We start from the raw sequence: 55,274 nt of genomic DNA, 5'->3' as shown, positions 1-55,274 counted from the left end.
CGTCGAGGTGGCCACAGCGTTTCGGGTTCACCTGGTCCTCGATGTGGAGCCCGGCGACGCCGGCGTCCTCGAGGGTCTGCACCGTGCGTGCCACGTTCATCGGCTCGCCGAAGCCGGTGTCGGCGTCGACGAGCACGGGGAGCTCGGTCATCCGAGCGATCTGCGCGGAGCGACCAGCCACCTCGGAGAGGGTCGTGAGGCCGATGTCCGGCAGCCCGAGCTCGGCCGAGAGGACGGCTCCCGACACGTAGACGCCGTCGAAGCCCTTCTTCTCGATCAGCTTCGCCGACAGCGGGGTGAAGGCCCCGGGGAGCTGCAGGAGGTCCCCGCTCGCGAGTCGCTCGCGGAACAGTCGGCGCTTGTCCGCCGGGGTCGATGTGGCGTACAGCATCGAGCGCCCCTTTCATCCGTGAACCGGCCGGTTCCCACCCAGCCTACGGAACGTATGGTCCCGATGGGGCGCTCGGAGCCCGACGGTCCCGTGTCCGGGAATCGACCATCTCGGTTCCGGAGAGGACGCCGGACAGCCCTCGTCGTCCGCGCGTGAGGGGCACGGACAGGACCGCGGCGATCACGAGGAGCCACGAGACGAGCGCTCCCGCTCCGACGACGAGGGCCGGGAAGGGGTCGTCGACGACGACGGCGCCGAGCGCGACCGATGCCGTGTACGCGCCACCCGTCGTGGCTGCGCGAGAGAGACGACGGGGGAGGGCCGGACGGGCGCCCGACGGGGTCGCCGGTTCGAGCCACACGAGCCGCTGACCGATCGACCCTCCGGACCCGACGAGAGCGGGGACGAGGACCACGACGATGCCGGCGACGCACGCGACGACGAGGTTCTCGAGTGGAGTGGGGGCGGCGATGCCGCCCAGAAGGACACGAACCCCGATGATCGCGCCGGATACGAGCGTCGATACCGTGGCGAAGGCCGTCAGGTCGAGGAGCATCCCGAGCCACCTCCGCCACACCGTGACGGGACGCGCCTCGAGCCGGCGGGACCGGAGGTCGTGGGTCCGCGGCATCCACCAGAGCACGACGGGCGCGACGAGCGCACCGAGCAGGGCGCCTGCCGTGTTGGCGAGGAGGTCGTCGACGTCCGCGACACGGTAGGCGCACGCATAGAGGCCCCAGATACCGGTGAGCTGCGTCGCCTCGATGACGAGAGAGGCGAGAAGACCGAGAGCCGTCGACGTCAGGATCCCGAACGACCAGTAGCGACGAGCGATGACCCCGAGAGGCACGAAGAGCAGCACGTTGAGGACGACCTGCAGGGTGGCGCGTCCCGTGAGCAGTGCCCCCGTCCCGTGGTCCCGGACGTCCGTCGCGACGTCGCCGACGAACGCGAACGGCGTCAGCTGCGGGGGGATTCCGCCGGAGAGGCACGCCGTGCGGCTGTCCGGTAGGGGGATGAAGGTGTACGCGAGCAGTGCAACGGCATAGACGCTGATCGCGGCGGCGCCGACGAGTCTGGCGAGGCTCACTCGACCGTAGCGCCGCGACTGGACGACGACGATCGGGAAGAACACGGCGGCGAACGCACCGCCTCCTCCGAGCACGCCGATGATCGCCTGTCGTTCCCACTCACCCATTCGTCCAGCCTGTCAGACGGCCCGTCGCCGGTCGTCGGCCGGGCGGACGACCGTCGACGGGTGGGCCTCCGCCGTTCGGCCGAGGCGGGTCGCCTCAGAGGATGAGGCCTCGCCTGCGTGCCTCGGACACCGCGCGGAGACGCGTAGGCGCGTCGAGTTTCGTCATCGCGGACGCGAGGTAGCTCTTCACCGTGGACTCCTTGAGCCCGAGGCGTGCGGCGACATCCGAGTTGGTCAGTCCGACGGACGTCTGGACGAGGACGTCCCTCTCGCGAGGCGAGAGGCTGACATCGCTCGGAGACGGGCTGTCGACCGACGCCGTCGGAATGCCGCCGAGGTCGGCGAGGCGACGTTCCACCGATGCGAGGCGTTCCCGCAGGTCCGGATCGCCGATCGTTCCCGTGATGCTGCGGAGTTCCGCATAGGCGACGCGTGCGCTCTCGAGGGACGAGGACCACGATGCGGGGGGCGCTTGCTCGGCCGACGCGGCGTCGAGCGCACGCGCCGCGGTGTCACGGGCCTCGGCGGCCGCGAGGTCGCGCGAGATCCGCGAGGCGACGGCGAGGGCGGAGGCCGAGAAGCGGTCACCGACCGTTCCCGGGAATCGGGACCCGCCGTAGATCATGCCGAGAGTGCGGCCGGCGACCACGACGGGGACGGCGAGTAAAGCGGCGATGCCCTCGCCGAGGATGTGCCGATCGTAGTCGTGGGTGATGCGGCGGGAGGCGCCGTAGTCGCTCGTCGCATGCGGGCGGGCGTCCACGAGGGACTGCCCGCCGAGGCCGAGGCGCGGCGACACGGTGAGCCCGTCGAGGGAGTTCGTCCTCGCGCCCACGACGCTCGTGACGGCGACGATCCCGTCGACGGTCGCGCCGCCGAATGCGACGGGGATGCCGCTCGTGCGGGCCAGGTCCGCGACGGCGACCTCGATGACGGTCGAAGCGTCCGGCTCCAGTGCCGACGTTCTCATGCTGTTCGTTACCGCCTTTCGGGGGTAGTCGGTGCGCCCGTCGGGTTCGTAGCGTGAACGATACCACCGGCCAGACGTCAACGGACGGCCGGGCAAGTCGTTTCAAAGGAGAGATGATGACCCCGAACAGCCCAGGACGAGGGAGCGACGGCCACGACCCCGTCGACTACCTCGCCGTCGAGGACTCGCCCGATTTCCGGGAGTTGAAGTCGCGTCACCGCCGCTTCGTACTCCCCGTCGCGGGACTCGCGTTCCTCTGGTTCCTCGCCTACGTCCTGCTCGCGACCTACGCGTCGGACTTCATGGCGACGCCCGTCTTCGGTCGGGTGAACATCGGCCTGATCCTCGGGCTCGCCCAGTTCGTCACGACGTTCGCCATCACGATGACGTACGTGTCGTATGCGAACCGTCGTCTCGACCCTCTCGCGGAGAAGCTCCGCGTCGAGCTCGCGGAGACGGAGGCGTCACGATGAACGTGCAGGAGCTCAACAACCCCGTCCTCAACATCTCGATCTTCGTCCTCTTCGTCGGTGTGACGCTCTTCGTCGTCATCCGCGCCAGCCGCAACAACAAGACGGCCTCCGACTACTACGCGGCCGGCCGATCCTTCACCGGGCCGCAGAACGGTGCCGCCATCGCGGGGGACTACCTCTCCGCCGCCTCCTTCCTCGGAATCGTCGGCGCGATCGCGGTCAACGGTTATGACGGCTTCCTCTACTCGATCGGCTTCCTCGTCGCGTGGATCATCGCGCTCCTCCTCGTGGCCGAGCTCATGCGCAACACGGGCAAGTTCACGATGGCCGACGTGCTGTCGTTCCGGCTCAGCCAGCGTCCCGTGCGGCTCGCGGCGGCGATCACGACCCTCGCCGTCACGTTCTTCTACCTGCTGGCGCAGATGGCGGGGGCCGGCGGACTCGTCGCGCTCCTGCTCGGTATCAACGACTCGATCGGCACCTCGATCGTCGTGACCGTGGTGGGAGCGCTCATGATCGTCTACGTTCTCGTCGGCGGCATGAAGGGCACCACCTGGGTGCAGATCATCAAGGCCGTGCTGCTCATCGCCGGCGCCGGGGTCATGACGGTGTGGGTTCTCGTCCTCAACGGCTTCGACCTGTCGGCGCTGCTCGACAAGGCCGTCGAAGCCGCCGGAACGGAGGAGATCCTCGCCCCGGGCAAGCAGTACGGTGCGAACCCCCTCAACTTCGTGTCGTTGGGCCTCGCCCTCATCCTCGGAACCGCGGGGCTGCCTCACGTGCTCATGCGGTTCTACACCGTGCCGACGGCGAAGGAGGCTCGTCGTTCGGTGGTCTGGGCGATCTGGCTCATCGGTGTCTTCTACCTCTTCACGCTCGTCCTCGGCTACGGCGCCGTCGCGCTCGTGGGCAGCGAGACGATCCTCGCCTCGGCCGGTGGTGTGAACTCGGCGGCTCCGCTCCTCGCACTCCAGCTCGGCGGTCCCATCCTGCTCGGCATCATCTCGGCCGTCGCGTTCGCGACGATCCTCGCTGTGGTGGCCGGTCTCACGATCACCGCGGCCGCGTCGTTCGCCCACGACATTTACGCGAACATCGTCAAGCGCGGCCACGCGGACCCGGCGATGGAGGTGAAGGTCGGTCGACGCACGGTCATCGTGATCGGCGCCGTCGCCATCGTCGGAGGCATCGGCGTGCAGGGGCAGAATGTCGCGTTCCTCGTGGCCCTCGCCTTCGCCGTCGCGGCGAGCGCGAACCTGCCGACGATCGTGTACTCGTTGTTCTGGCGCCGCTTCACGACGCGCGGAGCCGTGTTCAGCATGTACGGAGGTCTCGGCAGCGCCCTCGTCCTCATCGTGTTCTCGCCCGTCTTCTCCGGCGCGGAGACGAGCGTGTTCAAGGGCGTCGACTTCTCGTGGTTCCCGCTCGACAACCCGGGCATCGTGTCGATCCCGCTCGGATTCCTGCTGGGCTTCGTGGGTTCGCTCATCCCGCAGAAGAAGGCGGAGGACCCGCGTCTCGCCGCCGAGATGGACGTGCGATCGCTCACGGGTCACGGAGCGGAGAAGGCCACGGAGCACTGATGTGATGCCGTGATCTCGAAACGACGGGGACCCGGCGCCGATCGCGCCGGGTCCCCGTCGTTTCATGAGGAGCGCTACGGGATGGCCGTCGCAGCATCAGAAGGCACGACGACTCGTTGCCGCACGTGGCTCGCACCCGTCTCGTCGACCTCCACGGTGAGGCGGGCGGCGATCCGCTCCTTCATCGCGTCGACGTGACTGATGAGGCCGACGGTGCGTCCGCCGGCGCGGAGCTCGTCGAGCGTCGACATCGCGATCTCGAGCGTCTCGCCGTCGAGCGAGCCGAAGCCTTCATCGATGAACAGCGTCTCCAGGGTGATCCCGCCCGCTCGCTCCGTGACGACCTCTGCGAGGCCGAGCGCGAGGGCGAGTGCCGCGAGGAACGTCTCTCCGCCGGAGAGGGATGCCGTGGGTCGTGACCGCCCCGTGTACTCGTCTCGGATGGACAGCCCGAGCCCAGAGGCCGTGTTCCGGTAGGCGATGGCGTCGTCGTGCTCCAGGGCGAAGCGGCCGCTCGTCATGACCGCGAAACGGCGGTTCGCCGCGGCGATGATCTGCTCGAGCTGGGCCGCGAGGACGAAGGTCTCGAGGTCCATCCGGCGCGTGTTGGGGGCCTTGCCTTCGACCGTGTCGGCGAGCCCGCGGATGGCCTCGACCTCGTCGCGCCGTGCGCGCACCGCGGAGAGCGCGGACAGTGCGTCGATGCGGATCTGCTCGAGCTCGCGTTCGATCCCTGCGATGACGGTGGCCCGTGCGATGGCGGCGTCGCGCGCCGCTCGCGCTGTGCGGAGGGCGTCTGCGGTCGCCGCCGTGTCGGGCACGGCCGCACCGAGCTCGGCGATGTCGGGGTCGGAGAGCGCCGCGACGTTGGCTGCGCGCTCCTCGGCCGCTGTCTGGACGCGTACCTCGAGGGAACGGATCGCGCTGTCGCTCCGACGGGCGTCCCTCACAGCGTCGGCGTCGGGGAACGGCGGGGAGGACCCGTCGCCGCCTGAGTGTTCGGCGAGCGCAGCCGCGACAGCCGCCCTGGCCGCCTCGAGCTCTCGCGTCCGCTCCTCGAGGGCGGCTCGCGCATCGACAAGGGCGGCGGCCGCGTCGCGGACACCGGTGACGCGCGCGACACGATCGGCGACGGAGGAGTGGTCGCCCCGTGCCGTGGACACTCGGGACCGCGCGGCGTCGAGGCGGATGGTCGCGGCGGTCGCGGCCTCCGCGGCGGCGTCGCGATCCGCGATCCGATCGGCCAGAGCCGTATCGGCGTTCGCCGTCTGATCGATCAGACCGGCCACGGCGGCGTCGAGAGCGGGCAGGCGCGCACTCGCGCTCGCGCACTCGTCCCGATGCGTCTCGGCCGCGGCCAGTCGCGCGTCGAGTTCCTCGACGGGGACGCCTCCGGATGCGACGAGCGCTTGCGTGTGTGCGGCGTCAGCCTCTCGCACGGCACGCGTGGCGCGGGACACCGCGGTGTTCGCGTCCTCGAGGGCTGAACGCGCGGTGTCGAGATCCTCGTCGCGTACGGCGTCCGCGCTTGCGGGAGCGGGCGCGGGGTGGGAGGTCGACCCGCACACCGCGCACGGCTCCCCGTCCGTGAGATCCTCAGCGAGTTCACCGGCGAATCCTGCGAGACGTCGCGTGAGGAGATGCTGGAGACGGGCGGTGGCGTCGGCGGCCGTGGCGAGCGTCGCGATCTCCCTCTCTCGAGCGGACCGGAGCTCCTTCTCTCTCGACAGCACGTCGTGAGCCGCCGTCACCTGCAGCTTCAGACCCTCGACGGCCGCCGTGGCGGCGTCGAGACCGTGGGCGATCGCCCGTGCGGCGGCTACGGCCGAGCGGGCGCTCTCGAGCTCCGCGGGAAGAGCGTCGCGCCGTTCGGCCGCCTCGTCCGCCGCCCGTCGGGCAGACGCCAAGCGGTCGCGAGCCCGATCCGCCTCCGCGTCGAGCCCGGGGATGGACCGCTCCTCGACGAGGGCGTCCGCGAGACTCCCGAGTTCCCGGGTGAGTGCATCCACCGTCCCGGCGGGATCGGGGTCCGCACCGATCGACACCTCGGAGAACACGGTGCGGGCGCGCTCGAACGCGGTCCGCGCGCGTGCCTCCCGGGAGCCGGCTGCGTCCATCGTCTCGACGAGGGGCCACAGGGGCGCAGCCGCCCGCGCGGCGGCCAGCTCGAGGCGATCCTCCGCGTCCGCCTCCGCACGCTCCGCGAGCCGGTCGCGTTCAGCGATCGCCGCGTCGCGACGGCGGACGCGAGCCGCGAGCTCCTGGGCCCGCCGGTCGGCGGCGTCAGCCTCTGCGAGGGCATCGTCGGCCTCGGCGGCACGACGGTCCGCCTCGCGTCGGGCGGGACCCGCCGCGTGTGCGACGGCCGAGAACCACACGTCGTCGGTGTCGGCGTCAGCCGTCGTATCCGCGTCCGGGACGGCGTCCGAGTCCGCGTCGCCGGGCGTGACGGCGGCGGGGATTCCGTCATCCGACCTCGACTCGGACCCGGACGTCGACTCGGACTCCGCATACGACTCGGATCCCGCGTCGTGCGTCAGGCCGGACTCGGCGAGGGTCGACACGAGCGCGCGCGCCCTGTCTGCAAGACGCTCCACGGCGGCGAGCTCCGAGCCGAGCTCGCCCTCCACAGCCTTCCGACGCTCGACGAGATAGCCCTCGAACGACGAGAAGCGCTCTGTGGCGAAGAGGGAGCGCAAGAGGTCCTGCCGCTCGTCGTGCCCGGCAGCGAGGAAACGCTGGAACCGGTTCTGCGCGAGCAGGATCACCTGGAGGAACTGATCCCTCGTGAGCTGCACGATGCCCTCGAGCTCGATCCCCACGTCCTTGGGGCGAGCGGCCAGACCCAGCCACTGCCCGTCCTCGAAGACCGCCAGCTCGGCCGTCGGCGCGGCGGTCGTCGTGCCCTCTCCTCGGGCCTTCGCCCGCTCGAAGGTGGGGGAGCGGCGCACACGATACTCGCGGCCGCCCGCCGAGAACTCGAGCTCGACCCATGTGGGATCCGACGGTGCGCTGTGATCGCTGCGCAGTCGAGCCTCGCCCTTCTCGAAGCGAGGCACCGAGGCGTAGAGCGCGAAGCAGATGGCGTCGAGGATCGTCGATTTACCGGCGCCGGTCCGACCGCCGATGAGATAGATGCCGTCGTCCTCGAAGGCCCGGAAGTCGATGCTCTGCTCATCGCGATACGGACCGAAGCCCGCGAAGCTCAGGCGCGTGATCCTCATCGGGTCGCCTCGGCGGCGCGCAGCGCCGAGAACGCGTCGTCGACGAGACCGGCCTCAGCCTCGCTCGGCCCGCGTCCGTTGCGCACGTGCTCGAGGAACCCTGCCACGATCTCGACGTCGCTCTTCTCCTCGATGCGCGACGCGTAACTCGCGTGTCCGTCGTCGTGCACCGTATGCGGTCGATGCTCGAGCTGAGCGCACCAGGGGAAGCGGCGCTGCAGTTTCGGCATGGCGTCGAGCGGACGCGTGTCGTCCGTGATCGTCGCGGCGATCCAGTGGTCGGCGTACTCGGCGTATTCGGGCGAGGTGATGAGCTCGTCGAGTGTGCCTGTGAGCCGTGCGAGCGGACGGGGGACGGGGAGTGCGACCCACTCGACGGTCTCGAGGCCCTCGGCCCCGAGGTCGACGAGCCATGCGCCTCGCGGCTTGTCGGCCTCGCTGAACGAGTAGTGAAGAGGCGCGCCGGAGTAGCGCACCCGCTCGGACAGCGTGGCGCGACCGTGGATGTGTCCGAGGGCGACGTAATCCGGCCCGTCGAACGTGGCGAGCGGCACGTAGTCGAGGCCGCCGGCCGTGATGTCGCGTTCCACGTCGCTCCCGGCCGCGCCGGTGGCGAAGCAGTGCGAGACGACGACGGACCGTCCGCCTCGTTCGGCGGCGTCGGCCCGGATCCGATCCATCGCGAACGCGAGCACGTCGGAATGTCGTCGAAGAGTGGCCTCAGGGTACAGATGGCGGACGAGGGACGGCTCGAGGTACGGGATGCCGTAGAGGTTGACGGGCCCGTGCTCGTCCTGGAGCTCGACCGGCACATCATGCCGCTCCGGACGAGTGAGGACGTGGATGCCGGCGAGTTGCGCGAATTCGGCCTGATAGCCGAGGCGTGCGGCCGAGTCGTGGTTGCCGCTCGTGACGACGACGGCCGCTCCCGCATCGCGCAGCGACGAGAGCGTGCGCCCCAGGACGCCGTAGTGCTCGGCAGCGGGCATCGTGGAGTCGAAGACGTCTCCTGCGACGATCACGAGGTCGATGGACCTCTCCCTCACGAGCCCGACGACAGCGGACAGGACGGTCTCCAGCGCGCCCACGGTGCTGTGCCCGTGGAAGGTGCGTCCGATGTGCCAATCGGAGGTGTGGAGGATCCTCATGCGACAACGATAACGAGCGCCACCGACACTCTCGCCGCTGGCGGGCAGGCCGCGCCGGGATCGACTCGATCGGCGGTGATACGGGACCTCAGGCGGGTCGCGGAGACGTCGCGGACGCGCGCCTCCGTCGCCGCACGAACACGATCGCGAGCACGATGAGGCCGGCGAGTGCGAGCACGACGAGCACGGGCACGACGATGGCGAGGACCACGAGCACGATGCTCGCGCCGTCTTCGACGGTGCTGAGCACCGGCGCCGCGAGCCCGAAGGTCGCGGCGTTGGCGATCGGGCGGATGGCCGCCTTCGCCAGGTGGACGAGCAGGGCGATGACGATTCCTGTGACGATCGGCACCCATTGCCCGCTCGACACGAACGACTCGGGATCCGTCACGGCGACCGTCTCCGACGCGGAGCCCGACCCGAAGACGATGCCGCCGGATGCGGGTCGCACGACCGTCTGGATGATGTCGTTCACACTGTCGACGGCCGGGATCTTGTCCGCCACCATGTCGATGACGAGCAGGACGCCGAGGATCACCATGACCCATTCGTTCTCGAGCCAGGCCCAGCCGGGCGGCACCGAAAGGAGGTCCGTGAACCGCGAGAGCAGCCCCATCGCGAGCATCGGGATGTAGGCGTTCAGACCGGCGGCCGACGCGAGGCCGAGCCCCGTGAGCGCTTCGAGCATCGGTGCTCCCTCCGGTCGTCCGTTCGCGCCGTCGCGGCGCCGATTCCGTCCTCGAAGTCTACGTCCGGCTGCTCAGGCGGGTCAGGGGGTGGAAAAGAAGAACGCCGGGCCGGCGAGTCGCATGAGCGACTCGACCGACCCGGCGTTCCCGGGAAAACAGACTCAGATCGCGTGGATCTTCTCGGCCTGCAGGCCCTTGGGGCCGCGGGCGGTCTCGAACTCGACGCGCTGGTTCTCCTCGAGCGAACGGTAGCCCGTCGACTCGATGGCGGAGAAGTGAGCGAAGACGTCAGCAGAGCCGTCGTCGGGGGAGATGAAGCCGAAGCCCTTTTCCGCGTTGAACCACTTAACAGTTCCAGTAGCCATGATCATTCCTTACTTTGTGGTGTTGCCGACCCGGCTTGCGGGACGAAAGGGCGAGGCGGTTTCACCAAGCCCGCTCCGACGGAGATCGGCTCCGGGGAGAGATAGAGGTGCTGTCACCCGGCGGCGCCCGCGCAGACCAGAGATGGTCGCGACCGGATACGCCGCTTCAACGGGGTGAAGCGGGACAGAGGTAATTCGGGAGGGTGCTGCAGTTTTGATGTGTCGCGAACTCTCCTGGGATTCCCTCTTGTGCAGACGAGGGTCCCGTACAAACGGGCCTGCTAGTGGGTTTGATCCGGAATGATGCACGAAAACACGGACCCACGAGGCAAACGATAACGGGGCAAGTCTAGCGCACCCTGGCCCACAACGGAACCGCCCCGTGCAAACCTCGGGGAGAGGCGTGCACGGGGCGGAGGAGATCGGCGTGGATCTCGGTTGCGTGATCGGTCGTCAGGCGCGCCGGAACTTGTTCACCATCGGGCAATCGAACGGGTCGCGTGCGGACAGGCCCACGCGGTTCAGGTAGGCGATCACGATTCCGTACGACTGGATGAGCGTCGTCTCCGTATATGGGACTCCGAGGGTCGCGCAGTGTTCGCGGACGATCTCACGGGCCTTCGCGAGGTGCGGTCGAGGCATGTTCGGGAACAGGTGGTGCTCGATCTGGTAGTTGAGCCCACCCATGAAGGCGCTCGCCCAGACGCCGCCGCTGATGTTGCGTGAGGTGCGGACCTGCTTGGCGAAGAAGTCGAGCTTCTCCTCCGGGCCGACGAGCGGCATTCCCTTGTGGTTCGGGGCGAAGGACGCTCCCATGTAGACGCCGAACACGGCGAGCTGCACGCCGATGAAGGCGAAAGCCATACCGAGGGGCAGGAACCAGAAGATCGCACCGACGTAGACGGCGAAGCGTACGGCGATCGCGGAGAGCTCGATCCAGCGACCCTTGACGGGCTCGCGGGTGATGAGCGCCCGGAGACCGAGGATGTGGAGGTTGATGCCCTCGAGGGTCAGGAGCGGGAAGAAGAGGTAGCCCTGCTTGCGCGTGATGAGCGCCAGCACGCCCTTCGCCTTTGCCGCGTCCGCCTCCTGGAACGAGATCGTGTCGACGTCGATGTCCGGGTCCTTGCCCACCTTGTTGGGGTTGGCGTGGTGGCGGGAGTGCTTGTTCATCCACCAGGCGTAGCTGATGCCGACGATGGCCGTGGCGATGAAGCGTCCGGCACGGTCGTTGGCGCGCCCTGAGACGAACACCTGACGGTGCGAGGCCTCGTGGGCGAGGAAGGCGAACTGCGTGAAGATCAGGCCGAGAGCCGCTGCGATGAGCAGCTGGAACCACGAGTCCCCGAGCAGGAAGAAGCCGGCGATCGCTCCACCGAGGGCGACCATGAGGACGGAGAAGAGAAGGATGTAGAAGAGGCGAGTGCGCTCGAGGAGGTTCGTCTCCTTGACCACTCGCGACACGGCTGCGAAGCTGCGGGTCGTGTCGCCGGGGGCGCTCGTACGGGGCTTGGTGCGCCGAATCGCGCCGGCGGTGGTGATCGCATTATCCATAAAGGGGAAAGGTTCTCCTGCTGGTCGGTCGACTTCCCAGCCGCGGAGTGAGCCCTGATGCTCCAGATGTTTTCAGGCTACGGGGATGCGTTCACCGATGGGGGTATATACGGCAAAGACGGAGGGACGGCCGCCGAGCGGCCATCCCTCCGTCTCCTGTTCTTCGCCTATTGGGGGCTTCCCGTCTCCTCCGGCTGCTCGGGCTCGCCACCCGAGACGGTGTCCTCGTCCGTGCCCGAACCGGCCTTGACGTTGTCGTCGCTGCCGTTGTCTTCCGTGCCCTGTACCTCGTCCTCGGGGGACGGGCTGCTGTAATCGCTCATTCCTCGACGGTATGCCTGTCCCGTCGAGGCGTCGACGTGGTTGACAGGGCCTGGCTCGAGTGGGAGCCTCCGCGGTGCTATGTCCGGCCGGGCAGGTCGTCAAGGCCGCGTCGACCGCCACCGTTCGCGCCTATCGTCGGGAATCCCCGAGAGAAAGGACGTGCGCGATGAGCGACACATTCGGAACCACGAGCGACACCCCGGCCGAGTCTGAGGGGACGGCGGACGAAGAGGCCGAGTACCTGCGCGAGAACGACGAGCCCGTGCAGGAGTCGACGGTGATCGATCCGGCCGATGTCCTCCAGGAGTACGGAGAAGACGTCTCGTCCTCGCCGGCGAGCCGGGCCCGCGAAGACGGGGCCTGAACGCCCGTGCAATACGACGACGCCGCCCGGGAGACCGGGCGGCGTCGTGCTATCCGGAGAGGGTCCGTCCTCAGTTCTTCCGGGCAGCCGCCTTCGCGGCGCGCTTCGTCTCTCGCACGCGTGTGAGGGAATCGGCGTCGACGATGTCGGCGACCGAGCGGTAGGAGCCGTCCTCGCCGTACGCTCCGGCCGCCTCGCGCCATCCCGTCGCCTCGAGTCCGCGCTGCTTCCCGAGCAGGGCGAGGAAGATGCGGGCCTTCTGGTCCCCGAAACCCGGGAGCGCCTTCAGGCGCTCCAGCACTTCCGCGCCCGTCGGGGAGCCCGACGTCCAGATGGCGGACGCATCACCGTCCCACTCGTCGACGACTGTACGGCACAGCTCCTGCACGCGGGCGGCCATCGAGCCGGGGAAGCGGTGCACCGCCGGAGTCTCGCGGAAGAGCTCCACGAAGGACTCCGGATCGGCGTCGGCGATCGTCGCCGCATCGAACGAGGCCAGGCGGGAGCGGATCTTCGCCGGTCCGGCGAAAGCCGTCTCCATCGCGATCTGCTGGTCGAGGAGCATCCCGATGAGCAGCGCGAGGGGGTCGTCCGTGAGGAGCCGGTCGGCCTCGTCGTTCCCCGTGATGTGGAGCGCGGTCATGACCCGTCGGACTCCTCACGTTCCCCCGGGCGCACTGCGGCCTGGTCGGAAACATCGATGCGCGTGACGCCGTCGTCCTTCTCCGTCACCTCGATGCGTGGGGCGGCGTCGGCCTCCGTCGACTTCTCTGCGCGGGTGAGTTGTTCGTGTCGCTTCTCGTCGTGGCTCGGTTCGCCCTGGTTCTGTTCGCTCATGCGCCGACGGTAACAGTCGCGCGGGTCCGCGTCACCGGGTGGCGCCGAGCCTCACGCGTCACTCATGTCCGGCCGAGAAGCAACCGGTTGTCCGGCAGCGGCCGGAGGAGCAAGGTGGAACCCATGAAACGCATCGTCTACGGCTCCGAAACATTCGTGGTCGACGATCGCGTCGGCGAGGACCTGATGGAGCATGCTCTCGCCATAGCCGAGTCCCACGATCCTGAACTCGTCAGTGTCGACGTCATCCAGTCGGACGGTTCGACGAGGCAGGCGTCGATGCTGATCGGCCCGTCGACGCCGGTCGCCTCGGTGGATGCCCCGGATCTCGAGCGTCGGGCCCGGCCGGTCGCCGCCATGGCACGTGTGCGTTCGATCGACCCGGCCGTCGTCTACGACGACACGAGCACCTATTTCGACCTCGGCTTCGACGCCTGACGCGATCCCTGGTGAGGCCGCTCGCCGATGGGCGGCTGCAGGCCGGCCACTGGGGTGACGGCGATCCGTCGTGAGGTCGATCGTTAAAGCGATAGAGGGTCGGTGACCCGAACACCGACCCTCTATCTCCCGAAATGATGGTGGCCACGCACCCACGACATCGATGTACATCGGCGTGACGGCGACGGGAGTTCCATCTGCCTAAAAGCTAGTTCACCTAGCAATTGGATTGCAAGCCTGCGTATGTCGGATAAAAGGGGGACAAGCCGAGGCGGGCTGCGTCGTCACTCGAGCTGGTTCGGCGGGCCGCGGAAAAGAAAAACGGCCCCGATCTCAGTAGAAGCCTGAGAAAGGGGCCGAGTGGCTCCGACGGGCGTCGATCCCGTGACCTCACGATTTTCAGTCGTGCGCTCTACCAACTGAGCTACAGAGCCGTTGGGACGCGTATGCCCGGAACGAAAGCGTTCCGTGGATCGCTCGCTCCGTGAATCATGTTTCTGGTCCCACTGGTAAGAAACCCTCCCGTATTCGGAAGGGTCCCTCACCATGGCGACCCTGACGGGACTTGAACCCGCGACCTCCGCCGTGACAGGGCGGCACGCTAACCAACTGCGCTACAGGGCCATGATGTGTTGCTGTGTTGCTGTGTTTCTGGTCTTGCTGTCGTTCTCTTCAATTGTAGTGGTAACCGTCACCGTGATTTTTCACGTGACCCCAACGGGATTCGAACCCGTGCTGCCGCCGTGAAAGGGCGGTGTCCTAGGCCACTAAACGATGGGGCCGACGAGCTCGAAAGCTCAAGGGCTACCGGCGTACAAGCATACGGGTGGAGGCGTGGAATACCAAAACGGGCTCGGAACGCCGCTCGCCGGGTGCGTCCGGAGTTCCGACCGGCCAGCGGATATGCGGGCGTCGGTGGCCTGATCGGTCTAGATTCGTGCCCGACGCGGCGGATTCGGCACGCGATCGGGGGTCTGGCTTTCTCCGGGCCGATCGTTAGTGTTGAAGATGTTGTCAATGTGACTGATGTGAATCCGGTTGAGGTGAGTGATGTCTGAAGGTAAGGCGAAGCGCGGCAGCGTGTTCCGCTGGCGGTCTCGCCGCACTCCGAACGGCGACACGTCCAGGCGGCAGGTCCTCGCCATCGGGGCGGTCGGCGTCTTCGCCGCCGCGGCTGTCGTCGCCGGTGTCACGCCGGCGTGGGCCGCGAAGTATCCGTCGTGGGACGACGTCGAGAAGGCGAAGAAGAACCAGGCGGCCGCGGCGGCCCAGGTGACCTCCATCAAGCAGCTCATCTCCGATCTCGAATCTCAGGTCGCGGCGACGCAGGCAGAGGCCGAGAAGAAGGGCGAGGAGTACTTCACCGCTCAGCAGGCGTTCGACGACGCCGCCGTGCGCGCCGATTCTCTCCAGTCACAGGCCGACGACAAGAAGGTCGAGGCCGACGAATCGATCGCGAAGGCCGGTCAGGTCGCCGCCCAGCTCTACCGCAGCGGAGGAAGCGATGTCTCGCTCAGCCTCTTCTTCGATGCCTCGGCGAGCCCCGACGCTCTCCTCGGCGCCCTCGGCACGATGAGCAAGCTCCTCGAGCACAACCGGTCGGTCTACGACCAGGCCGTGAACGCGCGCAACACAGCCCAGTCACTCAGTGACCAGGCGCAATCTGCTCGGGACGAGCGAGAGCGGCTCCGCGGCCTCGCGGAAGAAGCCATGGTCGCGGCGCAGGCCGCGGCGGACGCCGCTGCAGCCGCGCTCGCCGAGCAGCAGGACAAGAAGGTCGAGCTCGAGGCTCAGCTCGCCGCTCTCGAGGACACCACCTCGAAGACGATCGACGCCTATAAGAAGGGTGTCGAAGAGGAGCGCAAGCGCAAGGCGGCTGCCGCGGCTGCCGCGGCTGCCGCTGCGGCGAAGGCCGCAGCAGAGGCCGCCAAGAACAACAACAACGGTGGTGGCGGCGGCAGCGGCGGCGGTGGCGGCGGTGGCGGTGGCGGAGCCGTGGGCGGTGGCGGCTGGGCTCGCCCCGCCTCCGGCTGGATCAGTTCCGGCTTCGGACCGCGCAAGAGCCCGGGAGGCGTCGGCAGCACGACCCACCCCGGTGTCGACATCGCGAACGGCTACGGCACGCCGATCTACGCGGCGTCCGCTGGAACGGTGACCTATGCGGGGGTGAACGGCGGCTACGGCAACTTCATCCGCATCTCGCACAGCGGCGGAATCAGCACGGCATACGGGCACATCAACCCCGGCGGGATCTACGTCCGCTACGGCCAGACCGTCTCCGCCGGTCAGAACATCGCCGCCATGGGCAGTACGGGCAACTCGACGGGGCCGCACGTGCACTTCGAGACGCGCGTGAACGGCGTCGCCTACAACCCGGTGAGCTTCATGCGCGACCGAGGGGTCTCGCTCTAGAACCTTGACATCGACGAAGGGCGCCGCACTCGAACGAGTGCGACGCCCTTCGTCGATACGGGTGGCAGGGACTCAGTGCGAGCCGTCGGCCTCCAGCTTCGCGAAGCCGGCCTTGACGATCTCCTCGGCCTCGGCGGCGTTGCCCCACCCCTCGATCTTGACCCACTTGTTCGGCTCGAGGTCCTTGTAGCGGGCGAAGAAGTGCTCGAGCTCGTTGCGCGTCTGCTCGGGGACGTCGGTGATGTCCTGGATGTGGTTCCAGCGCGGATCCTTGTGGGGGACCACGACGACCTTCGCGTCGGATCCGGCCTCGTCGCTCATGTTGAGGACGCCGACGGGGCGCACCTTCACGCCCACGCCGGGGAAGACGGGGTACTCGAGGAGCACGAGGGCGTCCACGGGGTCGCCGTCGAGACCGAGTGTGTTCTCGAAGTAGCCGTAGTCGACGGGGTAGACGAAGGCGGTGAAGAGGACGCGGTCGAGGTACACCCGGCCCGTCTCGTGATCGACTTCGTACTTGTTGCGGCTGCCCTTGGGGATCTCCACGACGACGTCGTATGCGGCCATGCGGCGCTTCTCCTTGTGTTCGGATGCTGTTCGAACCGGTCGTGCGCCGGCGTCCTCCACACTAACGGATCGCTTCAGCGGCCTTTCGGGGGTTGTGGGCCTCTCGTGCACTGATTTCTACGCAGTGTAGAAATCATCCGTCGCGGTCTACTAGCGTTGCCTCGTGTCCGACTCCTCGTCTTCGACGTCCCGCGGCCCGCGTCCGGTCGCCCCTCCGACCGTCCATCGACTCTCTCGCGAGGTCGTGCGTGCGCTGTCGTCGCTGCGCCTCGACCCGGCGGAGGGCGAGGACAGGCCGAGGGTCGTCGTCGCGGTGAGCGGGGGAGCCGACTCGCTCGCTCTCGCCGCAGCCACGGCCCACGCAGCGTCCGAGATCGGGATCCGGCCGATCGCCACGATCGTCGATCATGGGCTACAGCCCGCATCGACGGAGGTCGCGCAGCGGGCGGCGGATGCGGTCCGCTCGCTCGGTCTCGATGCCGAGGTCGTGTCGGTCGTCGTCGACGGCGGCGGAGGACCGGAGGCCGCCGCGCGGTCCGCGCGCTACGAGGCGCTCGACGACGCGGCCGAGCGGTGGGACGCCTCGGCCGTCCTCCTCGGCCACACGCTCGACGACCAAGCGGAGACCGTGCTCCTCGGCCTCGCGCGCGGTTCGGGTTCGGGAAGCCTCAAGGGCATGGCCGAGGTGACGGGGCGACTCATCCGCCCCTTCCTCTCCGTCCGGAGATCCGAGACGCGGGCCGCGGTCGCGGAACTGGGCGTCGAACCGTGGGAGGACCCCCACAACACCGACGACTCCTTCGCCCGCGTGCGGGTGCGCACACGCGTGCTGCCCGTTCTCGAGGCCGAGCTCGGGCCGGGTATCGCCGAGGCCCTCGCCCGCACGGCGGAGCAGGCGAGAGAGGACGCCGAGGCGTTCGACGAGATGATCGAGGAGTTCATCGAGGAGATCTGCGAGCCGGCGGAGGCCGGGCTCTCTGTGGATGTCGGCCCGCTCTCCGCCAACCCCGCGGCGCTCCGCCATCGCATCATCCGCCTGGTCGCGCGTGGGGAGTTCGGCGTGTCCCTCTCGCGGACCCACACCCTCGCGATCGCGGCTCTGGTGACGGATTGGCACGGACAGGGGCCCGTCGACGTACCCGGGATCCGCGTCTCCCGCAACGGGCGGAGGCTCCATTTCGCCGCCGCGGAGAGCGGTGCGACACTGCTGGAATGAGCACTCAGATCGAGAAGGCGGAGCTCCTTCGTTCCCTCCACGTCCCCGGCGACCCCCTCATCCTCACGAACGTGTGGGACGCCATCAGCGCCACCACTGTGGCGCGAGCGCCGGGCGTCCGCGCCCTCGCGAGCGCGAGCCACTCCATCTCCAACGCCCGCGGCTACGAGGACGGCGAAGGCATGCCGGTCGACGAGGCCCTCGACTCCATCCGACGCATCGTCGCGGCCGTCGACCTGCCGGTCACCGCCGACTTCGAGAAGGGGTACGCCGACGACCCCGAGGGCGTTCGCGCCAACGTGATCCGCCTCATCGAGACCGGCGCGGTCGGCATCAACATCGAGGACAGCGTCGGAGCGGAGAAGGCCCCCACGTTCCCGATCGAGGCCGCCGCAGCGCGCGTGGCCGCGGCCCGAGCGGCAGCCGAGGAGACCGGCATCCCGATCGTCATCAACGCCCGCGTCGACACCCTCGCCGGCGGAGGGGAGTGGGACGACGCCGTCGCCCGCGCCAACGCGTACCTGGACGCCGGAGCCGACGTCATCTTCTTCCTCGGACTCTCCGACGAGGCGAAGGTGGAGCGCGCTCTCGCCGAGGTCCACGGCAAGATCTCGGTGATCGGCCACCCCGGAGCCGTTCCCCTGAAGCGGCTCGCCGAACTCGGCGTCAGCCGTGTCAGCTTCGGCCCGTTCGCCCTCGGTGCGGCTCTCGCGAACCTGCAGCGCACCGCCGCGACGGTCACGGCCCACGGCGACTACCCCGACGACCTCGGCTTCGAGTTCGGTCTCTGACCCGGCTCCTCCGTCGACCACCACCCGCGAGGTGTCGTGATGTGTTGCTGTTCCGGTCGGAATCGCAACCGGATACGACACCTCGCGGGCATTTTCCGGTGTCGGTGTCGGCCTAGACTCAGAGCATGGAATCGAGCGACATTCGCGACGAACTGACCGACATCCTCGTGACCGAGACGCGGATCCAGGACAAGCTGCGTGAGCTCGCCGCTCGGATCGACGAGGACTACGAGGGTAAGGACGTCCTTCTCGTCGGCGTCCTCAAGGGCGCGGTCATGGTGATGGCCGACCTGGCGCGTTCGCTGCGCAACCACGTCGAGATGGACTGGATGGCCGTGAGCTCGTACGGGGCCGGCACGAAGTCGAGCGGCGTCGTCCAGATCCGCAAGGACCTCGACTCCGACCTCACGGGTCGTCATGTCCTGATCGTCGAGGACATCATCGATTCAGGGCTCACGCTCTCGTGGCTGCTCGAGAACTTCGCCTCGCGCGGGGCCGCGTCCATCGAGGTCTGTGCGCTCCTCCGCAAGCCCGACGCCGCCAAGGTCGAGATCGACTGCAAGTACGTGGGCTTCGACATCCCGAACGAGTTCGTCGTGGGCTACGGACTCGACTTCGCTGAGCGGTACCGCAACCTGCGCGATGTGGCGGTCCTCGCCCCGCACGTCTACTCCTGACACGCCACGGCCGGCTCTCTGTCCGCCTACGGGGAACATGGAGGCGGCGCCCAGCGCCGTGCCGCTAATCTTGAGGCCTGAGGGCGCCAGCGCGCCTGTGTCACCGGCTGTCAGAAAGGTGTCGGGCCGAGCTGCCCGTCAACACTATGGACTTCAAGCGCATCTTCAAAGGCCCACTGCCTTACATCCTGCTCGCCGTATTGGTGTTCTGGATCGGGTCGAGCCTGCTCAACATCGGCGGCTTCAAGGAGATCTCGACGCAGGAGGGCCTCCAGCTCCTCAAGGGCGACACCGTCTCGGAGGCCGTGCTCACGCAGGGCGACAACCGGGTCGACCTCACCCTCAACAAGGCCGACGGCGAGAACGGCACGATGGTGCAGTTCTACTTCCTCGACGCGCGATCCGAGGCCGTCGTCGATGCTGTCGATGCGGCCAATCCGTCCGATGGCTTCAACGACGAGGTCCCGCAGCAGAGCTTCTGGGGCTCGCTGCTCACGATCCTGCTCCCGCTGCTCCTCATCGGCGTCTTCTTCTGGATCATGCTCTCGAGCATGCAGGGTGGCGGCGGCAAGGTCATGCAGTTCGGCAAGTCCAAGGCGAAGCTCGTGTCGAAGGAATCGCCCAAGGTGACGTTCGACGACGTGGCCGGCAGCGACGAGGCGATCGAGGAACTCGAGGAGATCAAGGACTTCCTCAAGGAGCCCGCGAAGTTCCAGGCCGTCGGTGCACGCATCCCGAAGGGCGTGCTCCTGTACGGCCCTCCCGGAACGGGCAAGACGCTCCTCGCCCGCGCTGTCGCCGGTGAGGCCGGCGTTCCCTTCTACTCCATCTCCGGCTCCGACTTCGTCGAGATGTTCGTGGGTGTCGGCGCCAGCCGTGTGCGCGACCTCTTCCAGCAGGCCAAGGAGAACTCACCGGCCATCATCTTCGTCGACGAGATCGATGCCGTCGGTCGCCACCGCGGCGCCGGAATGGGAGGCGGCCACGACGAGCGCGAGCAGACGCTCAACCAGCTCCTCGTGGAGATGGACGGCTTCGACCCCAAGACGAACGTCATCCTCATCGCGGCCACCAACCGTCCGGACATCCTCGACCCCGCTCTCCTGCGTCCCGGTCGTTTCGACCGCCAGATCGGCGTCGATGCCCCCGACCTCGTCGGCCGCAAGAAGGTGCTCGAGGTGCACGGCAAGGGCAAGCCCCTCGCCCCGAGCGTCGACCTCGACGTGGTCGCCCGCAAGACCCCTGGCTTCACCGGTGCCGATCTTGCGAACGTGCTCAACGAGGCCGCCCTGCTGACCGCCCGCTCCAACGCGCAGCTCATCGACAACCGTGCGCTCGACGAGGCCATCGACCGTGTGATCGCCGGCCCGCAGCGACGCACCCGCATCATGCGCGACCACGAGAAGCTCATCACGGCCTACCACGAGGGCGGGCACGCGCTCGCCGCGGCGGCCATGCGCAACACGGACCCGGTCACGAAGGTGACGATCCTCCCGCGTGGGCGCGCCCTCGGCTACACGATGGTCATCCCGATCGAGGACCGCTACTCCGTGACGCGCAACGAGCTGCTCGACCAGCTCACCTACGCGATGGGCGGCCGTGTGGCGGAGGAACTCGTCTTCCACGACCCCACCACGGGTGCGTCGAACGACATCGAGAAGGCGACGGGCATCGCGCGCAAGATGGTGACCGAGTACGGCATGACGACCGACGTCGGGCCCGTCAAGCTCGGCCAGTCGTCCGGCGAGGTCTTCCTCGGCCGCGACATGGGTCACCAGCGCGACTACTCGGAGGAGATCGCCCAGCGGGTGGACGGCCAGGTCCGTGAGCTCCTCGAGCAGGCGCACAACGAAGCGTTCCAGGTGATCAGCGACAACCGCGACATCCTGGATCGTCTCGCGGGCGACCTCCTCGAGCACGAGACGCTCGATCACAACCAGCTCGCGGAGATCTTCAAGGACGTCCGGAAGCTCCCCGAGAGGCCGCAGTGGCTGTCGAGTGCCGACCGGCCCGTGAGCGATCGACCGCCGATCGCCGTTCCGCGTCCGAAGGCCCCCATCTCGCCGGACGCGACGGACGGCGGTGTCAGCTCGGAGCCGGAGTCGACGCCCGCGCGCAGCCCGCAGATCAACCCGCGACCGGCGACGGCGTAGCCCCATGGCGGATGTCGACCGCCGCAGGATCGAGTCCGCGGTGACGGAGCTGCTGCTCGCGATCGGGGAGGATCCCGGCCGCGACGGGCTGGAGTCGACGCCCCAACGTGTGGCGGAGGCCTACGCGGAGTTCTTCGGCGGCGTCGGGGCCGATCCCCTCGAACACCTCCGAGAGACGATCCCGACCGGCTCGCCCGACGCCGTCGGCCAGCTCACGGGGGAGACGGTGATCGTGCGCGACATCGCCTTCCGCTCGGTGTGCGAGCACCACCTCCTGCCGTTCGTCGGCGTCGCCCACATCGCCTACATCCCCGGCGACGCGGTCGTGGGCCTCGGGCGGCTTCCGCGCGTCGTCGACACGCTCGCATCGAGGCCGCAGGTGCAGGAACGGCTCACCGAGCAGATCGCCGGAGCGATCGACGAGGGTCTCGCACCGCGCGGGGTCCTCGTGGTGCTCGACGCGAGTCACCAGTGCGTCACCACCAGGGGCGCGCGCCAGACCGCCTCGTCGACGGTCACGGTCGCGAGCCGCGGCGACCTCCGGTCCGGCTCGGCCCGTTCCGACGTCATCGCGCTCATCGGCGCGGGTGTCCAGGGCCGATCATGAGCGATGGTGCGGCGCGGGGCACCCGGATCATGGGCGTGCTCAACGTGACGCCCGACTCGTTCAGCGACGGCGGACTCTACGCCGAGACGGGCGACGCGATCGCCCACGGGCGGGCGCTCGTGGCGGACGGCGCCGATATCGTGGACGTGGGGGGCGAGTCGACACGACCGGGGGCGTCGCGGGTCGCGCTCGACGAGGAGCTCCGCCGCATCCTCCCCGTGGTCGAGTCCCTCGCGGCCGACGGTGTCACCGTGTCCGTCGACACCATGAATGCGGCGACCGCTCGGGCCGCCGTCGGTGCCGGTGCGACGATCGTCAACGACGTGTCCGGTGGGCTCGCCGACCCCGACATGAACGCGACGGTCGCCGAGCTCACGGCCTCCTACGTCATCAGCCACTGGCGGGGCCACAGCACGGTGATGGAGGACCGTGCGCACTATGACGACGTCGTGCTCGAGGTGGTCCGCGAGCTGGGTGGTCAGGCGAGAGCGGCGGTCGCCGCCGGGGTGGCTCCGGAACGGATCGTCATCGACCCTGGGCTCGGCTTCGCCAAGCGCGGCGCGCACAACTGGGCGCTGCTCGCGCATCTCGACGCCCTGGCCGGGCTCGGCTTCCCCGTGATGGTCGGCGCGTCCCGGAAGCGGTTCCTGGGCGAGCTCGTGGGCGCGGCGGGTTCCGTGGAGGATCGCGACCTCCCGACGGCCGTGCTGAGCGCGCTGCTCGCCGACGACGTCTGGGCCGTCCGCGTCCACGACGTGGCGGCGAGCCGTCTCGCGCTCGACACCGCTGCAGCCCTGTCCGCACACCGCTCCGAACCGACCCTCATGACAGAGTTGTGACGTGACCACACCCCTCGACACGATCAGCCTCGTCGGACTGCGCGTCCACGCCCACCACGGCGTGTTCGACTTCGAGCGCGAGAACGGCCAGACGTTCATCATCGACGTGACCGTGCATCTCGACGCCCATCCCGCAGCAGCGGGAGACGACCTCGCGAGCACTGTGCACTACGGCGAGCTCGCGGAACGCGTCGTCGCCGCCGTGACCACGGACCCCGTCGACCTCATCGAGACGGTCGCCGAGCGCGTCGCGTCCGTCGCTCTGGAGTGGGCGGCGGTCCTCCGAGTGGACGTGGCCGTGCACAAGCCCGACGCGCCCATCGACGCGGAATTCGCCGATGTGGTGGTGCGGATCACGCGCGCACGGGAGAGCGGATCGTGACGCCGATCGCCGGACCGATCGTGCACGATCCGATCCGCCGCGGCGGACCGGAGCGCCTCGTGATCGCCCTCGGCAGCAACCTGGGCGACAGGCGTGCGATTCTGACCGAGGCGGCCGAGCGGATCGCCGCCATCCCCGGCGTCTTCGTGCGCGCCGTGTCGACGTTCATCGAATCGGTCGCCGTGCGCACGAGCGGGCCGGACGAGTCGGCGCCCCCGTACCTCAACGGCGTGCTCGTGGGGCACACGTACCTCGAACCGCACCGTCTCCTCGCCGCCACGGCGGCGATCGAGGACGAGCTGGGACGCACCCGGGCGGAACGATGGGGCGACCGGACCATCGACATCGACCTCATCGAGGTGGGGGGTCGCCGCGTGAACGACGAGCGGCTCACGCTCCCGCACCCTCGAGCGGGCGAACGCGACTTCGTGCTCGCGCCGTGGCTCGAGGTGGAGCCGTCGGCCGTCCTCACCGGCCGCGGTCGCGTCGACGAGCTGCTCGCGACTCTGCGGGGAGCGTCCGAATGACCCGGACCACTCCCGGCCCGCTTTTCTTCCTCGCCCTCGGCGGCTTCATCGTCGGCTTCCTCCTCGACCTGTGGACGGCGTCGCGCGGCGCCGCCACGATCGTGCCGCCGCTCTCGTTCTCGCTGACCCTCGTGGTGGTCGGCGCGATCGTCGTGGGGTTCGCCGTGCCCATCCACCGACGGGTGCGTGGTCGGTCGGATCGGTCCATCGACCCGTTCCAGGCGACGCGTGTCGTCTCCCTCGCGAAGGCGTCGAGCCTCGCCGGTGCGCTCCTCTCGGGCTTCGGTCTCGGCATCCTCGCCTTCCTCCTCTCCCGCTCGACACTGCCCGGGATAGCATCGTTATGGCTGGCCGTCGCGGCCACAGTGGGGGCCGTGGTCCTCACTGTCGCGGGGCTCGTCGCCGAACGCCTGTGCACGCTGCCGAAAGATGACGATGACGAACCCCCCGCCGGAGCCCCAGCCAGCTGACCACTCGAACCCCGCGGACCCTGCGGCCCACTCGAACCCCGCGGCGTTGGATGCGGGGGAGCCCAAGCCAGCTGACCACCCGAACCCCGCGGCGTTGGATGCGGGGGAGCCCAAGCCAGCTGACCTCTCGAACCCCGCGGCCCACTCGAACCCCGCGGCGTTGGATGCGGGGGAGCCCCAGCCAGCTGACCACTCGAACCCCGCGGCGTTGGACGCGCGGGCGTATATGTCTGCGGATCCTGACGTCACGAACCCGGATCACCCCGATACGCTCGCCGGGGCGCTCGCCACTCCCGTCGCGGCCCCGGAGCCCGCTGAGGAGAAGCCTGGCCGCCTCGAGATCACGGGTGAGTGGCGGCGAGTGTCCCCCCGCGCGATCACCATCGACCTCATCGGTGAGGGCGTCGCGGTGGTGATCGTGGCCGTGCTCGCCGTCGTGCTCTGGTCGTTCATCGAGCAGCCGTGGCCGCTCATCGTCGGCGGCGCCATCGTCCTCGTCACACTCATCACGGCGGCGTTCGTCCCTCGCCGCATCCGATCGATCGGGTACCTGCTGAGGGAGGACGACCTGCTGTTCCGACGCGGCATCATGTGGCAGCGCTTCGTCGCCGTGCCGTACGGCCGGATGCAGCTCGTGGACATCAACAGGGGACCGCTCGCCCGCGCCTTCGGACTCGCCGAGCTCAAGTTCGTCACCGCGTCACCCGCGGCCGGCGTCACGATCCCCGGACTTCCCCTCGAGGAGGCCGAGGGTCTGCGCGACCACCTCGTCTCGGTCGCCGAGAGTCGGCGGACGGGCCTATGAGCGACGCCGGAGCGCCGCAGCCAGCACCCGATCAGCCGATCCCCGAGGCTGGGCGGATCGCGCGCGAGAGGGTTCTCGCGGGCGGCACCCTCGCCGACGGCGAGTGGCACCGGCTCCATCCCGCGACCCCGCTGCTGCGCGGCGGGATCGCCTTCATCGCGATCCTCGGCATCGTCATCGCGAACCTGCGCGAGCGTCTCGTGGAGATGTTCCTGCCGCAGTTCGCCGGGGACTACCGCTACGACGGTGAGGACTACGACCCGATCACCTACACGCTCAACCACGGCTACGTCGGGTGGGTGCTCCTCGGGCTGCTCGTCTTCCTCCTTCTCGTCATCGGGGCGTTCTTCCTCTCGTGGCGCATGCACAGCTTCCGCGTGACGGACGAGGCCGTCGAGGTGCGCAGCGGCATCCTCTTCCGCACGCATCGCAAGGCGAAACTCGACCGGGTCCAGGGCGTCGGGCTCTCGAAGCCGTTTCTCCCTCGCCTGTTCGGCGCGGCCCGCCTCGACGTGAACGTGGCCGGTCAGTCCGCCGACGTGAAGCTCGAGTACCTGTCGACGACGCCGGCCGAGAAGCTTCGCCGCGACGTTCTCACGCTCGCCTCGGGCGCGCGACTGGCCGAGGGGGAGGCGCCGCTCGCCGGCGCCGGTCCCGCCGGAACGGTGGCGGCGGGCGACGGAATGATCACCCGACACGTCGTCGAGACGGCCAACGACTTCCTGTCGCCTGAGCTGCCGGACGACCAGGCTCCGCCCGAATCCATCGTGCGCATCCCCGTGGGCCGGTTGGTGGCCTCGACCGTGGTGAACGAGGGCACGGTGTTCGTGATCGCCCTGATCGTGTTCGGCATCGTGATGATCTCGAACGGGAACACCTGGGTCATCTTCACGCTCATCCCTGCTCTGCTCGGCATCGTGAGCTACTACTGGTCCGCCATCACGAAGTCGCTGCGCTACTCGATCGCCGGCACGCCGAGCGGTGTGCGGATCGGCTTCGGGCTGCTGTCCACCAGCAACGACACGCTGCCACCCGGACGCGTCCACGCCGTGCAGATCTCGCAGCCGCTGCTGTGGCGACCCTTCGGATGGTGGCAGGTGAAGATCAACAAGGCCGGTCTGTCCGCCGAAGCCGCGGCGGGAGGGAAGGGCAACACCACGATCCTCCCCGTCGGGACCCTGCGCGACGCCACAGCCGTGGTCCAGCTCATGCTCGACGGCGCTGACGTGGACTCGACGTATGAGCAGGTCGAGTCCGCGATGATGCGACCGGGCGAGAGCGGATTCGTTCTCGCGCCGAAGCGCGCGCGCATCCTCGATCCGATCGCGTGGCGCCGGACGGGATACGCGCTGCGCCCCAGTCTCCTCGTCTTCCGAACCGGTGTCTTCTGGAGGAAACTCGTGATCCTTCCTCTCGCCCGCATCCAGAGCGTGCAGATCTCGCAGGGACCGGTGGAGCGCCTGCTCCGCCTGTCGTCCGCTCGCGTGCACACCGTGATCGGTCCCGTGTCGGCGGTGCTCCCGACCATCGCGAAGGACGAGGCCGCGTTGCTCTTCGAGCGCGCCTCGGCGGCGGCCGTGGATGCGGCGGCGCACGACCACAGCCACCGCTGGGCATCGGAGACACGATGAACGCGCGTGCGGGACGACTCGGCGTCGGCGTGCTCGGTGCCGGGCGCGTCGGGCCGGTTCTCGGCGCCGCGCTCGCCGGCGCCGGACACGCGGTGGTCGGAGTCTCGGCGGTCTCGGAGGACAGCAGGGAACGCGCGGAGACGATCCTCCCCGGCGCCCCGATCCTGACGATCCCGGAGCTCGTGGAGCGCTCGGAACTCGTGATCATCGCGATCCCCGACGAGGAGATCGCGCCGCTCGTGGCCGGGCTCGCAGCGGCCGGTGTCTGGCAGCCCGGCCAGCTCGTGGCTCACACCTCCGCTCGGTTCGGCACCGATGTGCTGCGACCGGCCCAGCTCGCCGGGGCAATCCCCCTCGCCCTGCACCCCGCCATCGCATTCACGGGCACGTCCCTCGATCTCGCGAGGCTGCGCGAGAGCTACTTCGCCGTGACCGCTCCGTCACCCGTCCTCCCGATCGCACAGGCGCTCGTCATGGAGATGGGGGCGGAGCCCGTGGTTGTGGCCGAGGACGACCGTCCTGCCTACGCCGAGGCGATCGCCACGGCGACGGAGTTCTCCCGGTCGATCGTCGCGCAGTCGAGCGCGATCCTCGCGACCATCGGCGTGGACAACCCCGGCGCGTACCTGTCGTCCCTCGTGCGGAGTGCGGTCGACAACGCGCTCGCCTCGCCCGGTTCCGCATCGATCGCCCCGGAGATCGACGGGGCCGGTCCGTTCGACTGACGGAACCTCCCGTTTACCTTCCCTCGATATCGTGTGGCCACCTGCCCCCGACCGGCAGGACGGTCGCGCCTCATCCCGACGCCGATCGATGCCCTGACCGAGAGGGAGACGGATGGCGAAGAACGACGCGTCCGCGAAGACATCGACGAAGAAGAAGACCGCCGAGGACAAGGCGGAGCGCAAAGCCGTCACACGAGCGGTGATCGCCGAGGCCGAGCGGGCCGCCGCCGAGGACGACCGCTTGGAGAAGGCAGCGCGCAAGGCCAAGGAGAAGGCGAAGGCTGCGAAGGCCGCCACGAAGGCCGAGGAGCGCGCGAAGGCTGAGAAGGCCGAGCGGAAGGCCAAGGAGAAGGCGAAGGCTGCGAAGGCCGAGAAGAAGGCCGAGGAGCGCGCGAAGGCTGAGAAGGCCGAGAAGAAGGCCAAGGAGCGCGCGAAGGCCGAGAAGGCCGAGAAGAAGGCCAAGCAGAGGGCGAAGGCCGAGAAAGCGGAGCGGAAGGCACGCGAGAAGGCCGAGCGGGCTCGCGCCGAGAAGGCGGCACGCGAGGAGGCCGCCGCCGTCGCGCGTGCAGCGGCCGAGAGGGCGCGCCGCCTCGCCGTGACGGAGGCTGCCGTCGAGTCCCTCGCGGAGGCGACCGCCCCGACCGGTCCGGTGCCCAACGCGACGTGGACGGTCGCCCGCCTGCGATCCTTCGCCCGGTCGCGCGGATTCACCTCCCTGTCGCGCAAGCGGAAGCAAGAACTCCTGGACCTCTTCCCCGAGGCCCCGCGTGACGTCTGAACCGTCATCGCCCGGCCCGTCGGTACCGGGTACGGATCCATCCTCCGCACAGCTCGCCGCTCTGTCACGTGCCGCCCTCGCCCCCGACCCGCGGACGCTCGTCGACATCCTGCGCGACTCGGCCGCCCGGTTCCCCGACGCGTCGGCACTCGACGACGGCGCCGTCTCCCTGAGCTACCGCGAGCTGCTCGCGCACGCGATCCGCGTCGCCGCGGTGCTCTCGGATGCCGGCGTCCGCCGCGGAGACCGAGTCGGGATCCGCATGCAGTCGGGCCGGCGACAGCTGTACATCGCGATCCTCGGCGTCCTCGTGGCCGGGGCAGCGTACGTTCCCGTCGACGCGGACGACCCGGAGGAGCGCGCGACCCTCGTGTTCGGCGAGGCCGACGTCGTCGGCATCCTCGAGGGAGAGGGAGTCTTCGTCCCGCGGGCAGCAGGGCGCGCCGACGGCATGGAGACGCCGGAGGTCCTGCCGGTCGACGACCACCCCGTCACCGACACGGCGGCGCTCGCCGTCGTGGCGCCTCCGCGTCCGTCCGACGACGCGTGGATCATCTTCACCTCAGGATCGACGGGAGTGCCGAAGGGCGTCGCGGTGAGCCACCGCTCGGCCGCGGCCTTCGTCGACGCGGAGGCCCGCATCTTCCTCTCCGAGGAGCCGATCGGACCGGACGACCGCGTGCTCGCGGGACTCTCGGTCGCGTTCGACGCCTCGTGCGAGGAGATGTGGCTCGCGTGGGCGCACGGCGCCTGCCTCGTGCCCGCGCCCCGCTCGCTCGTGCGCAGCGGCGTGGACCTCGGACCCTGGCTCGTCGCGCGCGGCGTGACGATCGTCTCGACCGTTCCGACGCTCGCCGCGCTGTGGCCGGCAGAGTCACTCGAGAACGTGCGGCTGCTCATCTTCGGCGGCGAAGCGTGCCCGCCCGAACTCGCGGAGAGGCTCGCCGTCGACGGGCGCGAGGTCTGGAACACCTACGGCCCGACGGAGGCGACGGTCGTCGCGTGCGCCGCGCCCCTCGGAGGCCCGGGTCCGGTGCGCATCGGTCTGCCCCTCGACGGCTGGGACCTCGCCGTCGTGGACGCCGACGGCAACCGCGTCGTCGAGGGCGAGGTGGGCGAACTCGTGATCGGCGGAGTCGGCCTCGGGCGCTACCTCGACGCGGCGAAGGACGCCGAGAAGTACGCACCGGCTCCGACCCTCGGTTGGGATCGCGCCTACCGGAGCGGAGACCTCGTGCGCTTCGAGGTCGAGGGACTCGTGTTCCAGGGGCGCGTCGACGACCAGGTGAAGGTCGGCGGTCGACGCATCGAGCTCGGAGAGATCGAGGCGTCGCTCCAGTCGCTGCCCGGAGTCGCAGGGGCCGCTGCGGCCGTCCGTTCCTCCTCCTCAGGCTCTCCCGTGCTCGTCGGTTATCTGGCCGTTCCGGACCGCTCTGCCTTCGACCGCGCGGCGGCGATCGCCTCGCTTCGGGCCGAACTCCCCGCCGCCCTCGTCCCCGTGCTCGCGCTCGTCGATGAGCTGCCGACCCGCACCTCCGGCAAGGTCGACAAGGCCGCGCTGCCCTGGCCGCTCCCCGTCGAGGAGGCCGCATCGGACGCGCTTCCCGAGGGGATGCGCCTGCTCGCCCAGGACTGGACGGCCGTGCTCGGCGTGCCCGTCCCCTCGGCCGAGGCCAATTTCTTCGACCTCGGAGGCGGGTCGCTCGCCGCGGCACAGCTCGTGACGCGCGTGCGCTCGCGCGACCCGGAGTTCACCGTCGCCGACGTCTACGCCCTGCCTCGGCTCGGCGCCATGGCCGAGGCTCTCGACGAACGCGACGACGAGGACCGCGGACGCGGGCGTCCCACCGACTTCCACCGCGTGGAACCGACGCCGCGGGCGATGGGCGTCTTCCAGACCGTTGTGAGCCTGCCCGTCGCGTCGCTCGCCGCGGCGCGCTGGCTCTCCGCCCTCCTCGCGATCGGCTGGGTGCTGGGACGCCTCGGGCTGGCCGGCCCTCTCCCGCGCGCCGACACCTGGGTCGTGGCGGTCCTCGTGATCCTCTTCGTCACACCGATCGGACGGATGCTGCTCACGGTGCTGGCCGCGCGGACGCTCCTCGCCGGCGTCCGGCCGGGAGACTATCCGCGCGGAGGGTCGGTGCATCGCCGGATCTGGACGACCGAGGCGATCGCGCACGCCCTCGGAGGCGTCGGACTGTCGGGCGCTCCGTTCGTCGTCGCGTATGGACGGCTCCTCGGAGCCCGCATCGCGCGAGACGTGACCCTTCACTCCCTGCCTCCCCTCACGGGCATGCTGACGATCGGGGAGGGAGCTTCGGTGGAGCCCGAGGTCGATCTCTCGGGCTACTGGATCGACGGCGACATCCTCCGCGTCGGGGCCGTGCGCATCGGCGCCGGGAGTGTCATCGGAGCGCGGAGCGCGCTGCTCCCCGGCACCCGGATCGGTCGCGACGCCCAGATCGAGCCGGCGTCCGCCGTGTTCGGCCGCGTTCGGGCCGGCCAGCGGTGGGCGGGATCGCCCGCCGTCCGCGTGGGACGCGCACGGCGATGGTGGCCCGAGTCGCCCCCTCCGCGCGGCCGTGGCTGGTGGTGGGTGTATGCGACGTCGAGCTCGCTCCTCGCCCTCCTCCCGTCCGTCGCGCTCGTGGCCGGGGGAGCCGTCCTCCTCCCCGCGATCGACGGAGCATCGTCGATCGCCGAGGCGGGGCTCCGCGCCCTGCTCCTCGTGGTTCCCGCGACCATCGTGGCCGGACTCGTCCTCGCGACCCTCATCGTCCTGGTCACCCGAGCGCTCGGTCTCGGGCTCTCGGAGGGCGTGTATCCGGTGCGGAGCCGTCAGGGCTGGCAGGTCTGGGCGACGGAGCGGCTTCTCGACCTCTCCCGCACGATCCTCTTCCCGCTGTACTCGAGCCTCTTCACCCCCGTGTGGCTGCGTCTGCTCGGAGCGGAGGTCGGCCGCGATGTCGAAGCGTCGACCGTCCTGCTCATCCCTCGCATGACGACGATCAGAGACGGCGCGTTCCTCGCGGACGACACCCTCGTGGCCTCGTACGAGCTGGGCGGCGGGTACGTGAGCATCGGTCGGGTCGAGATCGGTCGCCGATCCTTCCTCGGCAACTCGGGCATGGTGGCCGGCGGCCGGCGGATCCACCGCGACAGCCTCGTCGCCGTGCTGTCCGTCGCTCCCCGCAAGTCGAAGGCAGGCTCGTCCTGGCTCGGATCGCCGACGGTGCGTCTCCGACGCACACCGGCAGACGTCGACGACGCGCTGACCTTCTCGCCGCCGGCGCGGCTCCGGGCGGCTCGAGCCTTCTGGGAGCTGGCGCGTATCGTGCCGGTGATCGCGACGGTGGCCATCGGGCTGCTCGTGCTCTGGACGCTGGCTCTCCTGATCGAGATGATCGGCCTCGTCCCGGCCCTCGTGCTCGGCGGCGCCGTCATGATCGCGGCCGGAGCCGTGGCCGCCGCCCTGACGAGTGCCGCGAAGTGGACCCTCGTCGGCCGGATCCGCGCGGGTGAGCACCCCCTGTGGTCGTCGTTCATCTGGCGGAGCGAGCTCGCCGACACCTTCACGGAGATGGCAGCGGCCCCCTGGTTCGCGAACGGAGCGGCTGGAACGCCGGCGCTCGTCACCTGGCTCCGTTCCCTCGGTGCGCGGATCGGCCGCGGAGTGTGGTGCGAGAGCTACTGGTTGCCGGAGGCCGACCTCGTCACACTCGGCGACGGATCGACCGTCAACAGGGGATGCGTCGTGCAAACGCACCTGTTCCATGATCGAATCATGAGCATGGACCATGTGACCCTCGGTGCCGGAGCCACGCTCGGACCCCACAGCGTGGCGCTCCCCGCCGCGATCGTGGGAGATCACTCGACGATCGGGCCGTCGTCGCTCGTCATGCGGGGAGAGACGGTTCCGGACGGCGGACGCTGGAGCGGGAACCCGATCGGACCGTGGCGCGACGTCGTGGTCGGCGACTACCACGCGGCGCCGGCGACCCGATGATCACGGGGAAGACGACGCCCGCAGGATCCGACCCGTACGTCCCGAAGAACGGGAACGCAGGGCTCACCGTCGAGCGCTACGAGCTCGAGCTCGACTACAGGCTCGCCACCAACCGACTGAGCGGTATCGCGCGACTCGACGTGCTCGCCACGTCGGACCTCGCGCGCTTCACCCTCGACCTGTCGCGGCTGTCCGCGTCCGCCGTGCGCATCGACGGCGCGCGTGCGGCGAACCACAGCCAGTCGGCGCACAAGCTCACGGTGACACCGCAGCGCCTCATCGAGGCGGGGACGCGTTTCCGCGTCACGATCGAATACGCCGGCGCACCGCGCCCGCGATCGAGCACATGGGGTCCCGTCGGGTGGGAGGAGCTCGCCGACGGTGTCATCGTCGCGTCGCAGCCGAGCGGCGCGTCGACGTGGTTCCCCTGCAACGACGTGCCGTCCGACAAGGCGACGTACTCCATCCAGCTGACCACGGAGGCGCCGTACACGGTGGTCTGCAACGGTCGCCTCGTGAGCCGCACCGTGCGCTCCGGCCGTGCGACGTGGCTCTTCGAGCAGGACGAACCGACGGCGACCTACCTGGCCACCGTTCAGATCGGCCGATACTCGGTGGTGGAGGCCGACTGGGACGGTGTTCCCGGACGCATCGTGTTCCCCGCGTCGATCCGCCGCAGCGTGCTGGCCGATCTCGTCGACGTGCCGCGGATGATGGCGGTCTTCCAGCGGGCCTTCGGTCCGTACCCCTTCACGGGATACGCCGTCGTCGTGACGGAGGACGTTCTGGAGATCCCGCTCGAGGCGCAGTCCCTCGCCATCTTCGGCTCGAACCACCTCACGGGGACGGGGGAGTGGGAGCGACTCGTCGCCCACGAACTCGCCCACCAGTGGTTCGGCAACGCCGTGGGTGTGGCCGAGTGGCGGCACATCTGGCTCAATGAGGGCTTCGCCTGCTACGCCGAATGGGTGTGGTCGGAGGCCTCGGGAGGCGCGTCGGCCGACGTGCTCGCGCGCGAGCACTACGCCCGGCTGGCGGGTTCGGCGTCCGACATCGTCTTGAGCGACCCGGGCGCCCGCGACATGTTCGACGACCGTGTCTACAAGAGGGGCGCGTTGACGCTCCACGCCCTACGACTCGCTGTGGGGGACGAGCTGTTCTTCGACATCGTGCGCCGGTGGGTGGGCGAACACCGTCACGACGTCGTGACGACGGCGGACTTCCGCGACCTCGTATCCCGTGCGTGCTCCGCCGTTCCCGGCGTCGCGGTCGTGGCGCTCGACCGCCTCCTCGATGCCTGGCTCGACGCGACGGCGCTGCCGCCCTACCCCACGGCATCGCCGAGTGCGAGCGTGACGACACATCCGTCGACGACGGCGGAGGACACCGCGTAGAGCGGACCGGCGCCATCGATCGACGCCGTCGTTCCGAGCTCGCCCGGCCGTCCCGCGAGACGGACGCGACGCGGGTCGATCTCGAGGCCACGGCCGTCGGCCTTGACGACGGCCTCGACCGTCGTCCACGCCCTGAGCGCGTCAGCGCCGTCTGCGACCTCGGCCGCCCACGGTCCGGACACGGCGCGGATCGCCACGAACCGGTCGGAACCGCCGGCGATCGGTTCGAGGTCGATTCCCACGACACGATCGGCGACGGCGGCGACGGTCGCCCCGTCGGCGTGCGAGACGCTCGCGTCGAGCGCACCCGGCCGCCCGTCGATCGAGACGAGCGGGCGCCCATGATCGCCGCCGCAGTGAGCGCAGCGAGCGGTGACCGTGACCTCGGACGGATCGATGCCGAGAAGGGCCGCCGCCGCCTCGATGACGAGCCGCCGTCCGTCGGCGCGCCGTTCCTCGGCTGAGCGGAGCGCATCTCCGGAGTGACGGAGCAGCACGACGAAGGGGGCGTCTGCGTCGAAACGAGCGGTGATGTCCCGCGCGCTGCTCGCTGTGCAGTCCCGATCCACCTCCACATCGTGCCATGCACCGCACGAGGGGGAGGTGCGCGACGACTACCATCAGGGAATGAGCACCACCGACCCGACCCCAGCCCTCGCGGCGACAGCCGCCTCCCGCACCCGGACGGAGCGTCACCGCGTCATCCTCACCCACGCTCTCGAGGCCGCGGCCTCTGCAGCTGACGGCGGGCTCGACGCCGTCATCGCCGCCGGCCAGGCGTCCCTCATGGGCGAGCCGCACGTGGAGCTCGTCCGCGTGAGCACCGTCGACGGGGAGACGGGCGGCGCGCTCGATAGCGGCCACAGCGGGTCCGTCAAAGTCACCATCGCCGCGACGGTCGACGGAATCGACGCGAGTCGATCGCGCACCTTCTACGTCGCCTGAGTCGACCGGCGTCGGACGACTCGCGCAAGTCGACTCGCGCACGTCCCATAAGCTGGACGGAGCCGTCAGAGGAGTTCTCCGCACAATGTCCGACCAGCCCCAGGCCCCCGGGTCCTCGTCCGCCCCCTCGACCGCTCCGGCGGAGCCGACCGAGCAGGAGATCACCGAACAGAAGGCCGTGCGCCTCGCGAAGCGGCAGCGCCTGATCGACGAGGCGACGGACGCCGCGGGCGGCGCCTACCCCGTCTCGGTGCCCGTCACCCACACGATCCGCGAGGTCCGCGAGGCCTACGGGCACCTCGCCCCCGACGAGGCCTCGGGCGACACCGTCGCCGTCGCGGGCCGCGTCGTGCACCTCCGCAACACCGGCAAGCTGTGCTTCGCGAGCCTGCAGTCCGGCGACGGCACACGCATCCAGGCCATGGTGAGCCTGGCTGTCGTCGGCGAGGAGAGCCTTTCCGCGTGGAAGGAGCTCGTCGACCTCGGCGACCACGTCTTCGTCTCCGGAGAGGCCGCGGCCAGCCGTCGCGGCGAACTGTCGATCATGGTCACGGAGTGGCGTATCGCGTCGAAGGCGATCCAGCCGCTCCCCAACCTGCACAACGAGCTCTCGGAGGAGACGCGGGTGCGCTCGCGCTACCTCGACCTCATCTCGCGCGAGCAGGCACGGGTGAACGTCGTGACGCGCTCCAAGGCCGTCGCGAGCCTCCGCGCCACGTTCGCCGCCCGAGACTTCCTCGAGGTCGAGACGCCGATGCTCCAGGTGATGCACGGCGGCGCGTCGGCGCGGCCCTTCGTCACGCACTCGAACGCCTTCGACACCGAGCTCTTCCTGCGGATCGCGCCGGAGCTCTACCTCAAGCGCGCCGTCGTCGGCGGCATCGACCGCGTCTTCGAGATCAACCGCAACTTCCGCAACGAGGGTGCCGACTCCACCCACAGCCCCGAGTTCGCGATGCTCGAGGCCTATGAGGCGTACGGAGACTACTCGTCGATCGCCGACCTCACCCAGACCCTCATCCAGGACGCGGCGCTCGCCGTCTCCGGGAGTCACGTCGTGACGTGGGCCGACGGCACCGAGTACGACCTCGGCGGCGAGTGGGACCGCATCTCGATGTTCGAGAGTCTCTCCGAAGCGGCCGGTGTCCGGATCACGCCCGAGACGCCGATCGAGGAACTCGCGGCGCTCGCCGAACGCGAAGGCGTCGAGGTGCCGCACCCGATCCACGGCAAGTACGTGGAGGAGCTGTGGGAGCACTTCGTGAAGGGCGGTCTCGTCCGACCCACGTTCGTCATGGACTTCCCCCTCGACACGAGCCCGCTCGTACGCGAGCACCGGTCCATCCCCGGCGTCGTGGAGAAATGGGACCTCTACATCCGCGGCTTCGAACTCGCGACCGGCTATTCGGAGCTCGTCGACCCTGTGATCCAGCGCGAGCGCTTCGTCGCTCAGGCGACGCTCGCCGCTCAGGGCGACGTCGAGGCGATGCGTCTCGATGAGGAATTCCTCCGCGCCCTCGAGCACGGAATGCCGCCGACGGGAGGCATGGGGATGGGAGTGGACCGCCTCCTCATGGCTCTCACCGGGCTCGGCATCCGCGAGACGATCCTCTTCCCGCTCGTGAAGGACACCCAGGCGTAGACCGGGTGCGCTGACGTAGACTGTTCGCATCATGATGATCGAGAATTTCTGGCTCAACGCCGCGTGGTCGCTCTTCCCGACCATCGTGCTCGGCATCATCTTCTACGTCGTGATGCGCTCCGTGATCCGCGTCGACCGCAACGAGCGCCGCGCGTACTCCGAGCTCGAAGCGGAGGAACGCGCTCGCCGCGGTCTGCCGCCCAAGCCCACCACCACCGCCTGAGGCACCCGCCCGCCGCACACGAAACGGACGCCGTCTGACGGCTCCGCCGCCTCAGGGCCGGGGAGAGCATGAACGAGACCCTCACCCTCTGGCTGGTCTGGATCGGTATCGCGATCGACCTCGTGGTCCGCGCGATAGCGATCGTCATCATTCCGCGCAATCGCAAGCCGACGGCGGGGATGGCGTGGTTGCTCGCCGTCTTCTTCATCCCTTATCTCGGGATCCTGCTCTTCCTCCTGATCGGGAACCCGAAGCTGCCGCGCAAGCGGCGCAAGATCCAGGACAGCGTCAACACCGCCATCGAACGGGCCGTGGACAACCTGCCGAAGCAGGACCTCGAGTTCTCCGGGCCCGCGTGGCTGGAATCCCTCGTTCACCTCAACGAGCGGCTCGGTGCGATGCCCATCCTGAGCGGCAACGAGGCCCGGCTCATGAGCGACTACAACGACACGCTCATCGCGATGGCCGACGAGATCGACGCCGCCACGTCGTACGTCTACGTCGAGTCGTACATCATCTCTTACGACTCGGCGACCGCGCCGATCTTCGACGCGATGGAGCGAGCGGTCGACCGCGGGCTCACCGTGCATCTGCTGCTCGACCACTGGGCGAGCCTGCGTCGCACCGGGTACCGGCGCACGATCGCCAAGCTCGATTCGATCGGCGTGCGCTGGGAGCTCATGCTGCCGCTGCAGCCGCTCAAGGGCAAGTTCCAGCGGCCCGACCTGCGCAATCACCGCAAGATCCTCATCGTCGACGGTCGTGTGGGCTTCCTGGGCTCGCAGAACATCATCGACCGCAGCTACAACACGAGGGCCAACACCCGCCGCGGGCTCAAATGGAAGGAGCTCGTCGCGCGCGTGGAGGGCCCCGTCGTGGGCGAGATGGAGGCCATCTTCCTCACCGACTGGTACAGCGAGACCGGCGAGAACCTCCTGACCGAGATCGACGTGGTGGATCCGACGCCCGACCTCGGCGACCTCGCCTGCCAGATCGTGCCGAGCGGGCCGGGCTTCGAGGGTGAGAACAACCTGCGTCTCTTCCTCGGGCTGCTCTACGGGGCGCAGAAGCGCATCGTCATCACGAGCCCGTACTTCGTGCCGGACGAATCGCTCCTGTATGCGGTCACCACAGCCGTGCTCCGGGGCGTGCCCGTGGATCTGTTCGTCTCGGAGATCGGCGACCAGGCGCTCGTCTATCACGCCCAGCGCAGCTACTACGAGCAGCTCCTCCGTGCGGGCGTGCGGATCTTCCTCTACCCGGCGCCGTACATCCTTCACTCCAAGTTCTTCACGATCGACGACGACGTGGCCGTCATCGGCTCGAGCAACATGGACATGCGCTCCTTCGGTCTCAACCTCGAGGTGTCGATGCTCGTCCGCGGCACGTCGTTCGTCGACGACATGCGCAACATCGAGGACGAGTATCGCGAGGTCAGCCGAGAGCTCACCCTCGACGAATGGCTCCAGCAGCCGCTCCGCTCCACCGTTCTCGACAATCTGGCGCGCCTCACCTCCGCTCTGCAGTAGCCCTCTCTGCGTTGTCCCGCAAGGCGGGAGGGCGGTGGCGGCGACGAGGCAAGATGGGCCCGTGGACGGACAGATCTTCGGGGCGGCCGGTGCCGGACTGCTGGCAGGCGGTGCGCTCGTCGTCGGCGCGGTCATCGCGTGGTTCGTGCGGGTGCCCGGACATGTGGTGGCCGGTGTGATGGCGTTCGGCTCGGGTGTCCTCATCTCGGCACTCGCGTTCGACCTCGTCCAGGAAGCGGAGGAGTCCGGCGGGTTCCTGCCGACCATGGCCGGTTTCCTCTCCGGCGCGATCGTGTACGTCGGCCTCAACCTCCTACTCGACTGGCGGGATGCCCGCAACCGCAGAGGTTCGGGGGAGAGCCCCGGTACCGGTACAGGCATCGCCGTCGGGGCGCTTCTCGACGGTGTGCCCGAGACGGCGGTGCTCGGTCTCAGCATGGCGGCCGGTTCGGGCCTCAGCATCCCGGTGCTCGCGGCCGTCATCATCTCGAACCTGCCGGAGGGACTCGCGTCCACCGCCGAGCTCAAGAAGAGCGGCCGGCCAGCTCGTTTCGTCTTCAGCCTGTGGATCGGGATCGCCGTGGCGTGCGCGCTGTCGTCGCTCGCCGGCTACCTCCTCCTCGACGGTGCGCCGGTCGAGGCGACGTCGTTCGTGACGGCGGTCGCGGCCGGCGCCATCCTCGCGATGATCTGCGACACGATGATCCCCGAGGCGTTCCGCGATACGAAGGCCTTCACGGGTCTCCTCGCGGTGCTGGGCTTCTTCGCGAGCTTCGCGATCCACGCCGTCTCCTGACGCCCCGCCGCCTTTCTTCTCCGGTCTCGTCACCGAGCGCTACACCTTGAGGCGAGCGCGAGTCAGGAGCGGACGAGCAGGTCGCCGATCTCGCACTCGAGGGCCTCGCAGATCGCGACGAGGGTCGAGAAGCGGATCGCGCGGGCCCTGTCGTTCTTCAGGACCGAGAGGTTCACGATGCTCACGCCCACCCGCTTGCTGAGTTCGGTGAGGGAGAGTCCGCGCTCGGTGAGGAGCTCGTCGAGCCGGCAGTGGACCCCGGTGGGGCCGTCGTCGACCGGCGGCATCAGACGAGCCCCTCGGTGTCGCGCTGCATCTTCTGGCCGAGCTGGAACGCGGTGGCCACGACGGCGAGGACGAGACCGATGAGGAGGGGAGCGAAGTCGTATTCGCTCATGAACGGGAAGACCGCGTCCATGGGGTCGGGGTTGAGAGCGGTGACGATCGAGAACATCGCGACCGTGTCGAGCCCCGCGCCGATGAGGCTGCCGGCGATGAGGGTGATGCTCGCCGTCGCGACGAGCCACGTCGCGCTGCGCACGAACGGGCGCCCGAGCAGGACCGCGCGGCACATCGCGACGATGCTCGCGGCGACCACGGCCGTCATGACGGCTGTCGCGGCCATGGATCCGGCGAGGGCCACCCGCGGTCCGACGTCGATACCCGAGACGACGAGGTCGGCACGGTCGAAGGTGCCGGAGAGGATCGTCGCCGAACCGGTCGCTGCATCGGTCGGCACGGTCATCGCCGCCGACAACGTCACCGGGATGTCGTCGCCGAAGAGGTCGACGATCGCGGGTACGACGCTGATGAGAGACAGGACGCCGACGAGGGCTGCCAGGACGGCGAAGAGCCACAGGACGAAGACGTCGGACCGATCGAGGATCGTGGTGCGGACGGTGGTGCGGAGCTTCATGACGACATCCTTCACGATGATCGATAACAACGAATATCGATAAGTTATCGATGGTCGATATGAAATGCAAGTCCGACGGTCACCGACCATCCGCATGATGCGCCCACGGCGAACAACGGATTATCCGCAGCGCACCGCCGTTACTCTCTCTATATCGGCGCGAACCTTGCCCACGCGCCGGAAGGAGCCCTGATGTTTGAGAGATTCACCGACCGAGCTCGTCGTGTCGTCGTTCTGGCCCAAGAAGAGGCCAAGATGCTCAACCACAACTACATCGGCACCGAGCACATCCTCCTCGGTCTGATCCACGAGGGTGAGGGTGTCGCTGCGAAGGCGCTCGAGTCGATGGGCATCTCCCTCGACTCCGTGCGCGAGCAGGTCACCGACATCATCGGTACCGGTCAGCAGCAGCCCACCGGTCACATCCCCTTCACGCCGCGCGCGAAGAAGGTCCTCGAGCTGAGCCTCCGTGAGGCGCTTCAGCTCGGCCACAACTACATCGGCACCGAGCACATCCTCCTCGGCCTCATCCGTGAGGGCGAGGGCGTCGCCGCTCAGGTGCTCGTCAAGCTCGGCGCCGACCTCAACAAGGTGCGCCAGCAGGTCATCCAGTTGCTCTCGGGCTACCAGGGCAAGGAGGCTGCAGCCGTCGGCGGCAACGCGAGCGAGCAGCAGGCTCAGGGGGGATCGCAGATCCTCGACCAGTTCGGTCGCAACCTCACGCAGGCCGCGCGCGACAACAAGCTCGACCCGGTCATCGGGCGCGAGAAGGAGATCGAGCGCGTGATGCAGATCCTGTCGCGCCGCTCGAAGAACAACCCCGTCCTCATCGGTGAGCCCGGCGTCGGCAAGACCGCTGTCGTCGAAGGGCTGGCCCAGGCCATCGTCAAGGGCGAGGTGCCCGAGACGCTCAAGGACAAGCAGCTCTACTCGCTCGACCTCGGGTCGCTCATCGCCGGAAGCCGCTACCGCGGTGACTTCGAGGAGCGCCTCAAGAAGGTCACGAAGGAGATCCGCACCCGCGGCGACATCATCGTCTTCATCGACGAGATCCACACCCTCGTGGGTGCGGGTGCCGCCGAGGGCGCGATCGACGCCGCGTCGATCCTCAAGCCGCTCCTCGCCCGTGGCGAGCTGCAGACCGTCGGCGCCACCACGCTCGACGAGTACCGCAAGCACTTCGAGAAGGACGCGGCCCTCGAGCGTCGCTTCCAGCCCATCCAGGTGGCCGAGCCGAGCCTGCCCCACGCGATCAACATCCTCAAGGGGCTGCGCGATCGCTACGAGGCGCACCACAAGGTCTCGATCACGGACGGCGCGATCGTCGCGGCGGCGAACCTCGCCGACCGCTACATCTCCGACCGCTTCCTCCCGGACAAGGCCATCGACCTGATCGACGAGGCCGGCGCACGCCTGCGTCTGTCGATCCTCTCGAGCCCGCCCGAGCTGCGCGAGTTCGACGAGAAGATCTCCGTCGTGCGTGCCGCGAAGGAGACCGCGATCGAGGACCAGGACTTCGAGAAGGCCGCGAGCCTGCGCGACGAGGAGAAGAACCTCCTCGGCGAGCGTCTCCGCCTCGAGAAGCAGTGGAGGAGCGGAGAGGTCAAGACCACCGCGACCGTCGACGAGGGTCTCATCGCCGAGGTGCTGGCGCAGGCCACCGGCATCCCCGTGTTCAAGCTCACGGAGGAGGAGTCCTCGCGACTCGTCTTCATGGAGAAGGCCCTGCACCAGCGCGTCATCGGTCAGGAGGAGGCCATCGCGGCCCTCTCCCGCACGATCCGTCGCACGCGTGCCGGTCTCAAGGACCCGAAGCGTCCCTCGGGCTCGTTCATCTTCGCCGGCCCCACGGGTGTCGGTAAGACCGAGCTCGCGAAGGCGCTCGCCGAGTTCCTCTTCGACGACGAGAACGCGATGATCTCGCTCGACATGTCGGAGTACGGCGAGAAGCACACCGTCTCGCGCCTCTTCGGTGCCCCTCCCGGATTCGTCGGCTTCGAAGAGGGCGGCCAGCTCACGGAGAAGGTCCGTCGCAAGCCGTTCAGCGTCGTGCTGTTCGACGAGATCGAGAAGGCCCACCCGGACATCTTCAACTCGCTGCTGCAGGTGCTCGAGGAGGGTCGTCTCACCGACGGCCAGGGCCGTGTCATCGACTTCAAGAACACCGTCATCATCATGACCACGAACCTCGGTTCGAAGGGCATCGCCGGTGGCCCGGTGGGCTTCCAGGTCGAGGGCGACTCGTCCACGACGTACGACATCATGAAGGGCAAGGTCAACGAGGAGCTCAAGAAGCACTTCAAGCCCGAGTTCCTCAACCGTGTCGACGACACGATCGTGTTCCCGCAGCTCAGCAAGCCCGAGCTGCTGCAGATCGTTGACCTGTTCGTGAAGCGACTGTCCGACCGTCTGCTCGACCGCGACATGACGGTGGAGCTCACGCTCGCCGCCAAGGAGCGCCTCATCGAGGTCGGGTTCGACCCGGCCCTCGGTGCCCGCCCCCTGCGTCGCGCGATCCAGAACGAGGTCGAGGACCGTCTGTCGGAGAAGATCCTGCACGGCGAGCTCAACCCCGGCGATCACGTGCACGTCGACTTCATCGGGACGGAGTTCGTCTTCACGACCTCGTCCCGCGGTGAGGCCGTCGGCGCGGGAATCAACGCGACCCGCTCGCTCGGCACGGGACCGCAGACCCCGGACCTCGCGATCTAGCCCGTCCCACTCGCACCACCCGGAACGCCCCTCGACCACACGGTCGAGGGGCGTTCCGCCATTCCCACCCCTCCTCTCACCCCAAAAAGATCGCGATACAGCACGAGTTTTCGCGCTGTATCGAAATCTTTTTGGGGTGAGGTGGGGCGGCGGGAGGGGGATGGGGGAGGGCGATCTATGGTGGGGGGATGGGTTCACCGTTCACCGTCCGCCGTGCCCGCGCCTCCGACGTCCCCGCGATCGAGCAGCTCGTCGCGCCGTACGTGCAGCGACGCATCCTCATCGGCAAGGAGCGGGTGGCGTACTACGAGTCGATCCAGGAGTTCCAGGTGGCCGAAGGCCCCGACGGGATCCTCGTGGGTTGCGGCGCGCTCCACACGCTGTGGGAGGACCTCGGCGAGGTGCGCACCCTCGCGGTCTCGGCCGACTGGCTGCACCACGGCGTCGGCCACGCGATCCTCGAGGAGCTGCAGAACGCCGCGACGTCGCTCGGTCTCAAACGCCTCTTCTGCCTCACCTTCGAGGTCGATTTCTTCGAGGGACACGGTTTCCGCCCCATCGGCGAGACCGTTGTGCCGCCCGAGGTGTACGCGGAACTCGTCCGCTCCAGCGACGAGGGCGTCGCCGAGTTCCTCGAGCTCGCGCGCGTGAAGCCCAACACTCTCGGGAACACCCGCATGCTCAAGCTCCTCGACCCGGCACCGGCGACCGCCGCATCGGGTGCTGAGGCTCCGTCCGCCGAGGCTTCGTCCGCCGACTGACCGCACGACGAAGCGCCCCGCCCGATCCGAAGGGGATCGAGCGGGGCGCTCTGTGGTGGTGCTGGTGTCGGATCAGCCGACCGGCTGGCTGTCGCGCTTCGGAAGCTTCCATCCGGGGCGCACGAAGTGGCACGTGTAGCCGTTCGGATACACCTGGAGGTAGTCCTGGTGCTCCGGCTCGGCCTCCCAGAAGTCGCGGATCCGGTACACCTCGGTGACGACCGGTCCCGGCCATATCCCCGAAGCGTTGACGTCGGCGATCGTGTCGAGCGCGGTCTTCTCCTGCTCGTCGCTCTGCGGGAAGATTGCCGAGCGATAACCGCGGCCGCGGTCGTTGCCCTGACGGTCCTTCGTGGTGGGGTCGTGCACCTGGAAGAAGAACTCCAACTGCTCACGGAACGACGTGACCGACGGGTCGAAGACGATCTCGATGGCCTCGGCGTGGTCGCCGTGTGCGCGGTAGGTCGCGTTCGGGGTGCTGTCGTCGCCCGCGTAACCGACGCGCGTCGACACGACGCCCGGACGGCTGCGGATGAGCTCCTGCATTCCCCAGAAGCAGCCTCCCGCGAGGATTGCGGTCTCGGTGGTCATGATGCGTCCTCCTTCTGGGACGACTCAGGCGTCCCCGTGGTCTCGAACAGCGAGCGATACTCACCGTATCCCTGTGCGTCGAGCTCGTCGACGGGGACGAAACGCAGCGCGGCGGAGTTCATGCAGTAGCGCAGGCCTCCAGCCTCGCGGGGGCCGTCGTCGAAGACGTGGCCCAGGTGGCTGTCGGCTCCCGACGAGCGGATCTCGACCCGCTTCATGAACAGCTGCCGGTCGACCTTCTCGGTGACGGCGTCCTGCGCGATGGGGCGTGTGAAGCTCGGCCATCCCGAGCGGCTGTCGTACTTGTCGCGCGAGCTGAAGAGCGGCTGGCCGGACACGACGTCGACGTACAGTCCCTCATCGTGCGCGTCCCAGTACTGGTTGCGGAAGGCGGGCTCCGTGCCCTCCTCCTGCGTCACCCGGTACTGGGTGGGTGTGAGGCGGGCGAGCGCCTCTGGCGTCTTGCGGTACTCCTGTGCCACGAGTCCTCCTTCTCGGCACCGCTGGCTGCGGTGCTCGGCGACACCGGAAGTTCGGCGTCACTCGGTGCAACGGATGGTGGCTCCGAGCTGTTCCTCCGAAGCTGGGACACGGCTGTGAAGGAGCGGAAGTGCGACGATTGCCCGGTTCCGCCCGCGTGCCGCCCGGCCGCGGGCGGGTCGGCGATTTATCCTGGCCCCATGTCGACGAACGAGAGGCCGGAACGACCGTCGAAGGCTGTCTACCGCCGTCGCCGTCTCGTCGTCCTCCTGGGATTGCTCGCGATCATCGCCGTCATCGCTCTCCTGATCATCCAGCCCGGATCGTCGTCGGGACGATCACAGGAACCGAGCGCGTCTCCATCCGCCTCGGCGGGCACGAGCGACGCGGCCGTCACGCCCTCTCCATCGGCCACGGCTTCCGACGGGGACCCCGCCTGCACGGCCGACACGGTGACCGTCGAGGCGAAGACGGACAAGAGCACCTACCAGGCCGGTGAGCTCCCGCAGCTCTCGCTCTCCCTCACGAACACGGGGTCCGTGCCGTGCACGATCGACGTGGGCACGAGTCAGCAGGTCTTCACGATCACGAGCGGCCAGGAGACGTACTGGACCTCGACCGATTGTCAGACCGAGCCGACGAACGCCGTGACGCTGCTCGAGCCGCAGACCACGATCACGTCGAACCCCGCGATCGCCTGGGATCGTACCCGCTCGGCGACGGATACGTGCGAGGGTGAACGTCCCGCCGTCCCGGCCGGGGGCGCGTCGTACCACCTGAACACGACGGTCGCGGGGATCGAGTCCGAGGACTCGGCGCAGTTCCTGCTGTACTGACGCCTCGGGCCCGTGCAGGCGGCGGGCTCGCCGCGCGGACTGACAGACTGGACGCATGGCGAAGAAGAAGAAGCCCGATTTCTCGTCCCCGGTCCTCGCCGAGGCGCTCGAGAAGCAGGACATGGCGGCCGTCGCGTTCGCGCTGCGGCATCACCCCGTGGTCGTGCCTCTTGCGTCCGCCATCGACCGCGACAAGCCCACGGCGACCCCTGACGTGTGGATGTACCGGCAGCCCGAGACGGCCCGTCTCGCGCTCCTGCTGTTCTCGAACGCGACGAACAAGCCGGCGGCGCTGCCCCCGTTCGTCGGGCTGTACGACGGCGAGTGGCTCGCCGCGTTCCTGCGCACCTACGGCGACGACATCGAGACGGTGTTCTTCGACATCGCCGGCCCGCATGCGATGCAGGCGACGCCGGACGAGCTGCTCCGTGTGCTCGCCCTCGAGGGCGGCGCGGAACCGGCGACGAGCGCGGAATAGACCGCTCCGACGTCCTGAACGGCTAGACCTGCTGGGTGCCGCCGCGGCGGCGCAGTTCCTGCAGCTGCGTCACGATGGCCTCAGGCAGGGGCGGCTCCGGAGCGGTGGGGGAGTCGTCTCCCCACGGGTCGGTCTCCGAGTCGAGCGCACGCACCTCGGCGTGCAGGTGCTCCATCCGACGGTCGAGCTCCGAGGCGATCTGCGCGGTCCCCGTGAGGGTGGAGACGAGGTGGCCGGGCACCTCTCCGCTGTACTTGTAGTAGATCTTGTGCTCGAGGCTCGCCCAGAAGTCCATCGCGATCGTGCGGATCTGTAGCTCGACGAGCACCGGCACCACACCGTTCGACATGAAGACGGGGATCTCGATGATGGCGTGCAGGCTCTTGTAGCCGTTGGCCTTCGGCTCGGCGATGTAGTCCTTGATCTCACGGACGGTGATGTCGCTCTGCGCCGTGAGCATCTCGAGCACCCGGTAGGTGTCGGCGATGAAGCTGCACGTGATGCGCACGCCGGCGATGTCGGTGATGGTCGACCGGATCGCCTCGAACGACGGGTCGCAGCCCTTGCGCGCCACCTTGTCGATGATGCTCTCGGGGCTCTTCACGCGCGAGTTCACGTGCTCGATCGGGTTGTAGGAATGCAGGTGGGTGAACTCGTCCTGCAGGATCGAGATCTTCGTGAGCACCTCGTCGATCGCGAACTGGTACTGCATCATGAAGCGCGTGAACTCGGTGCGGAGCCGCTTCGCCTCCGCGATGGAGGCGGGATCGATGCTCGTGCTGAGGGGGGCGAGCGACCCCGGTGCGCGCGTCGCCTGCTCGTCCGCGGAGCGCGGGTCGGGGTTCACGGTCGGGTTCTGGCCCGTGGTCGGCGTTGAGGACGAGTCGGTCACGTCCTCGAGCCTACGACCGCTACCTATTGGTTCGGTGAATCGAGCCGCCGGGGATGTGAAGCGGGAGAGCGGAGGCGCGAGGGCGAGCGCCCGTGCGACGGGGTTGTCCATCGGGGGGATCAGAACTCGGGCGCGACGACGGGGCCGGCGGAGGACCGGGCCAGGTTGAGCGCGGTGCGCAGCGATCCGACCGAGGAGTCGACGAGCGTCCGATAGCCGAGGCGTCGTGCCTCCGAGGCGCGGTGCGGTGCGGCGGTGACGGGCCTCACCTCGCCGGCGAGGGAGATCTCCCCGTAGGCGGCGAGCGTCTCCGGAATGGGCCACTCGGCCGTGGAGGCAGCGGAGGCGATCGCGATGGCGATGGCGAGGTCGGCCGCGGGCTCCGTGAGCCGCACCCCTCCCACGGTGGAGACGTAGACGTCGTGCTCGGAGAGCTTCACGGAGCAGCGGCGTTCGAGCACCGCGAGGAGCATGGCGACGCGTGAGGCGTCGACGCCGTTCACCACGCGACGAGGGTTGGGTGCTGACGTCTTGATGACGAGGGCCTGGATCTCGACGGGGATGGCGCGTTTGCCCTCCATCGAGACGGTGATGCATGTGCCGGACACTGGTCCCGTACGGCTGAGGAAGAGCTTGCTCGGATCGGCGACCTGCGCGATGCCGTCGCCCGTCATCTCGAAGCAGCCGACCTCGTCGGTGGGGCCGAAGCGGTTCTTGAGGGCGCGGATGAAGCGGAGCGCCGTGTGGCGGTCGCCCTCGAAGTGGCACACCACGTCGACGAGGTGCTCGAGCACTCGGGGGCCTGCGATGGAGCCGTCCTTCGTGACGTGGCCGACGAGCACGAGGGGGAGGTTGCGTTCCTTCGCGAGACGCATGAGCGCAGACGCCACCTCGCGGACCTGGCTGGGCTGTCCGGCGAGCCCGTCGATCGTGGCGCTCGCGACGGTCTGGACGGAGTCGACGATGAGGAGGTCGGGAGAGACCGCCTCCACCTGGCCGAGGACCGTGGCGAGGTCGGTCTCCGCCGCGAGGTAGAGGTTGTCGCTCAGGGCGTTGGTGCGCTGGGCGCGCAGACGCACCTGCCCGACGGATTCCTCTGCGCTCACATAGAGGACGCGTCGACCCTCGCGGGCCGCTCGGGCTGCGACCTCCAGAAGGAGAGTGGACTTGCCCACGCCAGGCTCGCCCGAGAGCAGCACGGCCGCGCCTGGCACGACGCCGCCGCCGAGCACGCGGTCGAACTCGCTGATGCCGCACGACCAGCGCTCCACGTCGACCGTTCCGATGTCGGTGATGCGCCGCGCAACGCGGTCGTCCGCGACGACGGAGGGGCGGATGCGCGTGACGATACCCGACGCCGTTCCTGCCTCGACGACGGTGCCCCACTGCTGGCATTCGGGGCACCGGCCAGCCCATTTGGCCGCCTGCCAACCGCATTCGCTGCACTGGAAGGCACTCGAGTTCTTGGGCATGGTTCGAGCGTAACGACCCCCTCCGACACCGGCGGACGCGCGGCTCGCGAACGGTGCCTCGATTCGCGCCGACGCCGGTGCTCGGCTACACTCGACGGCGGTGACGTGTCCGAGCGGCCGAAGGTGCAACTCTCGAAAAGTTGTGTAGGGCAAACCCCTACCGTGGGTTCAAATCCCACCGTCACCGCCACCAGGAGGTCCCCGGCAGTCCCGCGTCGCGCGGAGCGGCCGGGGACTTTGGTTGTTCTGCCCTCCATCGGGGGAGTGCGCGTACGTCATGGAGGTGCCTAACGTAAGTGGTTCGCTCCACCGGAAGGTAACCCGTGTCACCCGTCGCAAATTGGTATCCCGATCCGCACAACGCAGCATTCGTCCGGTACTGGGATGGACATCAGTGGACCCAACACGTCGCGCCGCGACAGGGTGCGCAGCCGCAGCCGCAGCCGCAGCCGCAGTCGCAGCCGCAGCCGGCCGGCACGCTTGCCGCTCATCCCGCGCCCGCACAGCATCAACAACACCAGCCGCGGGCGGTGGCTCCGCAGGCCGCGCAACCGGAACCCGCTCAGCCCGTACGCGCCCAACCACAGCGCCAGGAGCAACGCGTTCCGACGTTCGGCGCGAAGAAATTCGCGGAGCAGCTGCAGGAAGAGAACGCCTACCTGCGCTCGATCGTCGATCGCTATGGTCTCGACGACACCGTCGAGGCGGAGCGGCGCAAGGCCGAACTTCGAGGGCACCTCGACAACACCCAGAGAGAGGTCGCCGCCGCGTCCGGCCAGATCGCCAATGCCCGCGCAGAGCTCGCGCGACTGGCCGAGCAGATCGTCGGCGCTCGCAACACCATCGATCTTCAAGAGCTCGGCATCTTCGACTACGAGCACCCCGCCGAGTCGTCCACGGTGCTCGCGACGCAACTCGAAGCGCTACGAGCACAGATCAAGCAGACGGTCCGCGATGGAGGCGCCACGAGCGCGACGACCCAGTTCACATTCAACAACTCGGTCGCGAAAGGCAAGAAGTTCGTCAGCGACATGTCGAAGCTCCTGCTCCGCGCGTACAACGCTGAGGCGGAGAACTGCATCAAGTCGGTGCGAGCAGGCAATCTCGCCACGGCGCAGAAGCGGCTCTCGACGGTCGTCGACCAGATCGCGCGTCAGGGGACGATGATCGATCTGCACATCACGCCCCACTACCACGGGCTCCGTCTCCACGAACTCGAGCTGGCTGCGCGCCACCTGCAGACGGTGCAGCGGGAGAAGGAGCTCGAACGCGAACGACGCGAGGAGCTGAGGGAACAGAAGAAAGCCGAGCTGGAGCTCGCCCGCGAGCAGGAGAAGCTCAACAAGGAGAAGTCGCACTACCTTTCCACGATCGCGGTTCTACAAGCCAACGGAGACGAAGCCGGGGTCGCTCGCCTGAACGCGCAACTCGCCGACGTCGAACGAGCGCTCGCCGACGTCGACTACCGAGCGGCGAACATCCGCGCCGGGCACGTTTACGTGATCTCGAACGTGGGTGCATTCGGTCGAGACATGGTCAAGATCGGAATGACCCGCCGTCTCGAGCCCATGGATCGTGTGACCGAGTTGGGCGATGCGTCGGTGCCGTTCCGATTCGACGTCCATGCGCTCTTCTTCGCGCAGGATGCGGTCAGCGTGGAAGCCGCCCTCCATCGACGGTTCGCCGACCGTCGGGTCAATAAGGTCAACCTCCGTCGCGAGTTCTTCCGAGTGACACCGGATGAGGTCCTCGAGGCGATCCGGGACGAGCAGATCGAGATCGTCGAGTTCACGGTCGACGTTGCGGGCGAGGAGTATCTCGCGAGCGTCACGACTGGGACGGCAGCACCCGTTCCCTCTGCCGGCTAGTCACCGAGACGTCACCCCCGCCGTGCGAGGAAGTGCAGCTCGTCGGAGTCGGATTGGCTCTGCCGCCACGTCGAGTGCTCGACGACCGCCGGCTTGTGCGACGAGTGCACGTAGAGCACGTTCGTGTCGCCGAGGGCGTTGAGCACGTAGCTGTCGGGTGTGATCGCGTTGTTGAAGACGACGTGGGTGTCGGGCTGCTCGGTGAGCAGGGTGGAGATGAGGCGGTCGACGCGTTTGGGCATGAGTTCGGGTCTCTGTGACGGCGGACTTCGCGGGCTGACGGGGACGGGCGCTCTTCGAGATTAGCTCGCTGTCGTCGAGTCGGTGGTGACGTTGCGGCACCGTCCCGGCCATGCTCGTCCGTGAAGGTCCGGTCGTGAGTGAGGGATACCCCGGCGGCGCCGTGTCGCGCTCCGCCGCCAGGGTGCTTCCCTAGCCCTGGCGCGCCTTGAAACGAGGGTTGAGCTTGTTGATGACGAAGATGCGACCGCGACGGCGGACCACCTGCGCTCCCGGCATCTTCTTGAGCGACGAGATCGAGTTGCGGACCTTCACGAGGCCTCCCTTTCTTATTGAGAACAGTTATCGTTTAGAGTACTCCCCATGGGAGCTTCGGAGAGCGACATGCAGCGCATCGGTTCGCGAGGGGGCGTCGCGGTCACCCTCGTGAGCTCGTCCGACATGGACACGGCGAACCTCGTCGCCGCGAGCTTCGCCGGAGTCCACCCGGCCGCGCCCGGCCGTCGCATCGAGACGGACCACGAGGACAGCGGCGATTTCGCTCTCCATCTCGCGGAGGGGCTGTGCGAACGAGCGGACGCCGGTCTGCGCGGGGAGTCGGTGATCGTGCTCGAACCGGCCGCCGACGTCATGGAGATCGCGCTCGTGTGCGAGTTCGTGCTCACACGACGCGACCCGCACCAGACGCCGGTCGTGATCCGCGAGGTGATCGCCGTCTCCTCCATCCGGGAGATCCTCGACCGATTCCTCGACCGTGTGGGGGGACCGAACGAGACAGCCGTCGACGACTCGGCGGGACGGCTCGCCGAGCGACTCGAGTTCGCGTCGACCGTCGTGCTGACGGATCTCGACGACAGCCCGGGGCACGCTCGCGCCGCCCTCGCGGTCGAACTCGTCCGGCGCCTGAATCCGCAGGCCCTCCTGATCGGTGTCGACCGTGTGCGGTCGCTGCGTCGTGTCCCGCTCAGGCGGACCGAGACACGTGCCCATCGGATCGGAGCGAACATGGGCTGGCAACTCGCCCTCGCTCCTGACGCGGCACCGCCGACCGGGCTCATCGGTGCGACCATCTTCCGGGACCCGCGTCCCTTCCATCCAGAACGGTTGGCGAAGGCCGTCGCCTCCGACCTGAGCCCCGACCGCATCGGCACGATCCTCCGGTCCAAGGGGCTGATACGGCTCGCGAGCCGCCCAGACAGCGTGGGATCGTGGTCGAGTGCCGGTGACCTCCTGAGCATCGATCCCACGGGCATGCCGAGCTGGGACGCCGACTCTCCCGTGGGTCAGGAGATCGTGTTCTTCGGTCACCGGCTCGACGCGGATCGTCTCACCGAGGCACTCGGGGACTGCCTCCTCACGGCCGACGAACTCATCGCGGGACCGTCGGCGTGGAAGACCTACGCCGACCCGTTCCCTGCGTGGGGTGCTGACCACTCCCACTGATGGGCCTCGGATCGACGTCGATTGGTGAGATCGTGCGCGATCTCCCGCGAATCGGCGTGAATATTGCCCCCGGTGTCCGTGCACCGCCATCTTCGCAATCGCGTGCCGAGGCGTCTTCCCTAGCGTTGCTCCACAACAGCTGGACGACGAAAGGTACGACATGACGACAATCGCCGACGAGCGACCGACCGTACACACCGCACGGTCGACGGACGCGTTCTGGGACACCGCGCGTCGCCACCTCATCCGCTATGGCCCTGCCGGGTTCATCCCGTCGATCATCGATCGCGCCGAGGGCTCCTACCTCTATGACGAGAGCGGTCGCGCGATCCTCGACTTCACGTCGGGCCAGATGAGCTCACTCCTCGGGCACGCCCACCCGGCGGTCGTCGAGACGGTGTCGCGCTCCATCGCGACGCTCGACCACCTCTTCAGCGGGATGCTCAGCCGGCCCGTCGTCGATCTGGCGGAAGCTCTCTCCGACACGCTTCCGGCGCAGCTCAGCAAGACCATGATCCTCAGCACCGGCGGTGAATCCAACGAGGCGGCCATCAAGATGGCCAAGCTCTTCACGCAGAAGCACGAGATCGTCTCGTTCGACCAGTCGTATCACGGGTCGACGCATGCGGCCGGCGCCGCCACCTACAGTCTGTCGAGGGCAGGCTACGGACCCCTCGCACCCGGCAACCTCATCATCCCGACACCCAACTCGTACCGTTCGGTGTTCCGCAACACCGACGGGACCCACGACTGGCGGGCGGAGCTGGACTTCGGGTTCGCGATGGTGGACCGTCAGTCCGTCGGCAGTCTCGCCGCCTTCATCGCCGAGCCGATCCTCGGCACGGGCGGTCTGATCCCGCCGCCCGACGGGTACTTCGCCGCCCTCCGCGCGAAGTGCGACGAGCGCGGCATGCTCCTCATCATCGACGAGGCGCAGACCGGGATGTGCCGGACGGGCGACTGGTACGCGTTCCAGCACCAGGGCGTCGTGCCGGACATCCTCACGCTCTCGAAGACCCTCGGAGCCGGGCTGCCGGTGTCGGCGGTGGTGACGTCCGCGGAGATCGAGGCCGTGTGCAGCGAGCGCCGGTTCATGTTCACGACCACACACGTGTCGGATCCACTCGCCGCCGCCGTGGGCCTCACGGTCGTCCGCACCCTCGTCGAGGGGGAGTACGACGCGGTCGCTCGCAGGATGGGGGACCGCCTGCGCCGAGGACTCCTCGAGCTCCAGACGCGGCACGACCGGATCGGGGATGTGCGGGGCCGCGGGCTGTTCCAGGGCGTCGAGCTCGTGATGGATCGTGAGACGAAGGAACCCGCCGACGATTTCGGCACCGCCGTGACGGCCGCATGCTTCGAGCGGGGGCTGCACCTCAACATCGCTCAGATGCCGGGGGTCAACAGCATCCTGCGGATCGCCCCGCCCCTGACGATCGCCGAGGCGGACCTCGACACCGGTCTCACGATCCTGGACGAGGCGCTCACCGACGCGCGGAAGCACTCCTGACGGTGGCGACGTCGACCGGGGTCGTACCGTCAGATCGCACGTGCTCGGGACGGCGAATCCGCTTTGATGACCACCATGGGGAATCGGGAGACGAGCCGGCCGAGGCCCGGCAGGGTCAGGAGACTCCGCCGCATGAAGGTCTCGTAGGCGGCGAGATCCCTCGTCGCCACGACCACCTCGAAATCCGGGGAGCCGAACATCCGACGCGCCTCGACGACCTCCCGGTGAGACGTCAGCTCCGATTCGAAGCGTGTGGTCGTGTCGGGAGACTGGTCGGCGAGCTCGATGCTCACGAGGACCTCGAACCCGCGATCCACGGCCGATGGCGCGAAGTCGGCGTGGTAGCCGGTGATCACGCCTTCCTCCTCGAGGCGTCTGACGCGCCGCAGGCACGGCGACGGCGTCAGCCCGACGGCGGCCGCCAGCTCGAGATTCGACTGGCGGCAGTCCCGTCGCAGTTGATCGATGATTGCGCGATCGATGGCGTCCACAGGTCGATTCTGCCGTCGCTACGACGCCTCACGACGCGTTTCATCCAAACGCCATCGACTCGAAACGGAACCGAAACGAAGGTGCATCCATGACGGTGCATCCGAACCTCCTCCCCGAGTTGGCAGCCGTCGCCGGCGCAGCGGACATCGACATCGCGGACCTCGCCAGCGCTCGTCGCGTGACGGACGACGCATCTCGTCGGGCGATCGAAGCGCTCTCCTACGAAGGGGTCGACGTGACCGACATCGTGGCGCCCGGACTCGGAGACGACCCGGACGTGCCGATTCGCTTCCTGCGGCCGACGGGGCGCGGCGGCACCCTCCCCGTGCTCCTCGCGATCCACGGCGGCGGCTTCGTCCTCGGTCGAGCGCAGGAGTTCGAGTACTTCTGCCTCGAGGTCGTGCGCGAGCTCGGCATCGCTGTCGCGAACGTCGACTATCGCCTCGCGCCCGAGACCCCGTTCCCCGGTCCTCTCGACGATTGCTACGCGGCACTCCTCCACGTGAGCTCGAGTGCCGGGGAGCTCGGCATCGATCCGGGGCTGCTCGCCGTGGCGGGATCGAGCGCCGGCGGAGGTCTCGCTGCGGGTATCGTCCTCCGGGCTCGCGATGAGGGCGGACCGCCGATCGCGTACCAACTGCTCCTGAGCCCGGCGGTCGACGACCGCGCAGGCACCGGCAGTACCGCTGAGCTCGTCTGGCGCTACTACCTCGGACCGAGCTATGCGGGGCGGACGGATCCGGGTGTCTCGGCGTATGCCGCACCGGCGAGAGCGACCGATCTCTCGGGGCTCCCTCCCACGTACATCGCCGCCATGGAGATCGATCCGGTGCGCAACCAGGACATCGAGTTCGCCGTCCGGTTGCTGGATGCGGGCGTCAGCGTCGAGCTGCACTCCCATCCCGGGACTTTCCACGGCTCGTTCGAATTCGCCCCAGCGGCTCCGAGCAGCGCGCGCATCCGCGACGGGATGCTCGGCGGCCTCGCCCGGGCACTCGGTCTGGCCCCTCGGCCGGGGTGATGCGCCGGGCCGTCCGCGGACGCCCGTCACGGACCCACGATCCGCACCACCGCACTCCGCACCACGATCCACGTTCCACGATCCACCGATCCACCGATCCACCGATCCACCGATCCACCGATCCACCGTTCCATCGATCCACCGAAAGCCGCTCCATCCATGCTCTGACCCCCCCCATACCCCTTCGAACCAGGAGTCGATCAGCCATGACGCTCAAGCCCACCCGACGCGCGACACCCGCGGAGCACGCCTCGCCAGCACCGGGATCCACCGACCCGACCGGGGGTGCAGCGAGTGGCCCCGAGGGCACCGGAGCCGGGCCCCGGCTCGACTTTCGGATCGGGATCGCCGGGGCGTTTATCGCCCCTGGCATCTTCCTTGCCGGGGTGGTCGCCTTCTTCATGGTGTTCGGCGTCTTCGACATGAACGCCCTCACGGCCTCGGGACTCGCCGGCGTCCTCGTCGCCGGTCTGTTCGCGCGATCGTATTCGCGGTTCTGGGAGCACATCATCGCCGGGGTGTCGTCCCGGAACTCGGTCTCGCTCCTGCTCATCCTGCTCGTCGTCAGCATGGTCGCCGCCATGATCACGCAGTCTGACGTGGCCGGTGGCTTCGTGTGGCTCGCGGGGCAGATCGGGATCGACGGCGGGACGTTCGCCGCGGTGACCTTCGTCCTCACGTGCGTCATCTCGATGTCCACGGGCACCTCGTTCGGCACGATGTTCACGGCCTTCCCGATCTTCTACCCTGCGGGTGTCCTGCTCGGCGCCGACCCGGTCCTCCTGGCCGGTGCGATCCTCTCCGGAGCGATCTTCGGCGACAATCTCGCTCCCATCTCCGACTCCACGATCGTCTCGGCGTCCACACAGCGCTACCGCCGCCGCCAGGG

General features: G+C 68.7%; 56 protein-coding genes and 4 tRNA genes (2 of these 60 running past the window's edge). 35 read left to right on the top strand and 25 right to left on the bottom strand.

Features of this window, described 5'->3' with window-relative positions; translation table 11 throughout:
* The 3 genes from prpB to CLV49_RS02385 form a co-directional block, all read right to left on the bottom strand.
* Window positions 1–391, bottom strand: the start of a protein-coding gene (gene prpB, locus CLV49_RS02395; protein ID WP_106562106.1) for a methylisocitrate lyase. Its footprint begins 518 nt before the window's first position; 391 of the gene's 909 nt are visible here — the first part of the coding sequence; its start codon is at window positions 389–391; the stop codon falls past the left edge of the window.
* Between the two features lie 43 nt (window positions 392–434).
* The gene (locus tag CLV49_RS02390) at window positions 435–1,589 is read right to left on the bottom strand and encodes a VanZ family protein (RefSeq protein WP_106562105.1); all 1,155 of its coding nucleotides are present in this window, start codon (window positions 1,587–1,589) and stop codon (window positions 435–437) included.
* Window positions 1,590–1,683: 94 nt separating this feature from the next.
* Window positions 1,684–2,559, bottom strand: coding sequence for a LuxR C-terminal-related transcriptional regulator (locus tag CLV49_RS02385; RefSeq protein WP_106562104.1), 876 nt, complete (start codon window positions 2,557–2,559; stop codon window positions 1,684–1,686).
* Window positions 2,560–2,675: 116 nt separating this feature from the next.
* On the opposite strand from CLV49_RS02385, the gene CLV49_RS02380 reads away from it, so the two are divergent.
* Window positions 2,676–3,032 carry a DUF485 domain-containing protein gene (locus tag CLV49_RS02380; RefSeq protein ID WP_424978968.1) on the top strand — a complete coding sequence of 119 codons (357 nt, stop codon included), beginning with the start codon at window positions 2,676–2,678 and terminating at the stop codon, window positions 3,030–3,032.
* On the top strand, window positions 3,029–4,615 hold the full coding sequence (locus CLV49_RS02375; protein ID WP_106562102.1) for a solute symporter family protein: 1,587 nt from the start codon (window positions 3,029–3,031) through the stop codon (window positions 4,613–4,615). Before CLV49_RS02380 ends, CLV49_RS02375 begins: the two co-directional genes overlap by 4 nt.
* Before the next feature lie 74 nt (window positions 4,616–4,689).
* Here the strand turns inward: CLV49_RS02375 and CLV49_RS02370 are convergent, their stop codons facing one another.
* The 6 genes from CLV49_RS02370 to CLV49_RS18250 form a co-directional block, all read right to left on the bottom strand.
* Complete coding sequence (locus CLV49_RS02370) at window positions 4,690–7,839, bottom strand: AAA family ATPase (RefSeq protein ID WP_106562101.1); 3,150 nt, start codon at window positions 7,837–7,839, stop codon at window positions 4,690–4,692.
* On the bottom strand, window positions 7,836–8,987 hold the full coding sequence (locus tag CLV49_RS02365) for an exonuclease SbcCD subunit D (RefSeq protein ID WP_106562100.1): 1,152 nt from the start codon (window positions 8,985–8,987) through the stop codon (window positions 7,836–7,838). Before CLV49_RS02365 ends, CLV49_RS02370 begins: the two co-directional genes overlap by 4 nt.
* 88 nt (window positions 8,988–9,075) lie before the next feature.
* Window positions 9,076–9,675 (bottom strand): DUF4126 domain-containing protein, encoded by a 600-nt coding sequence (locus tag CLV49_RS02360; protein ID WP_106562099.1) that lies wholly within the window; start codon window positions 9,673–9,675, stop codon window positions 9,076–9,078.
* A gap of 162 nt (window positions 9,676–9,837) precedes the next feature.
* Entirely contained in the window at window positions 9,838–10,041 is a 204-nt protein-coding gene (locus CLV49_RS02355; protein WP_106562098.1) for a cold-shock protein, read from the bottom strand.
* Window positions 10,042–10,494: 453 nt separating this feature from the next.
* On the bottom strand, window positions 10,495–11,595 hold the full coding sequence (locus tag CLV49_RS02350) for a fatty acid desaturase family protein (RefSeq protein ID WP_106562097.1): 1,101 nt from the start codon (window positions 11,593–11,595) through the stop codon (window positions 10,495–10,497).
* 167 nt (window positions 11,596–11,762) lie between these two features.
* Window positions 11,763–11,918 (bottom strand): hypothetical protein, encoded by a 156-nt coding sequence (locus tag CLV49_RS18250; RefSeq protein WP_158261882.1) that lies wholly within the window; start codon window positions 11,916–11,918, stop codon window positions 11,763–11,765.
* A gap of 167 nt (window positions 11,919–12,085) precedes the next feature.
* On the opposite strand from CLV49_RS18250, the gene CLV49_RS02345 reads away from it, so the two are divergent.
* The gene (locus tag CLV49_RS02345) at window positions 12,086–12,283 is read left to right on the top strand and encodes a hypothetical protein (RefSeq protein WP_106562096.1); all 198 of its coding nucleotides are present in this window, start codon (window positions 12,086–12,088) and stop codon (window positions 12,281–12,283) included.
* 70 nt (window positions 12,284–12,353) lie between these two features.
* On the opposite strand, the gene CLV49_RS02340 is transcribed toward CLV49_RS02345, so the two are convergent.
* Both CLV49_RS02340 and CLV49_RS02335 read right to left on the bottom strand, forming a co-directional pair.
* On the bottom strand, window positions 12,354–12,926 hold the full coding sequence (locus CLV49_RS02340) for an HhH-GPD-type base excision DNA repair protein (RefSeq protein WP_106562095.1): 573 nt from the start codon (window positions 12,924–12,926) through the stop codon (window positions 12,354–12,356).
* Window positions 12,923–13,120, bottom strand: coding sequence for a multidrug transporter (locus tag CLV49_RS02335; protein WP_106562094.1), 198 nt, complete (start codon window positions 13,118–13,120; stop codon window positions 12,923–12,925). Before CLV49_RS02335 ends, CLV49_RS02340 begins: the two co-directional genes overlap by 4 nt.
* A gap of 123 nt (window positions 13,121–13,243) precedes the next feature.
* On the opposite strand from CLV49_RS02335, the gene CLV49_RS02330 reads away from it, so the two are divergent.
* On the top strand, window positions 13,244–13,558 hold the full coding sequence (locus tag CLV49_RS02330) for a hypothetical protein (protein WP_106562093.1): 315 nt from the start codon (window positions 13,244–13,246) through the stop codon (window positions 13,556–13,558).
* A 361-nt stretch (window positions 13,559–13,919) separates the two neighbouring features.
* Here the strand turns inward: CLV49_RS02330 and CLV49_RS02325 are convergent.
* The 3 genes from CLV49_RS02325 to CLV49_RS02315 all read right to left on the bottom strand — a co-directional run bounded on the left by CLV49_RS02325 (window position 13,920) and on the right by CLV49_RS02315 (window position 14,340).
* Window positions 13,920–13,992: transfer RNA gene (locus CLV49_RS02325), tRNA-Phe, on the bottom strand.
* 113 nt (window positions 13,993–14,105) lie between these two features.
* Window positions 14,106–14,182 (bottom strand) — tRNA-Asp (locus CLV49_RS02320).
* An 85-nt stretch (window positions 14,183–14,267) separates the two neighbouring features.
* Window positions 14,268–14,340 (bottom strand) — tRNA-Glu (locus tag CLV49_RS02315).
* Between the two features lie 268 nt (window positions 14,341–14,608).
* On the opposite strand from CLV49_RS02315, the gene CLV49_RS02310 reads away from it, so the two are divergent.
* Complete coding sequence (locus tag CLV49_RS02310; protein ID WP_106562092.1) at window positions 14,609–15,970, top strand: M23 family metallopeptidase; 1,362 nt, start codon at window positions 14,609–14,611, stop codon at window positions 15,968–15,970.
* A 72-nt stretch (window positions 15,971–16,042) separates the two neighbouring features.
* Here the strand turns inward: CLV49_RS02310 and ppa are convergent, their stop codons facing one another.
* Window positions 16,043–16,537 carry an inorganic diphosphatase gene (gene ppa / locus CLV49_RS02305; RefSeq protein WP_106562091.1) on the bottom strand — a complete coding sequence of 165 codons (495 nt, stop codon included), beginning with the start codon at window positions 16,535–16,537 and terminating at the stop codon, window positions 16,043–16,045.
* Window positions 16,538–16,700: 163 nt separating this feature from the next.
* Here ppa and tilS point away from each other — a divergent pair, with 163 nt between their 5' ends.
* The 15 genes from tilS (at window position 16,701) to CLV49_RS02230 (ending at window position 33,538) form a co-directional block, all read left to right on the top strand.
* Window positions 16,701–17,753 carry a tRNA lysidine(34) synthetase TilS gene (gene tilS / locus CLV49_RS02300; protein ID WP_424978964.1) on the top strand — a complete coding sequence of 351 codons (1,053 nt, stop codon included), beginning with the start codon at window positions 16,701–16,703 and terminating at the stop codon, window positions 17,751–17,753.
* Complete coding sequence (locus CLV49_RS02295; RefSeq protein ID WP_106562089.1) at window positions 17,750–18,544, top strand: isocitrate lyase/PEP mutase family protein; 795 nt, start codon at window positions 17,750–17,752, stop codon at window positions 18,542–18,544. Before tilS ends, CLV49_RS02295 begins: the two co-directional genes overlap by 4 nt.
* A 125-nt stretch (window positions 18,545–18,669) precedes the next feature.
* A complete protein-coding gene (gene hpt, locus CLV49_RS02290; protein WP_106562088.1) occupies window positions 18,670–19,221 on the top strand; it encodes a hypoxanthine phosphoribosyltransferase in 552 nt (183 codons plus the stop codon).
* A gap of 146 nt (window positions 19,222–19,367) precedes the next feature.
* Window positions 19,368–21,374 (top strand): ATP-dependent zinc metalloprotease FtsH, encoded by a 2,007-nt coding sequence (gene ftsH / locus CLV49_RS02285; protein ID WP_106562087.1) that lies wholly within the window; start codon window positions 19,368–19,370, stop codon window positions 21,372–21,374.
* 4 nt (window positions 21,375–21,378) lie between these two features.
* Window positions 21,379–21,981, top strand: a complete 603-nt coding sequence (gene folE, locus CLV49_RS02280; protein WP_106562086.1) for a GTP cyclohydrolase I FolE — start codon at window positions 21,379–21,381, stop codon at window positions 21,979–21,981.
* Window positions 21,978–22,820, top strand: a complete 843-nt coding sequence (folP, locus tag CLV49_RS02275) for a dihydropteroate synthase (protein ID WP_208019896.1) — start codon at window positions 21,978–21,980, stop codon at window positions 22,818–22,820. The genes folE and folP overlap by 4 nt, the downstream gene beginning before the upstream one ends.
* 1 nt (window position 22,821) lies before the next feature.
* Window positions 22,822–23,202, top strand: coding sequence for a dihydroneopterin aldolase (gene folB, locus CLV49_RS02270; RefSeq protein ID WP_106562085.1), 381 nt, complete (start codon window positions 22,822–22,824; stop codon window positions 23,200–23,202).
* Window positions 23,199–23,729, top strand: a complete 531-nt coding sequence (folK, locus tag CLV49_RS02265; protein ID WP_243696762.1) for a 2-amino-4-hydroxy-6-hydroxymethyldihydropteridine diphosphokinase — start codon at window positions 23,199–23,201, stop codon at window positions 23,727–23,729. Before folB ends, folK begins: the two co-directional genes overlap by 4 nt.
* A complete protein-coding gene (locus CLV49_RS02260; RefSeq protein ID WP_106562084.1) occupies window positions 23,726–24,199 on the top strand; it encodes a DUF3180 domain-containing protein in 474 nt (157 codons plus the stop codon). Before folK ends, CLV49_RS02260 begins: the two co-directional genes overlap by 4 nt.
* A gap of 226 nt (window positions 24,200–24,425) precedes the next feature.
* The gene (locus tag CLV49_RS02255; protein WP_106562083.1) at window positions 24,426–25,004 is read left to right on the top strand and encodes a PH domain-containing protein; all 579 of its coding nucleotides are present in this window, start codon (window positions 24,426–24,428) and stop codon (window positions 25,002–25,004) included.
* On the top strand, window positions 25,001–26,635 hold the full coding sequence (locus tag CLV49_RS02250) for a PH domain-containing protein (protein WP_106562082.1): 1,635 nt from the start codon (window positions 25,001–25,003) through the stop codon (window positions 26,633–26,635). Before CLV49_RS02255 ends, CLV49_RS02250 begins: the two co-directional genes overlap by 4 nt.
* On the top strand, window positions 26,632–27,360 hold the full coding sequence (locus CLV49_RS02245) for a Rossmann-like and DUF2520 domain-containing protein (RefSeq protein WP_106562081.1): 729 nt from the start codon (window positions 26,632–26,634) through the stop codon (window positions 27,358–27,360). Before CLV49_RS02250 ends, CLV49_RS02245 begins: the two co-directional genes overlap by 4 nt.
* A gap of 112 nt (window positions 27,361–27,472) precedes the next feature.
* Window positions 27,473–28,138 (top strand): hypothetical protein, encoded by a 666-nt coding sequence (locus CLV49_RS02240; protein ID WP_106562080.1) that lies wholly within the window; start codon window positions 27,473–27,475, stop codon window positions 28,136–28,138.
* The gene (locus CLV49_RS02235; RefSeq protein WP_106562079.1) at window positions 28,128–32,144 is read left to right on the top strand and encodes a Pls/PosA family non-ribosomal peptide synthetase; all 4,017 of its coding nucleotides are present in this window, start codon (window positions 28,128–28,130) and stop codon (window positions 32,142–32,144) included. The genes CLV49_RS02240 and CLV49_RS02235 overlap by 11 nt, the downstream gene beginning before the upstream one ends.
* Entirely contained in the window at window positions 32,141–33,538 is a 1,398-nt protein-coding gene (locus CLV49_RS02230) for a M1 family metallopeptidase (protein ID WP_106562078.1), read from the top strand. Before CLV49_RS02235 ends, CLV49_RS02230 begins: the two co-directional genes overlap by 4 nt.
* On the opposite strand, the gene CLV49_RS02225 is transcribed toward CLV49_RS02230, so the two are convergent.
* On the bottom strand, window positions 33,469–34,107 hold the full coding sequence (locus CLV49_RS02225; RefSeq protein WP_106562077.1) for a 4'-phosphopantetheinyl transferase family protein: 639 nt from the start codon (window positions 34,105–34,107) through the stop codon (window positions 33,469–33,471). The two genes, CLV49_RS02230 and CLV49_RS02225, sit on opposite strands and share 70 nt — an antisense overlap.
* A gap of 58 nt (window positions 34,108–34,165) precedes the next feature.
* Here CLV49_RS02225 and CLV49_RS18500 point away from each other — a divergent pair, with 58 nt between their 5' ends.
* The 5 genes from CLV49_RS18500 (at window position 34,166) to CLV49_RS02200 (ending at window position 38,673) form a co-directional block, all read left to right on the top strand.
* Entirely contained in the window at window positions 34,166–34,483 is a 318-nt protein-coding gene (locus CLV49_RS18500; protein ID WP_243696761.1) for a hypothetical protein, read from the top strand.
* A gap of 85 nt (window positions 34,484–34,568) precedes the next feature.
* Entirely contained in the window at window positions 34,569–36,125 is a 1,557-nt protein-coding gene (gene lysS, locus CLV49_RS02215) for a lysine--tRNA ligase (protein WP_106562076.1), read from the top strand.
* Between the two features lie 31 nt (window positions 36,126–36,156).
* Window positions 36,157–36,348, top strand: a complete 192-nt coding sequence (locus CLV49_RS02210) for a hypothetical protein (RefSeq protein WP_243696760.1) — start codon at window positions 36,157–36,159, stop codon at window positions 36,346–36,348.
* Between the two features lie 68 nt (window positions 36,349–36,416).
* Entirely contained in the window at window positions 36,417–37,877 is a 1,461-nt protein-coding gene (gene cls / locus CLV49_RS02205) for a cardiolipin synthase (RefSeq protein ID WP_106562075.1), read from the top strand.
* Between the two features lie 61 nt (window positions 37,878–37,938).
* Window positions 37,939–38,673, top strand: coding sequence for a ZIP family metal transporter (locus CLV49_RS02200; RefSeq protein WP_243696759.1), 735 nt, complete (start codon window positions 37,939–37,941; stop codon window positions 38,671–38,673).
* A gap of 62 nt (window positions 38,674–38,735) precedes the next feature.
* Here CLV49_RS02200 and CLV49_RS02195 read toward each other — a convergent pair whose 3' ends face one another.
* Both CLV49_RS02195 and CLV49_RS02190 read right to left on the bottom strand, forming a co-directional pair.
* Complete coding sequence (locus CLV49_RS02195) at window positions 38,736–38,960, bottom strand: helix-turn-helix domain-containing protein (protein WP_106562074.1); 225 nt, start codon at window positions 38,958–38,960, stop codon at window positions 38,736–38,738.
* Window positions 38,960–39,589 carry a hypothetical protein gene (locus CLV49_RS02190; RefSeq protein ID WP_127054512.1) on the bottom strand — a complete coding sequence of 210 codons (630 nt, stop codon included), beginning with the start codon at window positions 39,587–39,589 and terminating at the stop codon, window positions 38,960–38,962. Before CLV49_RS02190 ends, CLV49_RS02195 begins: the two co-directional genes overlap by 1 nt.
* A 192-nt stretch (window positions 39,590–39,781) precedes the next feature.
* On the opposite strand from CLV49_RS02190, the gene CLV49_RS02185 reads away from it, so the two are divergent.
* Together CLV49_RS02185 and CLV49_RS02180 are read left to right on the top strand one after the other, a co-directional pair.
* A complete protein-coding gene (locus CLV49_RS02185; protein ID WP_106562072.1) occupies window positions 39,782–42,301 on the top strand; it encodes an ATP-dependent Clp protease ATP-binding subunit in 2,520 nt (839 codons plus the stop codon).
* Window positions 42,302–42,489: 188 nt separating this feature from the next.
* Window positions 42,490–43,062, top strand: a complete 573-nt coding sequence (locus tag CLV49_RS02180) for an amino-acid N-acetyltransferase (protein WP_106562071.1) — start codon at window positions 42,490–42,492, stop codon at window positions 43,060–43,062.
* A gap of 72 nt (window positions 43,063–43,134) precedes the next feature.
* Here CLV49_RS02180 and msrA read toward each other — a convergent pair whose 3' ends face one another.
* Both msrA and msrB read right to left on the bottom strand, forming a co-directional pair.
* A complete protein-coding gene (msrA, locus tag CLV49_RS02175) occupies window positions 43,135–43,653 on the bottom strand; it encodes a peptide-methionine (S)-S-oxide reductase MsrA (RefSeq protein WP_106562070.1) in 519 nt (172 codons plus the stop codon).
* Window positions 43,650–44,135 (bottom strand): peptide-methionine (R)-S-oxide reductase MsrB, encoded by a 486-nt coding sequence (msrB, locus tag CLV49_RS02170; RefSeq protein ID WP_106562069.1) that lies wholly within the window; start codon window positions 44,133–44,135, stop codon window positions 43,650–43,652. The genes msrA and msrB overlap by 4 nt, the downstream gene beginning before the upstream one ends.
* Window positions 44,136–44,333: 198 nt before the next feature.
* On the opposite strand from msrB, the gene CLV49_RS02165 reads away from it, so the two are divergent.
* Window positions 44,334–44,969, top strand: coding sequence for a hypothetical protein (locus CLV49_RS02165; RefSeq protein WP_106562068.1), 636 nt, complete (start codon window positions 44,334–44,336; stop codon window positions 44,967–44,969).
* A 55-nt stretch (window positions 44,970–45,024) separates the two neighbouring features.
* Window positions 45,025–45,447 carry a dehydrogenase gene (locus CLV49_RS02160; RefSeq protein ID WP_106562067.1) on the top strand — a complete coding sequence of 141 codons (423 nt, stop codon included), beginning with the start codon at window positions 45,025–45,027 and terminating at the stop codon, window positions 45,445–45,447.
* A 22-nt stretch (window positions 45,448–45,469) separates the two neighbouring features.
* Here CLV49_RS02160 and CLV49_RS02155 read toward each other — a convergent pair whose 3' ends face one another.
* Window positions 45,470–46,219: a GTP pyrophosphokinase gene (locus CLV49_RS02155; protein WP_243696770.1), complete on the bottom strand. Its 750-nt coding sequence runs from the start codon at window positions 46,217–46,219 to the stop codon at window positions 45,470–45,472.
* Between the two features lie 239 nt (window positions 46,220–46,458).
* The gene (radA, locus tag CLV49_RS02150; RefSeq protein ID WP_106562065.1) at window positions 46,459–47,811 is read right to left on the bottom strand and encodes a DNA repair protein RadA; all 1,353 of its coding nucleotides are present in this window, start codon (window positions 47,809–47,811) and stop codon (window positions 46,459–46,461) included.
* A 99-nt stretch (window positions 47,812–47,910) separates the two neighbouring features.
* Between radA and CLV49_RS02145 the strand changes: the two genes are divergently transcribed.
* Both CLV49_RS02145 and CLV49_RS02140 read left to right on the top strand, forming a co-directional pair.
* Window positions 47,911–48,001, top strand: a tRNA-Ser gene (locus CLV49_RS02145).
* Between the two features lie 133 nt (window positions 48,002–48,134).
* Window positions 48,135–49,679 (top strand): SNIPE associated domain-containing protein, encoded by a 1,545-nt coding sequence (locus CLV49_RS02140; RefSeq protein ID WP_106562064.1) that lies wholly within the window; start codon window positions 48,135–48,137, stop codon window positions 49,677–49,679.
* 11 nt (window positions 49,680–49,690) lie between these two features.
* Here CLV49_RS02140 and CLV49_RS02135 read toward each other — a convergent pair whose 3' ends face one another.
* Window positions 49,691–49,921 (bottom strand): chemotaxis protein CheY, encoded by a 231-nt coding sequence (locus CLV49_RS02135; RefSeq protein ID WP_106562063.1) that lies wholly within the window; start codon window positions 49,919–49,921, stop codon window positions 49,691–49,693.
* Window positions 49,922–50,111: 190 nt separating this feature from the next.
* Window positions 50,112–50,234, bottom strand: coding sequence for a type B 50S ribosomal protein L36 (gene ykgO, locus CLV49_RS02130; protein ID WP_106562062.1), 123 nt, complete (start codon window positions 50,232–50,234; stop codon window positions 50,112–50,114).
* 48 nt (window positions 50,235–50,282) lie between these two features.
* On the opposite strand from ykgO, the gene CLV49_RS02125 reads away from it, so the two are divergent.
* Window positions 50,283–51,362 carry a GTP-binding protein gene (locus CLV49_RS02125; RefSeq protein ID WP_243696758.1) on the top strand — a complete coding sequence of 360 codons (1,080 nt, stop codon included), beginning with the start codon at window positions 50,283–50,285 and terminating at the stop codon, window positions 51,360–51,362.
* Window positions 51,363–51,522: 160 nt separating this feature from the next.
* On the top strand, window positions 51,523–52,872 hold the full coding sequence (locus CLV49_RS02120; RefSeq protein WP_106562061.1) for an aspartate aminotransferase family protein: 1,350 nt from the start codon (window positions 51,523–51,525) through the stop codon (window positions 52,870–52,872).
* 29 nt (window positions 52,873–52,901) lie between these two features.
* On the opposite strand, the gene CLV49_RS02115 is transcribed toward CLV49_RS02120, so the two are convergent.
* Complete coding sequence (locus CLV49_RS02115; RefSeq protein WP_106562060.1) at window positions 52,902–53,363, bottom strand: Lrp/AsnC family transcriptional regulator; 462 nt, start codon at window positions 53,361–53,363, stop codon at window positions 52,902–52,904.
* Between the two features lie 89 nt (window positions 53,364–53,452).
* Here CLV49_RS02115 and CLV49_RS02110 point away from each other — a divergent pair, with 89 nt between their 5' ends.
* Together CLV49_RS02110 and CLV49_RS02105 are read left to right on the top strand one after the other, a co-directional pair.
* Window positions 53,453–54,385, top strand: a complete 933-nt coding sequence (locus tag CLV49_RS02110; protein ID WP_106562059.1) for an alpha/beta hydrolase — start codon at window positions 53,453–53,455, stop codon at window positions 54,383–54,385.
* Between the two features lie 206 nt (window positions 54,386–54,591).
* Window positions 54,592–55,274, top strand: partial view of a Na+/H+ antiporter NhaC family protein gene (locus tag CLV49_RS02105; RefSeq protein WP_106564824.1) — the start only. It continues 886 nt past the right edge of the window; only the first 683 of its 1,569 coding nucleotides appear in the window; the start codon lies at window positions 54,592–54,594; the stop codon falls past the right edge of the window.

It is taken from the genome of Labedella gwakjiensis, assembly GCF_003014675.1.
GTDB lineage: Bacteria > Actinomycetota > Actinomycetes > Actinomycetales > Microbacteriaceae > Labedella > Labedella gwakjiensis.
The sequence above is the reverse complement of the archived record's forward strand: the minus strand, read 5'-3'. Positions and strand labels throughout refer to the sequence as shown.

Coding starts and splice junctions, on each gene's coding strand:
- ftsH (WP_106562087.1), top strand. CDS start 19,368: ATGGACTTCAAGCGCATCTTCAAAGGCCCACTGCCTTACATCCTGCTC.
- msrA (WP_106562070.1), bottom strand. CDS start 43,653: ATGACCACCGAGACCGCAATCCTCGCGGGAGGCTGCTTCTGGGGAATG.
- CLV49_RS02110 (WP_106562059.1), top strand. CDS start 53,453: ATGACGGTGCATCCGAACCTCCTCCCCGAGTTGGCAGCCGTCGCCGGC.
- radA (WP_106562065.1), bottom strand. CDS start 47,811: ATGCCCAAGAACTCGAGTGCCTTCCAGTGCAGCGAATGCGGTTGGCAG.
- CLV49_RS02370 (WP_106562101.1), bottom strand. CDS start 7,839: ATGAGGATCACGCGCCTGAGCTTCGCGGGCTTCGGTCCGTATCGCGAT.
- folP (WP_208019896.1), top strand. CDS start 21,978: ATGAGCGATGGTGCGGCGCGGGGCACCCGGATCATGGGCGTGCTCAAC.
- CLV49_RS02390 (WP_106562105.1), bottom strand. CDS start 1,589: ATGGGTGAGTGGGAACGACAGGCGATCATCGGCGTGCTCGGAGGAGGC.
- CLV49_RS18250 (WP_158261882.1), bottom strand. CDS start 11,918: ATGAGCGATTACAGCAGCCCGTCCCCCGAGGACGAGGTACAGGGCACG.
- CLV49_RS02165 (WP_106562068.1), top strand. CDS start 44,334: ATGTCGACGAACGAGAGGCCGGAACGACCGTCGAAGGCTGTCTACCGC.
- CLV49_RS02240 (WP_106562080.1), top strand. CDS start 27,473: ATGGCGAAGAACGACGCGTCCGCGAAGACATCGACGAAGAAGAAGACC.
- CLV49_RS02135 (WP_106562063.1), bottom strand. CDS start 49,921: ATGCCCAAACGCGTCGACCGCCTCATCTCCACCCTGCTCACCGAGCAG.
- CLV49_RS02350 (WP_106562097.1), bottom strand. CDS start 11,595: ATGGATAATGCGATCACCACCGCCGGCGCGATTCGGCGCACCAAGCCC.
- CLV49_RS02230 (WP_106562078.1), top strand. CDS start 32,141: ATGATCACGGGGAAGACGACGCCCGCAGGATCCGACCCGTACGTCCCG.
- CLV49_RS02180 (WP_106562071.1), top strand. CDS start 42,490: ATGGGTTCACCGTTCACCGTCCGCCGTGCCCGCGCCTCCGACGTCCCC.
- CLV49_RS02330 (WP_106562093.1), top strand. CDS start 13,244: ATGAAACGCATCGTCTACGGCTCCGAAACATTCGTGGTCGACGATCGC.
- CLV49_RS02185 (WP_106562072.1), top strand. CDS start 39,782: ATGTTTGAGAGATTCACCGACCGAGCTCGTCGTGTCGTCGTTCTGGCC.
- CLV49_RS02190 (WP_127054512.1), bottom strand. CDS start 39,589: ATGAAGCTCCGCACCACCGTCCGCACCACGATCCTCGATCGGTCCGAC.
- lysS (WP_106562076.1), top strand. CDS start 34,569: ATGTCCGACCAGCCCCAGGCCCCCGGGTCCTCGTCCGCCCCCTCGACC.
- CLV49_RS02250 (WP_106562082.1), top strand. CDS start 25,001: ATGAGCGACGCCGGAGCGCCGCAGCCAGCACCCGATCAGCCGATCCCC.
- CLV49_RS02385 (WP_106562104.1), bottom strand. CDS start 2,559: ATGAGAACGTCGGCACTGGAGCCGGACGCTTCGACCGTCATCGAGGTC.
- CLV49_RS02340 (WP_106562095.1), bottom strand. CDS start 12,926: ATGACCGCGCTCCACATCACGGGGAACGACGAGGCCGACCGGCTCCTC.
- CLV49_RS02380 (WP_424978968.1), top strand. CDS start 2,676: ATGACCCCGAACAGCCCAGGACGAGGGAGCGACGGCCACGACCCCGTC.
- CLV49_RS02375 (WP_106562102.1), top strand. CDS start 3,029: ATGAACGTGCAGGAGCTCAACAACCCCGTCCTCAACATCTCGATCTTC.
- CLV49_RS02260 (WP_106562084.1), top strand. CDS start 23,726: ATGACCCGGACCACTCCCGGCCCGCTTTTCTTCCTCGCCCTCGGCGGC.
- CLV49_RS02345 (WP_106562096.1), top strand. CDS start 12,086: ATGAGCGACACATTCGGAACCACGAGCGACACCCCGGCCGAGTCTGAG.
- CLV49_RS02120 (WP_106562061.1), top strand. CDS start 51,523: ATGACGACAATCGCCGACGAGCGACCGACCGTACACACCGCACGGTCG.
- CLV49_RS02365 (WP_106562100.1), bottom strand. CDS start 8,987: ATGAGGATCCTCCACACCTCCGATTGGCACATCGGACGCACCTTCCAC.
- CLV49_RS02355 (WP_106562098.1), bottom strand. CDS start 10,041: ATGGCTACTGGAACTGTTAAGTGGTTCAACGCGGAAAAGGGCTTCGGC.
- ppa (WP_106562091.1), bottom strand. CDS start 16,537: ATGGCCGCATACGACGTCGTCGTGGAGATCCCCAAGGGCAGCCGCAAC.
- cls (WP_106562075.1), top strand. CDS start 36,417: ATGAACGAGACCCTCACCCTCTGGCTGGTCTGGATCGGTATCGCGATC.
- CLV49_RS02335 (WP_106562094.1), bottom strand. CDS start 13,120: ATGAGCGAACAGAACCAGGGCGAACCGAGCCACGACGAGAAGCGACAC.
- CLV49_RS02210 (WP_243696760.1), top strand. CDS start 36,157: ATGATGATCGAGAATTTCTGGCTCAACGCCGCGTGGTCGCTCTTCCCG.
- CLV49_RS02125 (WP_243696758.1), top strand. CDS start 50,283: ATGGGAGCTTCGGAGAGCGACATGCAGCGCATCGGTTCGCGAGGGGGC.
- CLV49_RS02295 (WP_106562089.1), top strand. CDS start 17,750: ATGAGCACTCAGATCGAGAAGGCGGAGCTCCTTCGTTCCCTCCACGTC.
- CLV49_RS02310 (WP_106562092.1), top strand. CDS start 14,609: ATGTCTGAAGGTAAGGCGAAGCGCGGCAGCGTGTTCCGCTGGCGGTCT.
- CLV49_RS02160 (WP_106562067.1), top strand. CDS start 45,025: ATGGCGAAGAAGAAGAAGCCCGATTTCTCGTCCCCGGTCCTCGCCGAG.
- CLV49_RS02245 (WP_106562081.1), top strand. CDS start 26,632: ATGAACGCGCGTGCGGGACGACTCGGCGTCGGCGTGCTCGGTGCCGGG.
- CLV49_RS18500 (WP_243696761.1), top strand. CDS start 34,166: ATGAGCACCACCGACCCGACCCCAGCCCTCGCGGCGACAGCCGCCTCC.
- folE (WP_106562086.1), top strand. CDS start 21,379: ATGGCGGATGTCGACCGCCGCAGGATCGAGTCCGCGGTGACGGAGCTG.
- CLV49_RS02255 (WP_106562083.1), top strand. CDS start 24,426: ATGTCTGCGGATCCTGACGTCACGAACCCGGATCACCCCGATACGCTC.
- hpt (WP_106562088.1), top strand. CDS start 18,670: ATGGAATCGAGCGACATTCGCGACGAACTGACCGACATCCTCGTGACC.
- CLV49_RS02360 (WP_106562099.1), bottom strand. CDS start 9,675: ATGCTCGAAGCGCTCACGGGGCTCGGCCTCGCGTCGGCCGCCGGTCTG.
- CLV49_RS02195 (WP_106562074.1), bottom strand. CDS start 38,960: ATGCCGCCGGTCGACGACGGCCCCACCGGGGTCCACTGCCGGCTCGAC.